The 57671-nt window shown below is 58.7% G+C and carries 51 protein-coding genes and 1 pseudogene (2 of these 52 cut by a window edge); 32 read left to right on the forward strand and 20 right to left on the reverse strand.

Annotation, left to right across the window (positions count from 1 at the left end):
* The 3 genes in view from HGP14_RS26750 to HGP14_RS26760 are tightly spaced (at most 22 nt apart) and all read left to right on the forward strand, a layout consistent with a single transcriptional unit that may run on beyond the window.
* A protein-coding gene (locus tag HGP14_RS26750; protein WP_168832900.1) for a sensor histidine kinase crosses the window boundary here: on the forward strand, positions 1 to 625 show its 3' end. It extends 788 nt beyond the left edge of the window; 625 of the gene's 1413 nt are visible here — the last part of the coding sequence; its start codon lies off the left edge, out of view; the stop codon is at positions 623 to 625.
* Positions 622 to 978: a response regulator gene (locus HGP14_RS26755; RefSeq protein WP_168832901.1), complete on the forward strand. Its 357-nt coding sequence runs from the start codon at positions 622 to 624 to the stop codon at positions 976 to 978. The genes HGP14_RS26750 and HGP14_RS26755 overlap by 4 nt, the downstream gene beginning before the upstream one ends.
* Before the next feature lie 22 nt (positions 979 to 1000).
* The gene (locus HGP14_RS26760; protein ID WP_168832902.1) at positions 1001 to 1684 is read left to right on the forward strand and encodes a response regulator transcription factor; all 684 of its coding nucleotides are present in this window, start codon (positions 1001 to 1003) and stop codon (positions 1682 to 1684) included.
* Between the two features lie 133 nt (positions 1685 to 1817).
* On the opposite strand, the gene HGP14_RS35745 is transcribed toward HGP14_RS26760, so the two are convergent.
* Complete coding sequence (locus tag HGP14_RS35745) at positions 1818 to 2018, reverse strand: YbfB/YjiJ family MFS transporter (protein WP_312862187.1); 201 nt, start codon at positions 2016 to 2018, stop codon at positions 1818 to 1820.
* Positions 2019 to 2912: 894 nt separating this feature from the next.
* On the opposite strand from HGP14_RS35745, the gene HGP14_RS26770 reads away from it, so the two are divergent.
* The 5 genes from HGP14_RS26770 to HGP14_RS26790 all read left to right on the forward strand — a co-directional run bounded on the left by HGP14_RS26770 (position 2913) and on the right by HGP14_RS26790 (position 7503).
* Positions 2913 to 3638: an SDR family NAD(P)-dependent oxidoreductase gene (locus HGP14_RS26770; RefSeq protein ID WP_168832903.1), complete on the forward strand. Its 726-nt coding sequence runs from the start codon at positions 2913 to 2915 to the stop codon at positions 3636 to 3638.
* A gap of 100 nt (positions 3639 to 3738) precedes the next feature.
* Positions 3739 to 4719: an enoyl-CoA hydratase/isomerase family protein gene (locus HGP14_RS26775; protein ID WP_168832904.1), complete on the forward strand. Its 981-nt coding sequence runs from the start codon at positions 3739 to 3741 to the stop codon at positions 4717 to 4719.
* Between the two features lie 97 nt (positions 4720 to 4816).
* The gene (locus tag HGP14_RS26780; RefSeq protein WP_168832905.1) at positions 4817 to 5143 is read left to right on the forward strand and encodes a PAS domain-containing protein; all 327 of its coding nucleotides are present in this window, start codon (positions 4817 to 4819) and stop codon (positions 5141 to 5143) included.
* Positions 5144 to 5306: 163 nt separating this feature from the next.
* Positions 5307 to 5684 (forward strand): response regulator transcription factor, encoded by a 378-nt coding sequence (locus HGP14_RS26785; protein WP_168832906.1) that lies wholly within the window; start codon positions 5307 to 5309, stop codon positions 5682 to 5684.
* Between the two features lie 526 nt (positions 5685 to 6210).
* Positions 6211 to 7503: an epoxide hydrolase family protein gene (locus HGP14_RS26790; protein ID WP_168832907.1), complete on the forward strand. Its 1293-nt coding sequence runs from the start codon at positions 6211 to 6213 to the stop codon at positions 7501 to 7503.
* A 2-nt stretch (positions 7504 to 7505) separates the two neighbouring features.
* Here HGP14_RS26790 and HGP14_RS26795 read toward each other — a convergent pair whose 3' ends face one another.
* Complete coding sequence (locus tag HGP14_RS26795) at positions 7506 to 7811, reverse strand: hypothetical protein (protein WP_168832908.1); 306 nt, start codon at positions 7809 to 7811, stop codon at positions 7506 to 7508.
* 726 nt (positions 7812 to 8537) lie between these two features.
* Positions 8538 to 8816, reverse strand: a complete 279-nt coding sequence (locus tag HGP14_RS26800) for a hypothetical protein (protein WP_168832909.1) — start codon at positions 8814 to 8816, stop codon at positions 8538 to 8540.
* Between the two features lie 345 nt (positions 8817 to 9161).
* On the opposite strand from HGP14_RS26800, the gene HGP14_RS26805 reads away from it, so the two are divergent.
* Positions 9162 to 9344 carry a hypothetical protein gene (locus HGP14_RS26805; RefSeq protein ID WP_168832910.1) on the forward strand — a complete coding sequence of 61 codons (183 nt, stop codon included), beginning with the start codon at positions 9162 to 9164 and terminating at the stop codon, positions 9342 to 9344.
* Positions 9345 to 9643: 299 nt separating this feature from the next.
* On the opposite strand, the gene HGP14_RS26810 is transcribed toward HGP14_RS26805, so the two are convergent.
* Together HGP14_RS26810 and HGP14_RS26815 are read right to left on the reverse strand one after the other, a co-directional pair.
* The gene (locus HGP14_RS26810) at positions 9644 to 13144 is read right to left on the reverse strand and encodes an AAA family ATPase (protein ID WP_168832911.1); all 3501 of its coding nucleotides are present in this window, start codon (positions 13142 to 13144) and stop codon (positions 9644 to 9646) included.
* The gene (locus HGP14_RS26815) at positions 13145 to 14413 is read right to left on the reverse strand and encodes an exonuclease SbcCD subunit D (protein ID WP_168832912.1); all 1269 of its coding nucleotides are present in this window, start codon (positions 14411 to 14413) and stop codon (positions 13145 to 13147) included.
* Positions 14414 to 14565: 152 nt separating this feature from the next.
* Here HGP14_RS26815 and HGP14_RS26820 point away from each other — a divergent pair.
* Positions 14566 to 16272 (forward strand): annotated as a pseudogene (locus HGP14_RS26820) (ISL3 family transposase).
* Here HGP14_RS26820 and HGP14_RS36755 read toward each other — a convergent pair.
* From HGP14_RS36755 to HGP14_RS26845, 5 genes are all read right to left on the reverse strand, one after another.
* Complete coding sequence (locus HGP14_RS36755) at positions 16244 to 16501, reverse strand: LysR substrate-binding domain-containing protein (RefSeq protein WP_168832962.1); 258 nt, start codon at positions 16499 to 16501, stop codon at positions 16244 to 16246. The pseudogene HGP14_RS26820 and the gene HGP14_RS36755 sit on opposite strands and share 29 nt — an antisense overlap.
* A gap of 40 nt (positions 16502 to 16541) precedes the next feature.
* The gene (locus HGP14_RS26830; RefSeq protein ID WP_168832913.1) at positions 16542 to 17612 is read right to left on the reverse strand and encodes an ABC transporter ATP-binding protein; all 1071 of its coding nucleotides are present in this window, start codon (positions 17610 to 17612) and stop codon (positions 16542 to 16544) included.
* A gap of 21 nt (positions 17613 to 17633) precedes the next feature.
* A complete protein-coding gene (locus tag HGP14_RS26835) occupies positions 17634 to 18482 on the reverse strand; it encodes a carbohydrate ABC transporter permease (RefSeq protein ID WP_168832914.1) in 849 nt (282 codons plus the stop codon).
* The gene (locus HGP14_RS26840; protein WP_168832915.1) at positions 18475 to 19413 is read right to left on the reverse strand and encodes a carbohydrate ABC transporter permease; all 939 of its coding nucleotides are present in this window, start codon (positions 19411 to 19413) and stop codon (positions 18475 to 18477) included. Before HGP14_RS26840 ends, HGP14_RS26835 begins: the two co-directional genes overlap by 8 nt.
* A gap of 69 nt (positions 19414 to 19482) precedes the next feature.
* The gene (locus tag HGP14_RS26845; RefSeq protein ID WP_168832916.1) at positions 19483 to 20793 is read right to left on the reverse strand and encodes an ABC transporter substrate-binding protein; all 1311 of its coding nucleotides are present in this window, start codon (positions 20791 to 20793) and stop codon (positions 19483 to 19485) included.
* Positions 20794 to 21002: 209 nt separating this feature from the next.
* On the opposite strand from HGP14_RS26845, the gene HGP14_RS26850 reads away from it, so the two are divergent.
* The 4 genes from HGP14_RS26850 (at position 21003) to HGP14_RS26865 (ending at position 25165) form a co-directional block, all read left to right on the forward strand.
* Positions 21003 to 22208 carry an ROK family transcriptional regulator gene (locus HGP14_RS26850; RefSeq protein ID WP_168832917.1) on the forward strand — a complete coding sequence of 402 codons (1206 nt, stop codon included), beginning with the start codon at positions 21003 to 21005 and terminating at the stop codon, positions 22206 to 22208.
* Positions 22209 to 22247: 39 nt separating this feature from the next.
* Positions 22248 to 23348: a Gfo/Idh/MocA family protein gene (locus tag HGP14_RS26855; RefSeq protein WP_168832918.1), complete on the forward strand. Its 1101-nt coding sequence runs from the start codon at positions 22248 to 22250 to the stop codon at positions 23346 to 23348.
* A 16-nt stretch (positions 23349 to 23364) separates the two neighbouring features.
* On the forward strand, positions 23365 to 24006 hold the full coding sequence (locus HGP14_RS26860) for a ThuA domain-containing protein (protein WP_168832919.1): 642 nt from the start codon (positions 23365 to 23367) through the stop codon (positions 24004 to 24006).
* 169 nt (positions 24007 to 24175) lie between these two features.
* Entirely contained in the window at positions 24176 to 25165 is a 990-nt protein-coding gene (locus HGP14_RS26865; protein ID WP_168832963.1) for an IS5 family transposase, read from the forward strand.
* Positions 25166 to 25917: 752 nt separating this feature from the next.
* Here the strand turns inward: HGP14_RS26865 and HGP14_RS26870 are convergent.
* Positions 25918 to 26781, reverse strand: a complete 864-nt coding sequence (locus HGP14_RS26870; RefSeq protein WP_312862188.1) for a GntR family transcriptional regulator — start codon at positions 26779 to 26781, stop codon at positions 25918 to 25920.
* On the opposite strand from HGP14_RS26870, the gene HGP14_RS26875 reads away from it, so the two are divergent.
* The 8 genes from HGP14_RS26875 to HGP14_RS26910 are packed head-to-tail and all read left to right on the forward strand — an operon-like array spanning position 26734 to position 36984.
* A complete protein-coding gene (locus HGP14_RS26875) occupies positions 26734 to 27708 on the forward strand; it encodes an Ldh family oxidoreductase (RefSeq protein WP_246704594.1) in 975 nt (324 codons plus the stop codon). The genes HGP14_RS26870 and HGP14_RS26875 overlap by 48 nt on opposite strands.
* Before the next feature lie 20 nt (positions 27709 to 27728).
* Positions 27729 to 28979, forward strand: a complete 1251-nt coding sequence (locus HGP14_RS26880; RefSeq protein ID WP_168832921.1) for an iron-containing alcohol dehydrogenase — start codon at positions 27729 to 27731, stop codon at positions 28977 to 28979.
* Positions 28980 to 28990: 11 nt separating this feature from the next.
* Positions 28991 to 30460, forward strand: a complete 1470-nt coding sequence (locus tag HGP14_RS26885; RefSeq protein ID WP_246704595.1) for an NAD-dependent succinate-semialdehyde dehydrogenase — start codon at positions 28991 to 28993, stop codon at positions 30458 to 30460.
* 26 nt (positions 30461 to 30486) lie between these two features.
* The gene (locus HGP14_RS26890) at positions 30487 to 31599 is read left to right on the forward strand and encodes a mandelate racemase/muconate lactonizing enzyme family protein (protein WP_168832923.1); all 1113 of its coding nucleotides are present in this window, start codon (positions 30487 to 30489) and stop codon (positions 31597 to 31599) included.
* A 32-nt stretch (positions 31600 to 31631) separates the two neighbouring features.
* The gene (locus HGP14_RS26895; protein ID WP_168832924.1) at positions 31632 to 33248 is read left to right on the forward strand and encodes an ABC transporter substrate-binding protein; all 1617 of its coding nucleotides are present in this window, start codon (positions 31632 to 31634) and stop codon (positions 33246 to 33248) included.
* 11 nt (positions 33249 to 33259) lie between these two features.
* Positions 33260 to 34192, forward strand: a complete 933-nt coding sequence (locus HGP14_RS26900) for an ABC transporter permease (RefSeq protein WP_168832925.1) — start codon at positions 33260 to 33262, stop codon at positions 34190 to 34192.
* 4 nt (positions 34193 to 34196) lie between these two features.
* Positions 34197 to 35075 (forward strand): ABC transporter permease, encoded by an 879-nt coding sequence (locus tag HGP14_RS26905; RefSeq protein WP_168832926.1) that lies wholly within the window; start codon positions 34197 to 34199, stop codon positions 35073 to 35075.
* 34 nt (positions 35076 to 35109) lie between these two features.
* Complete coding sequence (locus HGP14_RS26910) at positions 35110 to 36984, forward strand: ABC transporter ATP-binding protein (RefSeq protein ID WP_168832965.1); 1875 nt, start codon at positions 35110 to 35112, stop codon at positions 36982 to 36984.
* A 458-nt stretch (positions 36985 to 37442) separates the two neighbouring features.
* Here the strand turns inward: HGP14_RS26910 and HGP14_RS26915 are convergent, their stop codons facing one another.
* The 4 genes from HGP14_RS26915 to HGP14_RS26930 are packed head-to-tail and all read right to left on the reverse strand — an operon-like array spanning position 37443 to position 41046.
* A complete protein-coding gene (locus HGP14_RS26915; protein ID WP_168832927.1) occupies positions 37443 to 37895 on the reverse strand; it encodes a hypothetical protein in 453 nt (150 codons plus the stop codon).
* 22 nt (positions 37896 to 37917) lie between these two features.
* Positions 37918 to 38910: an ABC transporter substrate-binding protein gene (locus HGP14_RS26920; protein WP_205927358.1), complete on the reverse strand. Its 993-nt coding sequence runs from the start codon at positions 38908 to 38910 to the stop codon at positions 37918 to 37920.
* Positions 38907 to 40106, reverse strand: coding sequence for a Gfo/Idh/MocA family oxidoreductase (locus tag HGP14_RS26925; protein WP_246704596.1), 1200 nt, complete (start codon positions 40104 to 40106; stop codon positions 38907 to 38909). The genes HGP14_RS26920 and HGP14_RS26925 overlap by 4 nt, the downstream gene beginning before the upstream one ends.
* Complete coding sequence (locus HGP14_RS26930; RefSeq protein WP_168832928.1) at positions 40096 to 41046, reverse strand: PDR/VanB family oxidoreductase; 951 nt, start codon at positions 41044 to 41046, stop codon at positions 40096 to 40098. The genes HGP14_RS26925 and HGP14_RS26930 overlap by 11 nt, the downstream gene beginning before the upstream one ends.
* Positions 41047 to 41187: 141 nt before the next feature.
* Here HGP14_RS26930 and HGP14_RS26935 point away from each other — a divergent pair, with 141 nt between their 5' ends.
* Positions 41188 to 42468 (forward strand): Rieske 2Fe-2S domain-containing protein, encoded by a 1281-nt coding sequence (locus HGP14_RS26935; protein WP_168832929.1) that lies wholly within the window; start codon positions 41188 to 41190, stop codon positions 42466 to 42468.
* A 49-nt stretch (positions 42469 to 42517) separates the two neighbouring features.
* Here HGP14_RS26935 and HGP14_RS26940 read toward each other — a convergent pair whose 3' ends face one another.
* Entirely contained in the window at positions 42518 to 43036 is a 519-nt protein-coding gene (locus HGP14_RS26940; protein ID WP_168832930.1) for a MarR family winged helix-turn-helix transcriptional regulator, read from the reverse strand.
* Positions 43037 to 43557: 521 nt separating this feature from the next.
* Here HGP14_RS26940 and HGP14_RS26945 point away from each other — a divergent pair.
* Genes HGP14_RS26945 through HGP14_RS26965 form a run of 5 tightly spaced genes read left to right on the forward strand, consistent with a single transcriptional unit; the run spans position 43558 to position 48934 of the window.
* A complete protein-coding gene (locus HGP14_RS26945; RefSeq protein ID WP_168832931.1) occupies positions 43558 to 44742 on the forward strand; it encodes an ABC transporter substrate-binding protein in 1185 nt (394 codons plus the stop codon).
* 26 nt (positions 44743 to 44768) lie between these two features.
* On the forward strand, positions 44769 to 46676 hold the full coding sequence (locus HGP14_RS26950; RefSeq protein WP_168832932.1) for an ABC transporter permease: 1908 nt from the start codon (positions 44769 to 44771) through the stop codon (positions 46674 to 46676).
* Positions 46673 to 47479: an ABC transporter ATP-binding protein gene (locus tag HGP14_RS26955; protein ID WP_205927364.1), complete on the forward strand. Its 807-nt coding sequence runs from the start codon at positions 46673 to 46675 to the stop codon at positions 47477 to 47479. Before HGP14_RS26950 ends, HGP14_RS26955 begins: the two co-directional genes overlap by 4 nt.
* The gene (locus HGP14_RS26960; protein WP_205927359.1) at positions 47394 to 48251 is read left to right on the forward strand and encodes an ABC transporter ATP-binding protein; all 858 of its coding nucleotides are present in this window, start codon (positions 47394 to 47396) and stop codon (positions 48249 to 48251) included. Before HGP14_RS26955 ends, HGP14_RS26960 begins: the two co-directional genes overlap by 86 nt.
* 20 nt (positions 48252 to 48271) lie before the next feature.
* Positions 48272 to 48934 (forward strand): isochorismatase family protein, encoded by a 663-nt coding sequence (locus HGP14_RS26965; RefSeq protein ID WP_168832933.1) that lies wholly within the window; start codon positions 48272 to 48274, stop codon positions 48932 to 48934.
* Between the two features lie 316 nt (positions 48935 to 49250).
* Here the strand turns inward: HGP14_RS26965 and HGP14_RS26970 are convergent, their stop codons facing one another.
* On the reverse strand, positions 49251 to 50606 hold the full coding sequence (locus HGP14_RS26970; protein ID WP_168832934.1) for a glycosyltransferase: 1356 nt from the start codon (positions 50604 to 50606) through the stop codon (positions 49251 to 49253).
* Between the two features lie 402 nt (positions 50607 to 51008).
* Here HGP14_RS26970 and HGP14_RS26975 point away from each other — a divergent pair, with 402 nt between their 5' ends.
* Positions 51009 to 51311, forward strand: a complete 303-nt coding sequence (locus tag HGP14_RS26975) for a hypothetical protein (protein ID WP_168832935.1) — start codon at positions 51009 to 51011, stop codon at positions 51309 to 51311.
* Positions 51312 to 51346: 35 nt separating this feature from the next.
* Here HGP14_RS26975 and HGP14_RS26980 read toward each other — a convergent pair whose 3' ends face one another.
* The 3 genes from HGP14_RS26980 to HGP14_RS26990 all read right to left on the reverse strand — a co-directional run bounded on the left by HGP14_RS26980 (position 51347) and on the right by HGP14_RS26990 (position 54133).
* Complete coding sequence (locus tag HGP14_RS26980; RefSeq protein WP_168832970.1) at positions 51347 to 52075, reverse strand: IS6 family transposase; 729 nt, start codon at positions 52073 to 52075, stop codon at positions 51347 to 51349.
* Positions 52076 to 52306: 231 nt separating this feature from the next.
* Positions 52307 to 53428 carry a branched-chain amino acid ABC transporter substrate-binding protein gene (locus HGP14_RS26985; RefSeq protein ID WP_168832936.1) on the reverse strand — a complete coding sequence of 374 codons (1122 nt, stop codon included), beginning with the start codon at positions 53426 to 53428 and terminating at the stop codon, positions 52307 to 52309.
* Positions 53429 to 53863: 435 nt separating this feature from the next.
* Positions 53864 to 54133: a hypothetical protein gene (locus HGP14_RS26990; RefSeq protein ID WP_168832937.1), complete on the reverse strand. Its 270-nt coding sequence runs from the start codon at positions 54131 to 54133 to the stop codon at positions 53864 to 53866.
* Positions 54134 to 54861: 728 nt separating this feature from the next.
* Between HGP14_RS26990 and HGP14_RS26995 the strand changes: the two genes are divergently transcribed.
* From HGP14_RS26995 to HGP14_RS27005, 3 genes are all read left to right on the forward strand, one after another.
* Entirely contained in the window at positions 54862 to 55542 is a 681-nt protein-coding gene (locus HGP14_RS26995; protein WP_168832938.1) for an isochorismatase family protein, read from the forward strand.
* Between the two features lie 87 nt (positions 55543 to 55629).
* Positions 55630 to 55899 carry a XapX domain-containing protein gene (locus HGP14_RS27000; protein WP_168832939.1) on the forward strand — a complete coding sequence of 90 codons (270 nt, stop codon included), beginning with the start codon at positions 55630 to 55632 and terminating at the stop codon, positions 55897 to 55899.
* A 15-nt stretch (positions 55900 to 55914) separates the two neighbouring features.
* On the forward strand, positions 55915 to 57671 hold the 5' portion of the coding sequence (locus HGP14_RS27005) for an amidohydrolase (RefSeq protein WP_168832940.1). The gene runs 130 nt beyond the window's last position; the window shows 1757 of its 1887 coding nt (coding positions 1–1757); it begins with the start codon at positions 55915 to 55917; its stop codon lies off the right edge, out of view.

The raw sequence follows: 57671 nt of genomic DNA on the forward strand, positions 1-57671 counted from the left end.
GCCCAATGTGGAAGGCGCTCTCGAAGCCGCTCGTCGAACCATTCGAGACGGAAACCGAGCCACGGAAGTAATCGCTAGGGTCAGGGCCTTGTTCAAGAAGCAGACCACTGCCACGGAGCCGGTCGACCTGAACGACGCCGCACGGGAGGTCATCGGTCTTATCGGTAACGATCTGCAGCGAAACAGGATCACGATCAAGACCCAGTTCGAAGACGAGCTTCCGCTCATTGAAGGAGATCGCGTTCAACTCCAGCAAGTTGTGATGAACCTGCTGCGGAACGCGGCAGACGCGTTGGGCGAAATCAGCAGTCAACCTCGGGAGATCGTGGTGAGCACGGAATTTGATGGCGAGGCGATACTTATGAGTGTGGCTGACACGGGCGCCGGGGTCGACGAAAGGGACATCGATCGAATGTTCGATGCGTTACACACGAGCAAGCCGGACGGCATGGGGATCGGGTTGTCGGTCAGCCGCTCCATCATCGAAAGCCACAATGGACAGATATGGGCGAGCGCGAACAAAGGACATGGCGCGATCTTCGCCTTTTCGGTCCCGCTCTCTTCCACGATCGGAGGCGACGCAGAGAGTTTGAATGAGAGGATGGACTTCGAGGTGCGGCCATGACGACGACGCCCATCATCTCGCTCGACGACGAGCCCGCGCGGGAACCGCTTCCCTGCCTTGTTCGCTTCCTCGGATTTGACCTCAGGATGTGTTTCTCCGCACGAGAGTTTTTGAGTTGCGCGTCTGGGGAGGAAACGCAGTGTCTGGCTCTCGACGTCGCTATGCTAAGTACGACCGGTCCGGAGCTCCAAGCCAAACTCGCTTGGCTACGTGAGACCATTCCGATCGTCTTCATAATGGCTGAGGACGACCACGATCGAAAACAGGTATTAATCCGGCGCGGCGCCGTCGACTGCCTTCTCAAGCCATTTGATGACGAACTGCGCGACGCGCTTGATCGAGCATTCCCATAAATCTCGGATAAGGAGATTGCGCATGTACAGTGTTATTTCCAACACGCCTGAACAGAGCTCGAGGTCGCCGACTGTCGAGATGAGTAAGCCTATCGTCTTCATCGTCGACGATGACGTGTCCGTCCGGGAGTCGCTGGAACTTTTGGTCCGTTCGGGGGGCTGGGAGCCATCGCTCTTCGAATCCGCAGAGCAATTTTTGGATTACTCGCGTCCCCGGACTCCGTGCTGTCTCATCCTGGACGTCAATATGCCGGGCCTCAATGGTCTTGAGCTGCAACGAACGATCGTGACGGACGGCGTCAAAATACCGATCATCTTCATCACAGGCTTCGGCGACGTCCCCATGACAGTCCGCGCGATGAAGGCCGGCGCGGTTGAATTCCTGACAAAACCTCTCGATATCGGAGCTCTTCTCGAGGCAGTGGGCGCGGCACTGGCACACAGCGAAACGGTCTCGCGCGAAGAGGAAGAACTCGCCCTTCTCCAGCAAACCTACGGGTTACTAAGCCCTCGCGAGCGTGCCGTCATGCGCCTGGTTATTACAGGGCTTCTCAACAAGCAGATCGCGTTCGAACTCGGCATCAGCGAGATAACCGTGAAGGCCCATCGTGGCCAAGTCATGCGGAAGATGAACGCACGTTCGCTACCCCACCTCGTGAACATGGCTGCGCGGCTTAATCTGTCCGAGAACGAACTGATCCACTGAACCATGGAAGAGCCTTATGCTCGAAGGAAAATCCAGGTGGCTGGCAGGGGGAGTGCTATAAGTCCCGTAAGAATAACCGTCACGGCAAGCATACCCCGAATTACGCCCGTCCGTTCAATCCTGCGCGGGATGATCATCGCGAGCAGCGGCCAGCCAGATAGCCGATGTAGTTTGCAGTTGCCAACCGCCCCGTCGTCCCGAGATCGAGCACTCCATCGCGCAGCATCATCGGCATAATTGGCGTGAATGCGAAACGCCCTATGCCCATAGCGATTGCCAGTGACGCGGAACCGGTTGCGACTACGGCACGATATCTCGAAACCCGTTCCGACATGACTGCCTTCCTTCACTTTCCATGAATCCGGTAAGAGAACACGGCGACCGCCGGCACTATCGTCAGGCTCCAAATGACCGTTGGAGAGGAAGATCGCTCAACCCTTCGCGGAAGTAGGACCTTTCCCGCAGAGAATGAAGGTTCGAACGTGCCGATCTGTCTACCGGCAAAACGGCAGGATGAGTGCTCAGAGAAGTCCTGTCCGCACTTTGACGACGGACATTCTTCGTCGTACGGGATCTTCGTCAGCTCCCTGCGGGGGAAGTCGTGACGCGTGCCTGGCCGCCTTCCCGACCAAAGGTCGGGAAATCATTTCTTGACGCACCTCCGCCCGTCGACCGGATCGGCGCGAGCGCGGCGCCCGCCGTGGCATCTGCGCCACAGCATCGGCCAGCGGCGTCTCATGCGCGAAGAAGTTCATGTTCACTGGCGCGTCGGTTCGATGCGCAGATTTCCTTCAGCGCCACTCGAAATCGGTCGACGCTTAATTGCGCGCCCGGCAGCGAACCAAGTCCTCCGGCTCGCGCCACCGCGAGGACCATGGCAACGGTGGTAACTCCGGTCGTAGGCCTGCACGATCGGAAGTTCGATGCCGAAGAGGTCGAGGATGCGGCGATCTTGCCAGGAATTCATGGTCCATTTCAAGTATCTTATCCGAAGGTAATAGGACCAGTTGGGCACCTTGGTCTTTCGCATGATCAGCCCCGTCCGGGGCACCGCCGACACCTTGGTACAATAGCGGCAGGCCCAATTTCGCGCGATCGTTCTGGCGAACCGGACGTGGTCACGTCGGCAGTTTGTCGGCACCGGCCAAATGCCCCAGAGTCTCGGATAATTCAGCAGCGCCCGCAGTCACTTCAGGGTAGGCCGGGCGTCACCTCAAGGGAGGCATGAATGAGCGCGCACAAGACAGTAATCGTCACGGGAGCGTCTCAAGGCATCGGAGCCGGACTGGTGAAAACGTTCCTCGACAAGGGCTGGAACGTCGTCGGCACGTCACGCCGCATCAGCGAAAGCATCGGTTTCGACCGGGCTGGCCGGCTGGAGCTAATAGACGGCGACGTGGCCGATCCCGATACCGCCGAACGGGTGGCACTGCGTGCAGTCGAACAGTTCGGATCGATAGACGCACTCGTGAACAACGCCGGGATCTTCTTCACGAAGCCGTTTCTCGAATACACGATCGAGGACTTCCGGCGCCTCTCCGCGACAAATATCGAGGGCTTCATCCACTTTACCAAGCACGCCGTAAGACAGATGTTGCGCCAGAGGTCGGGCGGCAGCATCGTCACCATCACCTCATCACTGACGGACCATCCGATCGCAGGCGTGACGGCATCCTTGCCGATGATCACGAAGGGCGGGTTGAACTCTATTACGAAGAACCTCGCGTTGGAATTCGCTGCGAACCACATCCGCGTGAATGCGCTATCGCCTGGCGTCGTAGACACTCCGCTGCATTCGCACAATCCCTCTGACTCTCTAAAGACATTGTCACCTATGGGCACGATCACGGCAGTGCAGGAGATTGTCGACGGCGTCGTCTACCTGACAGAGTCAGCAAACATTACCGGGGAGGTGCTCCACGTCGACAACGGAGCACATCTTGGGAAATGGTAGGGCGCGGCTCAGCAATCCCTCTGGGCTCGCTCGTCGAAGCGAGCTCGTCCTCGCCGATCAAGCCTTAGAAACCCGCTTCGTTTCAACCATGGAGGCAGTCATGAAGATCAAACCACGATCGAGCGTCCTCGCCGTCTTATCCACAGTGCTGACCGGCGCGACGCTGCTTACGATCCCGGCGCTCGCCTTATCGGGGCAGACGGTCGCGGTGAAGGTCGGTCAGCCGGCCAACGCCGAAACACAGCGGGCAAATGAACGGGTGCAGCTAAGGGTCGAAAAGCGAACCCCCGCGTACTGGCGTGTCACGTTCGACAATCCTCCTTTCAACATCTTCGGCCCAGAGACAATACCGCAGATGGAGAAGGTGGTCGCCGAGATCGAAGCCGATCCCCACCTGAGGGTCGTCGTTTTCGACAGCGCGGTACCAGGCTTCTTTCTGACCCACTACAACTTCACGCCGCCTTTGTCTGAATCCACGAGCCTTCCTGCAGGACGAACAGGTCTCCACCCCCTCCCCGACATGCTCGTTCGCATCAGCAAGGCGCCCGTCGTTTCGATCGCCTTGATCCGCGGCAGGGCCACCGGGGTCGGTAGCGAGCTTGCTCTTGCCAGCGATATGCGTTTCGCGAGCCGAGAGAAAGCCATCCTGTCCCAGTGGGAGGTCGGAGCGGGCTTCGTCCCCGGCGGCGGGCCGATGGCGCGTCTGCCTAGACTGATGGGGCGCGGTCGTGCGTTGGAGGTCCTTCTCGGATCGGACGACATCGACGGCGATCTGGCGGAGGAGTACGGGTATGTCAACCGTTCGTTTCCTGACGCAAAGCTAGACGCGTTCGTCGACGCGTTGGCGACCCGGATCTCGGGTTTCGACCGCCAGGCTATCGCCGACACCAAGCGTCTGGTTGATTACGCGAGCCTTCCAACGGATCCCGAAATCGGCGCGGGCTGGGACGCCTTCATCACGGCCGTGCAGCGCCCGATAGCGCAGAAGAATATTGGGAAGCTGATGGGCATCGGGTTGCAGACTGATCCCGACGTCGAAGCAAGGCTCGGTCATTACACAGAGACCTTGGCCGGTAAGTAGAGTGGCGGAGCCCGCACGCAACGCCGGAAGTCGTACGGGTAGTCCTTCCATTTTGAATCCCTCGAATGAGGGGCGGTGATGTCTTTCGACACGGCAAATGCAGCACGTAGGAGCAATACATACCGCGAGAGGCCAGACGCTGGTCGAACGTGGGCGTTCCAAACGTCATCTGCAACTCATGATCGACTCGATCCCGGCACTTGCGTGGTCGGCCTTGTCGGACGGGACTGCCGAGTTCTTCGATCGTCATTATCTGGACTATGTCGGTCTGTCGCGAGAGAAGATGCGAAACTGGCAATGGAAGAGCGTCATCCACCCCGACGACATGCATGTTGTGGATGCAGCATGGAGAGACTTCGATCGCGAGAGGCGCGATGCCGCAGCACATGGGAGGAACGGCGGCTTACACGAGAGAACTGGCTGAATGGGATGCTGCGTACGTGATCGCGAGGGCCGTCGGAGCGAACCGACTGAAAGATGCGAAGGGCGCTCCACCGATACCATGGTACAATATACCAGAGGTTGATGAGATCCTAGCTTAGACAACAGTTAGAAGTGTACATCCGCGGCAGGTCTTTGAGGTCGCTATGGAAAGGTTGCGTGGTCCACTAATTTCAGTCGTCGACGACGACATATCGGTACGCGAAGCCCTGCCAGCTCTGCTCCAAGCGTTCGGACATGAGGTTGCAACGTTCTCCTCCGCTGAGGGATTCCTGGAGGCGGCGGAAATGTCAGGCACACGCTGCCTCTTGCTCGACGTCAAGATGGAGGGCATGTCGGGTCAGGCTCTTTATCTCGAGCTGAGGCGTCTGGGCCGACACATTCCTGTTGTCTTCATCACGGCCAATCACGATGAGGTCTTGCGCACGCGTCTACTGAAACAAGGCGCCATCGACTGTCTCTTCAAACCGTTCAGCGACGACGCGCTCGAACTCGCCGTCGCAAGGGCGCTGGCGGGCAGCTAGCAGCGGTCCGCCACGAACGTTTGGGCCGCAACTGCCCGACCCGTGATCGAACTAATCACGATCAGCGCGTGGAACTGGCAATCACGTTTGCAACGAACGGCAGCGAGTGGTGGTATCTCTCAACTCCGTTGAATAAGCTCCGTATGGGCAGCCACTGCTATGTTGAAATGAACTTCGTGGAACGTCTTACGTCTCTAGCCGCGGTTTCACTGTCGGCAAGGTGACCGGGCCGACCTTTCGCCCGTCGAATGGGCGGTCGGTCGGTATTTTCTGTCGACGCACCAAGAGCCCGCCCTCCTCCCCTACGTGCCGGCCCACGCTACACAGCCTGCCTCCTCGAAGCGACAGCTTGCCACCGTGCCGTTTCGACACGCGCCGCGTTCAGAGAGACGCCGATGCTACCCGCCCGCGCAGACGGAAGCGTCGAATACAAAGGTATCGACGATACCATGGTGCAATGGCTCCTCAGCCGTTTTGGTGAGACCTTCCTTCTCGCAGAGACAAGGCAAATATGTAGGAGGATCCTATGGCCCACATACCGACGGTCACTCGTCGAACGTTTCTTGCGGTCGCGGCGTCCGCAAGTGCGGTCAGCATGCTTCCCGAGGCGTTCGCCGCCACGAGCGCGATGTCGGATCTGAAGCCGTTCAAGTTTTCCGCCACTGACGAGCAACTCGCGGATTTGCACCGTCGCGTTGCCGCCACGCGCTGGCCCGACGAGGAGAATGTCCCAGACGACAGCCAAGGCGTCCGGTTGGACACGATCAAGAAACTCGCCAAGCATTGGATGGATCACGACTGGCGCGAGGTCGAGGCGCGTCTCAATAGCTTTCCGCAGTTCGTGACTGAGATCGACGGTATCGACATTCATTTTATCCATGTCCGCTCGAAGCACGAGAACGCGCTGCCGATCATTATCACCCACGGCTGGCCCGGTTCGATCATCGAACAGTTGAAGGTTATCAAGCCCCTAACCGATCCGACCGTCTACGGCGGCACCGAGTTCGACGCCTTCCACGTCGTCATCCCCTCACTGCCGGGCTACGGCTTCTCCGGCAAGCCGAGGGAGACAGGATGGAACCCGCCACGAATCGCCAAGGCCTGGGCCGTGCTGATGCAGCGTCTCGGCTATGCGAAGTATGTCGCCCAGGGCGGCGACTGGGGCAACGCCGTCACGGAACTGATGGCGGTGCAGGAGCCCGAAGGACTTCTCGGCATCCACACCAACATGGCCGCGACCGTGCCAGCGGAAATCTCAAAGGCGCTAGCTACAGGTTCTCAGCCGACGGGTCTTTCTGCCGACGAGAAAAGGGCCTGGGATCAACTCGACGACTTCAACAAGAACGGCCTCGGGTATGCAATCGAGATGAACAACCGGCCGCAGACGCTTTACGGTCTCGTGGATTCGCCGATCGGGCTCGCCGCCTGGATGCTCGACCACGACATTCGCAGCTACCGAATGATCGCCCGGTCCATCGACGGCGAGAAAGGAGGGCTGACGCCCGACGACGTGCTCGACAATGTCACACTGTATTGGTTGACTAACACCGCGATTTCGTCTGCGCGCCTCTATTGGGACAACGCGCACTTCCCGACTGGCGGCTTCTTCGATCCGCGCGGCATCAAGATCCCGGTCGCCGTCAGCGCCTTCCCTGAGGAGATCTACCAGGCGCCGCAGAGCTGGGCGGAGAGAGCTTATCCGAATCTCATCCATTACAACCGGCTACCGAAGGGCGGGCACTTCGCCGCCTGGGAACAGCCCGAGCTTTTCACCGCCGAACTTCGCGCCTCCTTCAAGCCGCTCCGCGACCAGATCTGATTCTACGCGGCGCGGCTGCGCCGCGCCGCGTTCAGCAACCACATCGCTATCATTCTAGGGTGAATGACAATGCGCGACAACGAGATCGTCGATTCCCGCTTCACCGCCATCATCAATGCCTCTGTGAAGACATTGACAGATGGATCGCGTATCGGATTCTGATCCGCGATCAGGTGCAGACCTTGGCGGCCTAATGCCACCTTGATAGAAGGGTTGCTTAGATGCGTCCCGAAAGCCGCGTCCGCATAGACCTCGTAGATGTGGATTTTCGTTTGGTCGTCGGTCGATGCCATGACCTCGAACTTCACGCTCCCGGTTTCCTCACGCTGGCAGCGTGTGCGGTGCTCCATCAAATCGCACCCAATTTTGGTTCAATCGCACCCATAACGAGTGCGCTTTAGAACGTTTCCAAGCGAGTAACGTTCTCCGATCGCGACGTGACCGCAGTCTGTGCAGCCCGCTCCTGCAAAACTCGTCTGACATCCGAAGCCTGGATTACCAAGGTGAGGGCGCGCAGTCGCAGGAACCACATTGACGTTGCGAGGTGACGGGTTGATTGTAGTGCTGATTGGAGATCGCCAATGAGTGAGGATGAAAAATCGGAGCTCGTCCGGAAGAGGCTGCCGCCGATGCCCCAAAGACGATAACGATGAAGGAAGCCCTGGACGCCGCAGGCTTCACCCCTGCACATCGTACTCCAATCATTGTCTCGCATGGTAAGCCACGGGAGCGCTTAAAGCGGCATCGCAAGAAGTAAGTTATCGAACTCGCCTAGATCGGAGCTTTTCATCTCCTCCGGCGATCTGCCCTCGGCACCTGGCGTTGGAGCGCCGCTACCCCATCAAACCTAGACAAAAATAGACATGACCCGACGGCCCTTGAGAGTGGATGAGTAATCACTTGCAGCCATAGACCGGGTTAGGATCGAGCGTACTCGGAGCAGCCGGTGCCCATCTGGCCGCGCAAACTGAAGTTTCCCAACAAAACTTATCCAAAGGAAAAGTCACACGTGGAGGGACTTCGATGGCGAAACGTCAAATTTGCCCCCAGCCGTCGCGGTGGCAGGGCATTTCCGACACGCTCTGCAAGACGAGAGGCTTTCCGTTCATTCTCGCGGTCGTGACGATAATCGGTTCATCCTCGCCTGGATGCCGCAGGGTCAGGATTTCATCAGGTCGGTTACCGATCGCAATCCGAGCCTGCTGCCGGTCATTTCCCTTTGTTTTTCCGTCTTCATCCTTGGCTTCCAGGCGTGGTTCTGGGCGCGGATCATCGTCGAACGCCAGTTCGGCCCGATCGGCCTGGCAAGACAATCCCTACCTCCTGTTAGGTCCGCGGTTACTTGGTGCGATTCCCTTTGCGCTTGTTTTCTGGGCGCTCCTGCGCGCCGACACCGTTTGGAGCCAGCCTGCGTGGATCCTGCTGGTCATCGGATTGGGCTTCCTGGTCCTCGTCTGGAAACGGGACGATAAAACGGGCGCCATGTCCAGGCACGCGCAAAAGCTCGCCGCGGCCGTTCGCTCGCGCACGATTGTCCGGGAAGTCCACAGATCGCCCGCGTTGCTGAGGACCTCATCGGTCCGGTGGTCCGGCTTTATAAGAGCCGCAACGCACACGGAGAACGCCTCAAGACGCATCTCCTAAGGGACGGCCCGTTCGTGCCATCGACTACGGACCGCGCCAAGGTTTTCACCACCGACCTTTGCAAGCTGGAGATTCCGATGAACTGGGCGCTGTCGGGTAATGCCAGGAACATGGTCGATCACTTCCTCGTCGATCCGCGCCCCCCCAGGACAAGGAATGCCGGGAGCGGAATGTTGAAGACTTTGACGGTCTGGTAAGACTGCTGAAGCCGACCAAGGAATAGTCGCGCCCTGGATCCATGTGCCGTCGGCAAATCAGCCTACGCTTTCAATAACCGCCTTCCTGATCAGGCTGCCGTGAAGAACTTCGATTACGTCGCCAGCTTCGGCGTCCATGACGCCCTCGCCACGGGTTCTGGTTCACCAGTCCCCTTCCCAGTGCGCTCCGGTCTTGGCGATCGTGATTTAGTAGGTCTCCTGCCCGCGACGTAGGTACCTGAGGCGAACCTTGCGGCCGAGTCGAGCAACTCCATCCCTAGTCTAGGCCACACGTTCAACTACTCCGCCGCGACAACATGTAGGGCCGCTGGCTTCCCGACTTCCTCGAGATCATGCAGCCGCACATTCGGGCAAACCTTCCTAGCAATTTCGGTGAGATGCCTGTGATGGGTTAGGTAAATGACCTGCCCATGCATCCCCATTTCCGCAAACAGACGGAACGCCTCCTCGGCCCGGAAGTCGTCAAAGGTCTCCATGATGTCGTCGGCGATGAACGGGATCGGCGTCCGGTTGGCGACGAATTCATGGTAGCCGGCAACGCGAAGAGCCAGATACAACTGGAACCGGGCACCCTTCGACAACTCGTTTGCGGCCTTCGATCCCCCGGAAGCCGACACGGCGATCAGAACGTCGCCATACTTCCCCGGCTGGGCGGCTACGCCTTGATAGGCGCCTCGGCTGATTGTACGGAATGCGTCCGATGCACGGGCCATCATTCCGCTGCGATGACGGTCCCGATACAGCTTTAGAGCTTGCTCGGCAGCCGCGACGCCCGCGCGGACCTCCATATACCGACGAGCGCTTTCCTCGATCTCAAGCAACGTCGTCCGTCGCTGTTCTTCCAGTGTGGCAACTTTGGCATCGCCGCCGATTTCATCGAGTGCGTCCTGGGCCTTCGATCGGCTGTGGAAGACTTCCCGGCATCGGGCGTCCTGATCGTCGAGAACGGGTGCCAGCTTCGCGAGTTCTTCCTCCAGCTCTGACCGATCGATAGAGGCGGTCATCTCCTCGACCTCCGCTACAGACTCGCGACCGGTCATCTGAAGCAGTTCCTGTTCTGCTTCTGCGATCGCGTTTGCCAGGTCCCGGCGCCGTGCCGCGAGGTCAATGCCGCTCTCGACCTGTTCGAGGGTGGCTACAGCGAAGAACTCCAACATCTGAGTGACGCGCGCTACGAGAAGATCCTGGGCGACATTGAGTGCGTGTTCGTCGCGCCGCATATTGTCCAAATCGCGCTTCAGCTTTTCAAGGCGTTCGGCGTCCAGACCCGCCGACTTGATCTTCTCGAAGACTGCCTGGCATAGCGCGAGCGGCGTCCCGTCGGTTGCCAGATCGAGCGACGCGCAAAGCTCGTGCACCCTCGTCTCGAACGAAACCTTGTCCTTCTCCATTTTCTGAATGCGGTCGACCAGCCCTTCCCGCGCCTCGACGGCAGAAGACAGCCGTTCGAGAACGGTCAGGATCTCTGCAACGGCGCCGACATTTGGAGCTTGTCCGATTTCGCGAAGCCAGCATCCGCCGCAGACGGTTTCCCAGTCGGTCGACCACGCTGTGGCAGCGTCCTTGACGGCCTCCAGGACATGTCTCCTCTCGGCGACTTCCTTCCGAAGCCTCTCGATTTGAATGGCCGCATTCGCAGAGGCGTGGAAGGCACTCAGAGCGTCTTCCGCGAATGACATCAACGCGGTGATGTCGGTGTCCGCATTGAACGCCACCTTTACGTCGGCCAGGGCGCGCAACAGCAGCCGCTTCGCGTGCTCGATGGAATCGCGGACCTCGGCGATCTCCCGCTCGATGGCCGCCAGCTCGTCCCTAGCCCTGAGTGCCGCTTCGCGCCTCCGGAGCCACTCATCCACTTCCCAAGGGTCATCCGCGATGGCGGGATGAGAGTCCGACTGCCCGATACTTTGACGGATCTCCGATCGAAGCACATCCATGTCGGACGTGGTCTCTTCAAAGGCATTCTGTTGACTTTGAATATCAGCTCCGACTGCCGCGCGACGTTGCAGAAGCTGGCTAAGCCTGCCTACCTCTGCAAAATGCATGAGCCGCTGCGCCGTCAGTTGATCGTCGGCGCGCAGCGCCTTTTCGAAAGCATCCGCCGACGCCTGGTCCAGAACTTGTCGATGCGCCATCCAGGCCAGTTCCCGCTCCGTCCGAATAGCCTCAGCGGTCGCTTCGTCTATGCTTCCTGCTTGCGTGCGCAGGGCTTCGATTTCAGCGTCCAGTCTTCGTGCTTCGGGCTCCAGGCGCTGCAGCTCCGCCTTTGATGCGCGATGTTTATCGTCCAAAGCGGTGAACCTTGCCTTCCAGGTCTCCACCCGCGAATTGGAGGGCGGCATCAGCGAAGAAAGCTCTGCCACATCGCCTTGCCACGGCCTCAACGCTCGCACTGCCTCGGAGAGCGTTTCTGATGCTGCGTCGCGTCGACGCGACAGCGAGCGGAGTGCCACGTCCTGATCCGACTTCGGCGAAACCTTCAGAGTGGCCTGGAGAGCTTCGAACGCCTTGGCCTGCTTCGGCGACGCCAGAGAATGATCGACCCCTTCCTCCGCCTGGTTCGCTAAAGCCCGTTCGGCCTTTGTAAGTTCGTCCTGTGCCGCGACGCGCTTTGCGTCGACGCCTGACTTCGCACTGATTAACCCCCGCAACGATCCCACCGTGGCGGCGTCGAGAAGCAGGCGCTCCGGAGAGCTTTCTTTCGGCCTCCCAAGTTGAACGAGGATGCTGTCAATCGAGAGCTCAGCCGCACGCGCGGTTAGCTTCGGGATGTCCTTGTCGGCGGTTACATAGCGCGCTCGAAGCTCCGACAGCTCATCGATCTGGGCAGCCGCAGCCGATGCAGCGGGATCGATCGCGATCTGCGCGATCTCATCTTCCAGCGAAGCGATCGAACGGGAAACGTCCTGTAGCTTCACCCGCAGCTCGATTTCGCTCCGCTTATGGTCCTGTACCTCCTGCCGCCAGACCTCCGGTGGCTCCGGAACAACCTCAAGACCGGTGAGGCGATCCTTTAACGCGCTGAGCCGGGACATGACGGGCAGAGCGTTGAGAACGCGCCTGATTTCGTCGATCCTCCGCTGCGTCCCTGCCCGCGCACTGATTGCCTCGTCGTAAAGGCGGGCGAGCCTGTCGCGCTCGAGAACAAGCCGCTGAAACTCGCTTGCCTGTAGATCGAGTGTATCGCGCTGCTGCTTGAGATCGGCCAGCCTGATCTTGAGTTCTCCGAGCGCGCCGCTCTTGGCACGATACCTATAGAAGCTGTCGGCGTCGCCTCGGATGGCGGTCAACTGCTTGCTGAGGTCCGAGAGGCCCGCGCTGGCGGCGAACAGCAATTCGCCAAGATTGCCCTTGCTTGCAAGAATGCCCTCCCCGCCCTTCTCGAGGCTCTCGTCGTCGAGCGAAAACATGGTGGTGAAGGCCTCGCGATCGATGCCGCCCAGGTCGGCTCTTATGTCAGCCTCGGGCTGGACACGTTCCTCGTCGTCGAGAAGGCTGTTCTGCGGCCGCTTGATGCGCACGAACTCGCGGTTCTTATTGCCGACGTTGATGTCCGCTCCAATGCGCATCGTAGGATAGGGATGCAGAAATCCGTATCGGCTGGAGGCGCCGATTCCGAAGATCAGATCCACGATCGCATCGAAGGTTGTGGACTTCCCTGCTTCATTCGGGCCGTAGATGACGTGCAGGTCCGGCGACCCGATCGGCCGAGAGCCGAAGTCAACAACACCGTCCGTGAATTTGCCGTAGCGGGCGAGATCGAGCCGGTTGATCCGCATCTATTCCCCTTGCGTGCCGCGCAGCCGCGCCATTACATCCGCCGAGCCTTCCCGAGCAAAGCCGGCAAGCGCGCCCTGCAGGGCTCCCTCGTCCGTCCCAAAGATGTCCCGGAGTTCTGCCGGAAGCTGGCCACGGAGCTCCTCCGCGATGGAAACCAGTTCCTGCTGATAGGCCGTCGACGTGAGTACGTCGTCATTGATGATGGACGTCAATTCCGCCAAGGCGCCGGCCGCGGTGTCCCCGATGCCGCTGGGCACGGAACAAGAAGTCTGCACCTTGTCTATCCATACGTTCCCGATCAACGATCCCCGCGTTTCCATTTCGGTACGAAGCAGGTCCAGATCGCGCCGGATGCGCCAGGCCATTTCGTTCGAACCATGGAGCTGAACGCGAGCCACGAGGTGATCGGCTTCGACCTCCGAACGCAATCTTTCAAGCGCGGCCGACATCGTACTGATCACATCCTTCCATTCGGATGCACCCGACACGTTGACCACAAGTCTCTCGAACTGCGCGACGCTCGTGTGGCGTTCTTCAACGACAATCGAGCGATCATCCCTGATCGTGACGAGCGAAACCGACTTCGGGCCATCCTCGTTGATGTCACGCCCCTGCGGCATGCCGGGCATCACGATGACTGAGGCAGCATCTTCGACGATGGAGCGCTTGTGGATATGGCCGAGTGCCCAGTAGCGGAAGCCGCTTTGCTGAAGGTCCGGGACGCTGCAAGGAGCATAAAGGTCGTGCCTCTCCGATCCGCCCAGGCTCGTGTGCATGACACCGATGTTCACTGCGTCCGGGACAGGAAGGGCGTAATGCCGCAACAGACTTTGTGGAGCGTGCGGCTTTGCAAAGCTGAGGCCGTGGATCGTCACCGGAAAGTGGCCGGCGCCACGATCGATCGCTATCGATTCTGCTGTCGCCCCGAACACTTTCACTGTGTCCGGCATCACCAGTTCGGCCGTGATCTTCGACAGCGCGTCGTGATTGCCTCGGACGATGAACGTCCGGATGCCTGCTTCGTGGAGACGCCGGAGCTGCTCCGCCAGAAAACGAGCTGTCTTCATCGAAGTCTGATCGCCGTCGTAGAGATCACCGGCAAGAACGAGCGCGTCCACCTGCTCTTCGAGGCATAGCTCGACAAGGCGGATGAACGCACGCCTCGTCGCCAGACCGATCAAATCGGAGAGTTCAGGGTTGCGCAGCGCCAGCGTTTTCAGAGGCGAGTCGAGATGGACGTCGGCGGTATGCAGGAAGCGGTAGACCAAAGTTTTACCTCAAGCATGGATCTGTCTTCATACGTCCTCTGCCGATTCGCCGCGACGCCAAATTCTTGTTTTGTTCCTTTCTCCACATATTTGGGTCTTCCTCACTTTGTGTGGTTAACAAATCGTTGGCGATGACGTTGGTATGAGCTGGCATGCAAACGAAATCGAAATGGTCGCCCGGCCCGGGCATTAAGGTGCAGAGCGTCGTATCCAGCGACAAAGGCGATTGGGTTGTGTCTGCGTGCGGACCATCATCTGGCATATGCCCGGATTGCCGACATCAGAGCAGAAGTCGGCACGGTTGGTCGTACCGAAGCCTTCAGGACTTGCCGATCCAAGGTAATGAGGTGACGGTAAGACTTCAATTGGGCCGCTGGCGTTGCACATATCGGCAATGCCGACGTCAAACGTTCACGGGCCGGGTCCCGGCGATTGCAACCCCTTACGCCCGCAGGACAACGAGGGTCGCCGAGATAGTCGGTCTGCTTGGCCATAGTACTGGCGGGCGGCCGGAGAGCGCTTGATGGAGCGGCTGGGGATGTCGATCAGCGACGACACCATCCTCCGGCACTTGAAGCGCAATGCTTCACGGGTCGACGATCAGCCATCGGCTCGGATCGTCGGTATCGATGACTGGAGTTGGAGGAAATCTTGGCGCTACGGCACGATCATCGTCGATCTCGAACGCCGAAAGGTCATGGACATTCTCGAAGACCGGAGTGTGGCAAGCGTTGCACAATGGTTGAAGCAGCGCCCGTCCATTGAGGTCGTCAGCCGGGATAGATGCGGACTTTACGCACAGGCCGCTCGAGAGGGTGCGCCGCAAGCGTCTCAGGTGGCAGATCGCTTTCATCTCATCCAAAATTTGCGGCTCGCTATCGAAGAAGAGATGAGCCTTTCTGGCCGCGCTGCAGGCAGGGCACTGCTGCCTGACGAGGACATCGCGTTTGATCATGGCAATCGAAACTTGCATGAACCGACCCCCGAAACACCGGGGCGCAATCAACTTCGCCGGGCACATCGACAGTCCCGCAAGGATGTATTCGAGACGGTACATGCCTTGAGCAAAGAAGGCCTGACCTGCTCGGATATTGCGCGTCGTACAGGATATGGCCGACGAAGCATTACGAAATGGCTGACGTTAGAAACTGCACCCGATCGACGCAGAGGCGCGCTACAGCCGACGTCTCCTCTGTATTTCGAAGCGTTCCTCACCCAGAGTTGGAAGGATGGCAACCGCCGTGGGCGGCATCTGTTTTACGATATCAAGCACCGAGGATACACAGGCAGCTTTTCTAATCTGGAGCGCCTCCTGGCAACATGGCGCCGCGCCGAGAGACCGGAAACGGATGAGGATAAGGATGATGCGGCGCCCGCTCGGAATGGGCTCTCCGACAGAGCACCTGACAATTTGCCTGTCCGTGATCCGCAAACCGGTCATTTGATCTCACCCATTGTCGCCGCTACGCTTTGCATAAAGCCGCGCGGCGCGCTGACCATCAATCAAGCACGGAAAGTGGATACCCTCAAACAGGGATCACAGACGTTTGCTTGTTTTGCGCAGCTTCTCCATGCGATTTCGCGGAATATTTCATGGCCGAGCTTCGGCGAAACTCGAAGAATGGATCGATGATGCCATTCATTCTGGCCTCGTTTTCCTGGCCCGTTTTGCCCGCGTTCTTCGCCGGGATATCGACGCCGTCTGTAACGCCATCGACCTGCCCTGGAGCAATGGTCAGGCGGAAGGTCAGATCAACCGACTGAAGACGATCAAGCGCGCAATGTACGGCAGAGCAGGCCCGGAGCTTCTGAGAGCGCGGATGATGCCGATCAAATTGGCTGAGCTCCACACAAAGTGAGGAAGACCCCAATTTCAGTAGAACGGATGCCGCAGTCGAAACCGTGCTCGGCGATATCGACCAGCCCTCTCTCGCTCACCATCTCAACCTGCACGTCGGGAAACGACGCTATGAATTTGAGCAACAAGAGCCATAGCACCTGCTCGGCAGCCGCGGCATCAGAGTTTATTCTCAACGTCCCCGACGGTTTGGCATTGAAATCACGTAATTCGTCGGCTGCCTTCGCGATCTCATCTACTAGGTCGCATCAATCCAGTTGAGATCGGCTTTTACAGTGCCAGGCCGCTGCCACTGTCGAAAACGTAGACTTGCTCGGCATTGACGGCGACCTTCAGCTGTTCGCCAAAACGCACGGGTGCTTCGCCGTCGACGACGGCGGTCACCTGCTCGCCGGCAAGCCCGAAGAGCACATGCGTCTGCGCGCCCGTCGGTTCGACCAGCAGCGTCTGGCCGCTCAAAGGCGATCCATTGCCTGACAGGCTCAGATGCTCCGGCCGAAGCCCGATCTTGACGGCCTGGCTCGGCTTTACCTTGCGCGCATCGGCAATGCGCACCGCTGTTCCGTCCTTGAGCCGGACCGCGGGCGCGCCGGCGACGCCGTCCACCACGCCATCGAGGAAATTCATCGCCGGCGAACCGATAAAGCCGGCGACAAAGAGATTGGCCGGCTGGCGATAGAGTTCGATCGGCGTGCCCTGCTGTTCGATGCGCCCCTGGTTCAGAACCACGATCCGGTCCGCTAGCGTCATTGCCTCGATCTGATCATGCGTGACGTAGACTGAGGTAGTTTGCACCTCCTGGTGCAGCGCCTTGATCTCCGAGCGCATCTGCACGCGCAGCTTGGCGTCGAGATTCGACAGCGGCTCATCGAAAAGGAAGACGGCCGGATTGCGCACGATGGCGCGGCCCATGGCGACACGCTGGCGCTGGCCGCCAGAGAGCTGCGCCGGCTTGCGATCGAGCAGCTTGGTAAGGTCGAGCATGCGCGCCGCCTCGTTCACCCGCTGTTCGATGACCGGCTTCGTTTCACCCGACAGTTTCAGGTTGAAGCCCATGTTCTCGGCGACGGTCATGTGCGGATAAAGCGCGTAGGATTGGAAGACCATCGCAATATTGCGCTCGCGCGGGGTCATGCTGTTCACCACCTGCCCGCCGATCGAAACATCGCCGTCGGTGATCTCCTCGAGCCCGGCGATCATGCGCAGCAACGTCGATTTCCCGCAGCCCGAAGGCCCGACGAGGGCGATGAACTCCCCGTCCTCGATGGCGAGTGAAATGCCGTGAATGACGTCCATCGCGCCATAGGCCTTGCGGATATTGTGAAGTTCGACGGATGCCATAGGCCTTGCTCCGATTGTGGCTCAGGACTTCACCGCACCGGCGGTCAGGCCGGCGATGATGTGCTTTTGCGCAAGAAAGAAAACGATGATGGTGGGCATGATGGTCAGCGTAATGAACGCCAGCACCAGTTCCCACTCCGTGCCGAACTCGCCGCTATAGACCATCATGCCAAGCGGCCAGGGGTAGATCGAGTCCGAATTGAGCATGATCAGCGGCAGGATGTAGCTGTTCCAGCTGCCGACGAAGGAAATGATACTGACGGTGGCGACGATCGGCCGGGAAAGCGGCAGCGAGATGTGCCAGAAGAACCGGATATAGCCGCAGCCGTCGACGAAGGCCGCCTGGAACAATTCTTCCGGAAGATTGCGAAAATAATTCCTGAAGAGGAGAATGCTCATGCCGAGCCCGAAGGCCACCTGCGGCAGTACCACGCCCCAATAGGTATTGAGCAGGCCGAGATCGCGGATGCGGATGAACAGCGGCAGGATCGCCGTTGCCGCCGGGAACATCAGGCCGATCAGAAAATAGTTCAGCAGGAAGTTGGATCCGAAAAATTTGACATGGGCGAAGGTGAAAGCCGCCATCGCCGATACCGATACCGTCAGGAACACGGTCAGCAGCGCGATGATCAGCGAATTCATCATCTGCCGCCAGTAGCGGTCGCCGAACAGGATGCCGGTATAATTCTCGAGATGCCACTCGGTGGGCAGTCCGAACGGATTGGTCCTGAGATCGCCTAGCGACTTGAAGCCGCCGAGCGCAGTCGTCAGCAGCGGGATCAGCACGATGGCGGCGATGATCGTCAGCGACACGTAGAGATAGATTTTCGTGCCGGTGCGCATGCGAACGGATGAAGCCATGTCAGTCATTGCGCATAAATATCCGTTTGTAGCCGAAAGCGAGGGTGACGCAGATCACGAACAGCACCACGCCGACCGCGCTGCCGAGGCCGACCTGCATGCGGGTGACGCCGAAATTGTAGAGGAAGGTCACCATCGTCTGCGTCGAGTTGAACGGTCCGCCGCCGGTCAGCGGCATGATCAGATCGAAGAGCTGCAGCGAGCCGACGACCGCAAAGAACACGGACAGGCGCAGCGTCGAACCAAGCAGCGGCAGGGTGACATAGCGAAATTTCTGCCAGCCGGTGGCGCCGTCGATCTCGGCCGCCTCGAGCACGCTCTTGTCGAGCGACTGCAGGCCGGCGATGAACAGCATCATATGGAAACCGAAATATTTCCACACGATGACAGCGAGCACCGCATACATCGCAAGGTTCTTGTCGGCGAGAACGTAAGGCGTCTCCACGCCGAGGAAATGCGAAATCGCGGCAAACAGGCCATAGTCGCCGTCGTAGACGAAGCGCCAGATGAGGCCGGCGGCAACTTCCGCAAGGACATACGGCAGAAAGAAGATCAGCCGGAACAGCACGACGCCGCGAATGCGGTTTGCGAGCATGGTCGCGAGCCAGATGGCAAGCGGCACCTGAATGCAGATAGAAATCAGGATGATCAGCGCGTTGTTCTTGAGTGCGGTCAGGAACGCCGAGTTCTTGAACAGAACCTGGAAGTTACGCAGACCGATGAACTCCGTCGGCGGACCGTAACCGTTCCATTTGTAGAGACTGTACCAGGCGGCCTCTCCCATCGGCAGGATGACGAAGATGGTAAAAAGCAGCAGTGCAGGCGGCAAAAACAGAAGGATCACGGGCATTCGACCGCGCGCTGCCGGGCTCTTGCGTCGCGTCGTCGATTTCGCCTGCGCGGTAGGCCCGAGGGCGGTCGTTGCGGTGATGTTCGTCATGAACAATCCTGATACTCGGAATTCAGAAAATCGATGACGCCAGCGGCGGACCGCCGGCGTCCGTCTCTCTTAGAGCTGGTCTTGCTCGAATGCGTCCTGCACCTGCTGGGCGCCGTCCTTCGGGGTCATCTGGCCGGAGACGATGCCGACCGAAATGTCGTTGACGACACGGCCGACGGACGGACCCAGATCCTGGTCGAAGAAGTTCTGGTGCCAGGTCGAATGCGCCAGTTGCTCGGCCGATGCGTGCATTAGCGGGCTCTTCACGCCATCCTCGGAGCCGATGGTGACCGGGATGATCATGCCGGCCTGCGCCATGGTCCGCTCATTCTCGGCGTTGGTCAGATAGGCGAGGAAGTCGAGAGCTTCCGGCGGGGCTTTCTTCGTCACGGCCCAGCCGTTGAGACCGCCCAGCGTGTCGGTTGCAAGGCCGGCGCCGCCGGTCACCGCCGGGAAGGCGAAACGGCCGATATTGTCGTTGGCGAGGCCCTTGCCGTCGCCGGCATTGGTGCGCTGGTTGGCTGCGGTGTTTTCGAAGCCGAGGATCATTGCCGCCTTGCCGTCTCCGAAGACGCCGAGCGCTTGCGGCCAGGTGGTGCCGAGATAGCCGGGCTGGAAGGGCTCGAGCTTGCCGAGTTCGGCGAGCTGTTCGCCGGCCTTGATGATCGCCGTATCGTTGAAGCCGTTGCCCTGGCCGTTTTTGGCGTCGGTGAAGACCTTCTGGCCGCCGTCACGCATCACCAGATAACTCCAGTAGAAGTGGATCGGCCACTTCTCGCCGCCGCCGCCGGCGATCGGTACGATACCCGCATCCTTGATCTTCTTGACCGCGGCGAGATAGTCGTCCCAAGTCTTGATCGCGCTGGCGTCGACACCGGCCTTGGCAAACAGCGCCTTGTTGTAGAAGAACGAGACGGTACCGAGCTTGAACGGCACGGCGCTGATCTTGTCGTCGAAGGTCAGGCCTTTGATGGCCGCCGGGTTATAGGTCTTCACCCAGGCGCCATCCTTCGCGTTCATCGCCGAGGTCAGATCCATCAGCGTGCCGGTCTCTTCCTGCTGCTTCAGCACGCCGCCGCCCCAGGTGTAGAAGAAGTCCGGCGCGTCGTTCGACTGCAACAAAGTCGGCAGCTTTGCCTTGAAGGCTTCGTTCGCCAGGAATTGCATCTCGATCTTCACGCCCGGATGTTGCGCTTCGTACTGATCCGCGATCTTGCGCCAGATGGCGACATAGTTCGGATCGAGTTCCAGGTGCAGCCACTTGACGACAGTTTCCGCCGCGGCGCTGCCGGCGCCCAAAAGCATGGCAAGACCGGTCGCGGCAGCAATGGCGGCAACACGCGTCCGCCGGAGGGCCTTCGCCCTACGTTCGTAAAACATGATCTTCTCCTCCCAAGGGAATAAGAGCTTCAGAGAATTTTTCCCTTATGCGGATTAATTCAACGGAGCTTTGCCGAAAAGTCAACCACCGACCCCGAAATTTCGGCAATACGGCTTGACACCGGGCAACAACCATAGAGTATTTAATTCGCATCCCGTCAAAAATATCAAGGCGTCGCCGAAGGGAGATCCCACTCGGCAAGATTTTCATGAAAACAGCAGATCCCGAACTTATGCGGGCGATAAACCGCTTCAACGTGCTGGATACCATCCGGCGGGCGGGTTCGATCGCACGCGTCGAAATCAGCGAACGCACGCAACTGTCGACGACCACCGTCTCTGCGATCACGGCTTCGTTGCTCGATGACGGCCTCATCCTTGCCCGTACGGAAGGCGACCTGCGCGAGGCCGCCGCCCGTGGCCGACCGCGGGTCATGCTGGAGCTGAACCCGGATGCCGCAAGGGTCGTCGGCGCCAAGATCGCCGCCAACAGGATGGTGTTTGTCGTTGCCGACTTTCGGGGCGAGGTCCTGTCGAAACTGACGCTGGCGCTGCGCGTCGACCGCCAGCCCATCAGCGTCATTGCCGATCTGATCGAGGATGGGGTCAGGCGTTGCGTCGTCGATGCCAACCTGTCGCTGGAAGAGATCGATTCGGTCTGCCTGGGCCTGCCCGGCGTCATCGAACACCGCACCGGCCATGTCCGCACCAGCCCGATCTTCCGCGAAAGCGGCGTCAATTTCGCGGCCGAGATGACCGAGCGCCTCGGAATCGCCACCATCGTCGAGAGCGACGCTCACGCCATCACGCTGGCGCACCATTGGTTCGGAAAGGCCAAGGACCTCGACGACATGGTGCTGGTGTCGCTGGAACAGACACTTGGCCTCGGCGTTCTGCACGCCGGTCAGCTTTTCCGCGGCGCCGGCGGCCTCAGCCACAATCTCGGCGACCTCGTGCTCGGCATCGGACCGCAGGGCACCATCAGGCTCGCGAGCCAGGCCGGCGAAAGCGCCATCCTCGGCGACCAGCCGACCGGCGGACGCTTTGCCGAGGCGATCCGGCTTGGTCGCGGCATGGCGCATGCAAAGACCCTGATCGCCGCCGAAGATAACACCCTGATCAGCGCCGCGATCCGCGCCGGCGAGGCATGTGGCATGGCGCTCGCCAATATCGTGACGCTGTTTGCGCCGCCACGCGTCATTCTCGTCGGCTCCAGCCTTGCGCTTGGCCAACCCTTTCTCGACAGCCTGCGGCAGGCTTATTCCGTGGCGATCCCGCCCTCGATCAAGGGCGTCACCGAACTCGTCTTCGACCAGTCGACGGATGAAACCTGGGCGCAGGGCGCCGCGGTCGTCGCTCTGCGCGAACTTTATGAATCACCCTGGGGAACCACCGGGCCTGCTCCGGCGCTCTGATCCCCAAGGCACAACAAGATACTTCATTTGGAGGAAGTTATGGAAAAGGTCGGCATTGGCATCATCGGTTGCGGAAACATTTCCGGCGCCTATCTCAACGCGATGAAATCATTCCCCATTCTCGATATCCGCGGCGTTGCGGACCTGAACCGCGAGCTGGCAGAAGCCAAGGCCGCCGAATTCGGCCTGAAGGCCGTCGACGTCGCGTCTCTGCTGGCCGATCCCTCCGTCGAGATCATCGTTAACCTGACGATCCCGAAGGCCCATGTCGCGGTCGGCCTGCAGGCGCTCGATGCCGGCAAGCACACCTATTCGGAAAAGCCGCTCGGCATCAATTTCGCCGAAGGCAAGAGGCTTGCCGATGCGGCGGCCGCCAAGGGTCTGCGCATCGGCGCTGCGCCCGATACCTTCCTCGGCGGCGGCCATCAGACGGCGCGAGCCATTATCGACGAAGGCGCGATCGGCATTCCGGTCGGCGGAACCGCGACCTTCATGTGCCCGGGCCATGAACGCTGGCATCCGAACCCGGCCTTCTACTACGAAGTCGGCGGCGGCCCGATGCTCGACATGGGTCCCTACTACATCACCGATCTCGTCAACCTGCTCGGGCCTGTCGCGCAGGTCGCCGGTTTCGCGGTAACGCCGCGCAAAGAACGCATCATCACCAGCGAACCGCGCAATGGCGAACACATTCCCGTGCACGTGCCGACCCACGTCGCCGGCGTCATGGCCTTTGCCAACGGCGCGGTCGTGCAGATCGGCATGAGCTTCGAAGTCGCCGGCCACAAGCATGTTCCGCTCGAGGTCTACGGCACCGAGGGCACGCTGATCGTTCCCGATCCGAACCGCTTCGCCGGCCCGGTCGAGTTCCTGAAGAAGGGCGGCCAGTTCGACGAGCGCGAAGTGACGGCACCCTATGCCGACGGCAACTATCGCTCGCTCGGCGTCGCCGACCTTGCCCATGCCATCCGCTCCAACCGGCCGCATCGCGCCAACGGCAGCCTGGCGCTGCATGTGCTCGAAGTCATGGAAGCCTTCCAGAGCGCGTCCGACACCGGCCGCACGGTCGCCATCACCACCAAGACAGAACGTCCGGCCCCCTTGTCCGAGTCCCTCGTGGACGGAAAAATCGGCCGCTAATCAGGAGAAATGCAATATGCGCGAAGCACTTATCGTCTGGGGCGGCTGGAGCGGCCACGAACCGCAGGAATGCGCCCATATCATCCGCGACATGCTGGAAGAAGACGGCTTCAAGGTCTATCTCGAAAACAGCACCGAAGCTTTTGCCGATCCGTCGATCCATGATCTCAGCCTGATCGTGCCGATCGTCACCATGTCGAAGATCGAAAAGGAAGAAGTGAAAAACCTTGCCGCGGCGATCGAAAGCGGCGTCGGCATTGCCGGCTACCATGGCGGCGCGGGTGACAGCTTCCGCGAAAGCGTCGAATACCAGTTCATCATCGGCGGCCAATGGGTCGCGCATCCCGGCAATATCATCGACTATACCGTCAACATCACCCGGCCCGATGATCCGCTCATGGAGGGAATAACCGATTTCCCCTACACGTCGGAGCAGTACTACATGCACGTCGATCCTTCGAACGAAGTGCTCGCCACCACGACCTTCACCGGCGACCATGCCTATTGGATCAATGGCGTCGTGATGCCCGTCGTCTGGAAGCGCCACTATGGCAAGGGCCGCGTCTTCTATTCCTCGCTCGGCCACCAGGCCAAGGAATTCGATGTGCCGCAGATGAAGACCATCTTCCGCCGCGGCGCCAACTGGGCGGCCCGCTGACGATCGCTACAGTCTGGCCCCGCCGCGATGTGCGGGGCCAGCCATCCTCGCGCAGCAGGTCTTGGCGATAACAAGAAGCATCCGGCGCGAGCATTGGTGCAGGGATCAAATTTCAACGATTTCCGCCTATGGGTCCGCAATCGCAAACAGCGTGATTGATCCGCACACCATGCCGCATAAACACAACGCCTCCCGCCGACATCGCATCGGCAAAATGAAATTCAAAGTGGCGAACTGGCGGGAGTATGAAGCGGGTCTTCGCCGTCGCGGCAGCCTAACCCTGTGGTTGACGCCGGAGGCGCTGTCGGGTTGGGCTGCACCGCGCCGAACGACACGCGGTGGTCAGCGGCATTACTCTGATCTCGCCATCGAGACGACCTTGATGTTGGGCATAGCGTTCGGACTGCGGCTGCGCCAAAGCGAAGGGCTTTTGAGTTCGGTGCTTGCGCTGATGGGATTGGATCTGCCCGTGCCCGATCACACGACCCTCAGCCGACGGGCAAGAACCTGGAAACCATCTGCCAAACGACGGGCTGAACCAGATGCTCCACTTCACGTGCTGGTCGATAGCACCGGGCTGAAGATCTATGGCGCAGGCCAATGGCTTGAAGAAAAGCATGGTGCCAAGTCCCGCCGTGGCTGGCGCAAGTTGCATCTGGCGCTTGATGCCGACAGTGGCGAGATCATTGCGCATGCGTTGACAGATCAGGACACCAGCGATGCCTCGCAGGTGGCGCCGTTGCTCGACCAGATCGACGATGAGATTGGCCGGTTCACCGCCGATGGCGCCTATGATGGGGATCCAACCTACAACGCTGTCCTGCGCCACAGTACTGAAGCAAAGATCGTCATTCCACCGCGCGCAACGGCCGTGGCAAGACAGGAGGCTGAGCCGGTAAACCAACGGGATTGTCATGTCGCATCAATCCAGGCCGATGGTCGGCTAAAATGGCAGGCCTCCACCGGCTATGGCAAACGGGCTTTAATTGAAACGGCAATGAGTCGATACAAGGGGATCATCGGGCGTCGCCTGCGGGCACGTTCTTGCCCCACTCAACTGACAGAGGTGGCCATCGGCGTCGCCATCCTTAACCGAATGCTCATCTGTGCACGCCAGAAATCCGTGCGGTGCAAGGCAACGACGCCGGCAACAAAATGACCAACGTCATCAAGACTGAATAGCGCCTGCATAACTATCCGCGCACCAACGCCCCAAAGTCAGCAAAACGTTCCTATAGGTTGAAACTCCTAGTCATTCTAGGATGAAGATCCCAATTTGGCTTTTCCGACGGCGAAACGGGCGGACACGTATTCGTGTTCCTAGTGGGCAGTCTGGTCGACGAAAGGCCGCCATGGAATTAGGCGGATTTCGTAGCCAATCACCCGCCCGTCACGCTGAAACACAGACAGGACGAGATCGACGGTACCTGACCCTGCGTCCGGATTGCCCGCAAAAGATCGCGGGCCACGCTGTCTGAGCCAGATGGCGGGGGAGTTCTCCATGCGGACGATAGTTCAGGGAGTTAGGTCCCCCCAAATGCTTCACAGCATCGATGCTGATTTGCTCGTCACTGGCCGCTCGATTCGTTGCGGATCCTCCGAGGAAGTGGCCAGTCCGTCGAATCCCGGTCCTGATATCGCAGCCGCCCTTCATCGCCGCGGTGCGCGAAGCAGACCGCTGCCGCGCCTTCCGGCGCGCAAGCGGCAACCTTGTCCGAGCCGAAGCGGCAAATCAGGATGGCTGCGATGCCCGGCACCTCGATATGCACCCGGGGTGTGACTGGGCCGCGCTGTTCGACATCAATGGTCCCGACAGGCGTGTAAAGGCGTTTGCCTTGACGCTAAATCATCACAAGACTGTATCCGAGTTCGGGTCGTAGGCAGTGTCCTGGCCGATCAACGAAAAATAGGTCAAACTCCTGAAAAGATTGCCATGAATCGAACCCGCGACCGCTCGATATGATCGCGCATAGCCCTCTCGGCCGCCGCGTGGTCGCGCCTTTTGATGGCGGAGATAACTAGTGCGTGCTCATTGTTCGCGTCACTCGTCGCCCGCGAATGAAAATAGAGGCGAAACAAATGTACATGGATATGTAGTCGTGCGAGCGTCTCATGGATCAGAGCATTCCCACTGCCAAGAGCTATCGTGTCGTGGAATTTGCTGTCGCTCTGTGCGAATCGACCGTAGGCGAGACGGGCATCCTCATGGGATATCGCTCTCATCTCTTCATCGATCGCCTCGAGTTCCGAAATCGTTGTTTCCGACATTGATTTGGCAGCTTGTGCTGCAGCGAACGGTTCCAATAGCAGCCTAAGCTCGTAAAGCTGTTGCAGCCGCGCCTTATCGAGCTGCGGGGCCGCGCTGTACCCAATGAGGTGCGTCTTGACTACCAGCCCTTGGGCTTCCAGGCGGGACAGAGCCTCACGGATTGGTGTCTGCGACACCCCTAATTCCCGAACAAGATTGTCGACCGCGATCCGCCCACCTGGCGGTATTTTCAACGACATCAACTGCGCATAGATCGCGTTATAGACCTCTTCCCCGAGACGAGGCGGGCGCCGCAGCAGCGTGCTGGTTTCACTAGAAGTTGAGCCGCTCATCTCTTTTCCCATTTTTTCGAAAAGCTCCTTGACGTGTGTTTTTCTTAGCACCATAGTGCCGCCATCGCAATGAAATATCCGATCGGATTTGATATCGTGGTCATTGTTGAAGCGTCGAAACTCAAAATGCTTGCTGATCGCGTGCTCGAACACGCAGGCGTCGATGCCGAGCACCGGGACCTCCAGGTCGATCTTCTCATGGAGGCCGAACTGCGGGGTGTCCCCTCGCACGGCCTTTTGCGACTTGATCGAATTGTTCAACGTATCGCAAATGGCGTCATCGATCCTGCCGCCCGAGGCAGCCACACCTGGCGGGGCGCAGGATTTCTCGCCGTGGATGGACAACGCGGACTGGGGCCCGTCGTGGCGAACTTTGCTCTGGATGCATTGAAGGCAAGAGCGCGCGAGCATGGCGTTGCTCTGGCAGCCATCAACAACTCCAACCATATCGGGATGCTGGGATGGTATGCTGAACGCGTGGCAGCGGAGGGATTTACCATTATCGCGCTCTCGACCAGCGAAGCCCTCGTGCATCCATGGGGCGCCCGCAGGGCCATGCTCGGAACCAATCCCATTTCTATAGGTGTTCCAACCGGCGGCGAGCCGTTCATGATGGATACCGCAACCAGTCTCGTATCGATGGGCGAAATCCATGACCACGCGAATCGTGGCCAACCAATTCCGCCGGGTTGGGCGCTCGACGTCGACGGGAATCCGACCACGGATCCCGAGGCTGCGAAGAAGGGCGCGATCGCACCATTTGGGCAGGCAAAGGGCTACGCGCTTGGTCTTGCCCTCGAGTTGCTCGTCAGCAGCCTTTCCGGCGCGGCCCTCGGCACCGAGGTTGTCGGAACGCTGGATGACGAAAGCGTCTGCAACAAGGGCGATGTTTTCATCCTCATCAAAGGCCCAAGACGTGATTTGCAGGCATATCTCGAGGAAATCCGTTCGATGCCGCCGGCTGCCGGGTTTTCCAGCGTGTTGATCCCTGGCGAGCGTGGCCGCGCCTGTCGCGAGACGCTGCGGAAGGAAGGGATTCCGATCTCGGACGAGGTTTACCAGCGATTGAGGTCGCTCGCAGCCGTCAAAGCAACGGCCTAGCCAAATCAGGAGGAAGAAATTTGTCGCTGTTTGGAACACTACGTACGCCACGCAACCTCGTGTTCGGGGCCGGTCAACGTGCTGCATTGGCTGCTTATGCCGCGTCTCTTGGGCAAAAGGCGCTGGTCGTGACCGACGCGCGACTTAGTGGGGAGGGTGATTTCCGGGTTCTCATGGACGCGCTCGGGAAGGCTGGTGTCGAAGCCAAAGTCTTCGACGAAACGATCGCCGAACTGCCATTGGAATGCATTGCCAGCGCGTTCGACGCAGGCAGGGCCTTTGGGGCCGACTTGGTCATTGGTATCGGTGGCGGAAGCTGCCTGGACGCGGCAAAGGTCGCCTCGCTTCTGCTTGCCCACGGTGGGCGCGCTTCCGACTATTACGGTGAATTCAAAGTGCCAGGCCCGGTCCTGCCACTCATTCTTCTGCCGACAACGTCGGGAACCGGATCGGAAGTAACGCCCGTTGCAGTCATTACGGATCCTGATCGGGCTGTAAAGGTCGGTATCGCAAGTCCGCATCTTATCTGTCACACCGCCATTTGCGATCCGGAACTGACCTATTCCTGCCCGCCGGGCCTTACTGCCGTATCGGGTGCAGACGCGCTGACGCATGCCATCGAAGCATTTACGACCACCCGGCGCCGGCCGACCGCCGGTATCGTGCATGAACACGTCTTTCTTGGAAAGAATGCGCTCAGTGATCACTACGCGCTCATGGCGATTTCTCACATAGCGGCAAGCCTGAAGCGGGCCTGCGACAACGGCAACGACACAGAAGCTCGTGAGCGGCTCATGCTTGGAGCGACCACAGCGGGTCTCGCTTTCGGTACCGCTGGCACGGCGGCTGCCCATGCTGTCCAGTATCCGGTCGGTGCGATGACCCACACCGCGCACGGCGCAGGCGTTGCAGTGATGATGCCTTATGTCATGGAATTCAACCGCGACCACTGTGAAACCGAGCTTGGACAGATCGGTGAGGCCATGGGCGTTGATCTTGGCGGCCGCTCGCCACAGCAGCGCGCAGATGCCACGATCGATGCCGTCGCCGATCTTTTCGCATCGATCGGCATCCCGAAAACGATCGCAGACCTCGGCGTCGCCGAGTCCCAACTTCCGCAAGTCGTGGAGCAGGCCTTGGGCAGCGTTCGGCTTGTCAAGAACAACCCGCGGCCTCTGGATCAAGCTTCCATGGCGATACTCGTGGAGGCCGCGTTCCGCGGCGACCGGGGTCGTCTCAGGGCCAGTGCACTCACGAGAAAGGCAAGTTGACGATGTCCATCATGCAGAAGATTACCTCGCAGATCAGTTTCGATATCGCTTCGGTGCCGACGAAGCTTTTCATTGGGGGAAAATGGCGCGAGGGACAGGCCGGCAAGCGGTTGGACGTGATCGATCCATCCACCGGAGCGGTGATCGCAGCTGTGGCCGATGCCTCGATCGAGGATGCGCTTGCCGCCGTCACTTCAGCCCACGAGGCAGGCCCGGCCTGGGCAGCAACGCCACCGCGCAGGCGATCCGAGATCCTGCGTCGATGCTTCGAACTGATGATCGAACGGAAGGACATGCTGGCCGAGCTCATCAGCCTTGAAAACGGCAAGGCGCTTGGCGACGCCCATGGTGAGGTCGCCTACGCCGCAGAATTCTTCCGCTGGTTTGCTGAAGAGGCCGTCCGCCTGAATGGCGAGATATCGACAGCTCCCTCTGGTGCAAACAAGATCCTCGTGCAGCACCAGCCGATCGGAGTCGCCGTTCTTGTGACACCGTGGAACTTTCCGGCCGCCATGGCGACTCGCAAGATCGCTCCGGCACTGGCTGCTGGCTGCACCTGCGTTTTGAAGCCGGCGACTGAAACCCCGCTTACCGCTTATGCACTGGCTGAACTCTACGCGCAGGCCGGTGTTCCAGACGGCGTCGTCAACGTGATCACGACGGAAAAATCCGGTCCCGTTGTCAGCAAGATGCTGCATGACCCGCGCGTCAGGAAACTGTCCTTTACCGGTTCGACCGAGGTTGGCCGAAAGCTCCTGCACGAGGCCGCCGATACCGTGATTTCCTGCTCAATGGAGCTTGGCGGCAATGCGCCCTTCATCGTCTTCGACGATGCCGATCTCGATGCGGCAATCGAAGGCGCAATGATTGCCAAGATGCGCAATGGCGGCGAGGCCTGCACGGCAGCCAATCGTTTTTATGTCCAGCAAGGCATTGTCGACGCCTTTGCCGGCAAGCTCGCAGAACGCATGGGCGCCATGGCAGTCGGACCAGGTTACGAGAAGGCGACGCAATGCGGCCCCGTGATCAACAAGGGTGCACTTGAGCGGATCGATGGCCTGGTGTCGGACGCAACTAGACGCGGCGCAAAGGTGCTGACCGGTGGAAAGCCTCTCGAACGTAGTGGGTTCTACTTCCCGCCGACGGTTCTGCGTGACGTGTCGGCGGATGCGGCGATCACACGCGACGAGATCTTCGGACCGATTGCAGCGCTGACGACCTTCAAGACGGAAGAGGAGGTCATCGCTGCTGCAAACGATACGGAATACGGGCTTATCTCATATGTCTATACCCGCGACCTTGCTCGTGGCCTTCGCGTCTCGGAAAGGCTCGAAACCGGCATGGTCGGCCTCAACAGGGGTATCGTCTCTGATCCCGCCGCTCCTTTCGGCGGCGTCAAGCAAAGTGGTCTCGGCCGGGAGGGCGCGCACCATGGAATCTTGGAGTTCTGCGAAACGAAATACATCGCAGTCACCTGGTAATATCTTGTAATTGGGAGGAAAGTTCGTTGAAGATCACCAAAGTTGAGCCATTCCAGTTGGCCCTTTCCGATGGCGCAAATGCTTCGAAAAGCGCCTTCGTCCGCATCGAAACCGAGGACGGTGAGTTCGGCCTCGGCGAGGCGTCGCCAATGCAGGGCGGCTACGCGTCGCTTGTCGTCATTGCAAGGGACATGGCTCCCTTTCTCGTCGGGAAGGACGTTCTTGACCACGCCGTCCTGCTCGATGACCTGTTCCATCGCTGCGTAAAGCTCGGTCCCGAGGGGATCGCAACCTCTGCTCTTGCCGCGCTCGACATCGCTCTGTGGGATTTGAAGGGCAAGCTCTTCAAGCAGCCGGTCTACAAGCTGCTGGGCGGCGCGTGGAAGACCAGTCTGACATGCTACGCGTCCATCGGGGGCAATGCTGCCCGGACGGTCGATGAAGTTCTTCGGGTGGTCGAACGGCGTGTTTCCAAGGAAAATCCTGCGGCTGTCAAAATCCGGTGGGATGGAGACCGCAGCCGTCAGGACGTGGACATTCCCGGCGATATCGCAAAAGCCAAGGCGGTTCGCAAGCTTCTTGGCGACGAGTTCGTCCTCGGCTTCGACGCCAACAATGGCTATTCGGTCGGCGGGGCCATGCGGGTGGGTCGGGTCCTGGAAGATCTCGGCTACACCTGGTTCGAGGAGCCGGTCCAGCACTACAACGTGCGCGCAATGGGCGAAGTCGCCCAGCGACTCGACATCACCGTCTCGGCTGGCGAGCAGACTTATACGCTGCAGGGGCTTCGAGATCTTATCGATGCGGGCGTCAGAATGGTTCAGCCCGACATCATCAAGATGGGCGGCATCACCGGAATGATGAAATGCGCCGCCGTCGCTCATGCCGCCGGTGTGGAGCTCGTGCCGCACCAGACGCAGCCCACCGTTGGCCATCTCGCCAACATCCACGTGCTCAGCACCATCATGCATTTGGCCAAGCCGGTCGAACTTGCGGACAACTGGGAGAGAGGTTCGTCCGTGTTCGTCAATCCGTCCGAGCCGAAGAATGGCAGGTTCGAACTACCGACCGCGCCGGGCCTCGGCATGGTTTTCGATGCTGCAGAAATGGAGCGCCGCAAGATCGCAATCGCACATTAACTCGACAACAGGATCCTTGGGAGGAAGGAAAAATGAGTGTTTCACGCAGAGAGTTTCTTATTCAGTCGGGACTGATCACGGCTGCTGCGGCTGTCGGATCGACCGTCGGTTTCGCACCAGCAACGGCCGCCGACAACGATACCATCACGATCGCGCTTGCGTCCCGTGCTCCCGTCGGTCTCAATCCGCAACAGACCGGGCTGAACGGCGGCGACAACTGGGGTGTCAACCAGATTTACGATACGCTGGTCAAACCACCCGAGGGCCGCTGGGCTGTCAAGCCAGACGAGTTCCTGCCGAGCATCGCTGAAAGCTGGGAGTCGTCGGAGGATGCCAAGACCTGGACCTACAAGATCCGCAAGGGTGTGAAGTTTCACAAGAACTACGGCCAAGTCACTGCCGACGACGTCGTCTTTACCTTCGGGCGTCAGATCGATCCGAAGCTGGTGACCGCGAATAAGGTGTTCTACGCAAACATTCAGTCCTGCGAAGCCGTCGATCCCATGACCGTGCGCTTCACGTTGAAGCGGCCGGACCCGCTCTTCAACGGAAGCTGCGCCTCCACGCTCAGCGTCTCGATCATCTCCAAGAAGGCATTCGAGGAGAAGGGAGAGGGCTTCAATACGGACCCGATTGGAACCGGGCCTTACCAGTTGCAGTCTTTCAGTCCGACGGATGGTCTGCACCTCGTTGCATTTCCGGAGCACTTCGAGGGGCCGCCGGCGACGCCGAACCTCCGCATCACGTTCATCGCGGATACGACGGCCAGAACCCTGGCGTTCGCATCCGGCCAGGTCGACATGATTGAGGGCGTACGTGCGCCGGGTTGGGTCAATTCCATGAAGCAGCGCTCGGCAAGCACGATCTTCGACGCCACTGCACCGGGAAGCCATAACACGCTAAACATCAATCTGACGCGAAAGCCGCTCGACAATCTGAAGGTACGCCAGGCAATCCGGTATGGCATCGACAATGCTGCGATCGCGGCCGCTTTCCAGGGCATCGCCAGCCCAATGGTGGGGATCATCGCGTCGCAGTTTTCCGGGTCCGTCAAGGCAGAGGATTTGCCGCCGGAGCTACAGTACAAGCCCGATCCGGAGAAGGCCAAGGCGCTGCTTGCCGAGGCGGGTTTCCCGAATGGCGTAACCATTCCCTGCTATGTCAGCCAGCGTGAGGACTATGCCTCCATCATGCTGATGATCCAGGAGCAGTTGCGCGCTGCCAACATCAACCTCGATCTGAAGATCATCGATCACACCACGTTCCATTCCGACAATCGCCAGGACAAGAACGCGCTTGCCCTCTACTCCTCCAGCTTCCCGCCGGTACCCACGCTGACACTGTCGTCGCAGTTAGCAGCCTCGGCGGTAGTCAAGGCTGACGGCAAGGGGCAGGGCAATTACAGCCACTATGGCGTCGCCATTCCCGGCATCGACGACCTGCTCGCAAGAGCCCAGAATGAACCGAATTTCGACAAGCGCATCCTCCTCATTCAAGAGGCCGAAAAGAAGGTTCTCACCGATCTTCCGTTGCTCGGCATTATCGCGCTGTCATACGTGATCGCCCGCAATCCTCGCGTTGATATCGGCTACAAGGTCGAATCCGGCCCGGCCTACTGGTCGCTTGCAAAAGCCAAGCGCGTCGCCTGAGGGAGGTCGCCATGCCCGGCATTGTTTCCGTCAAGCTGCTTGACGCCATACCTACGGTCTTTCTGGTCCTGACACTCGTGTTTGTGGCCTTGCGGATCCTGCCGGGCGACCCCGCGCTCGTGGCGCTAGGAGACTACGCAACGCCGGAACAGCTCGCGCTGTTCCGGTCCCAAACAGGCCTCGACGCTCCACTCTGGCATCAATATCTGACATTCCTATGGGATATGGTTCGCCTTCATTTCGGCAACTCTTTGATGCAGCACAGGCCAGTCACCGACATCATTGCCGAAAACCTGCCCTATACGATCGAGCTCACGCTCTTCGCCACGCTTCTTGGCGTTATCTTCGGCCTGCCGTTCGGGGTTCTTGCAGCTGTCAAGCGCAACCGAATGCCCGATTCGGGGATGCGGATATTCTCGTTGATCGGGTATGCGATTCCGGATTTCTATCTTGGCGCGCTGCTGCTTATCGCCTTCGCGCTCAATCTTGGATGGTTCCCGATCAACGGTGGCGGGGCGGGCCTTGTCGATCGCCTGTACCATCTCGTCTTGCCGGCGATTACCCTCGCCATGGTAAAGGTCGCATTTCTTGGACGTCTAACCCGGACGTCGCTGCTGGAAGTTCTTTCGAAGGACTATATGCGCACGGCCAAGGCCAAGGGCGTGTCCCAGCGCAACATCATCTACAAGCATGGCCTGCGCAACGCGCTCCTGCCTGTCGTCACCGGCGTTGGGCTCAGTATTCTTGCGACGTTGTCCGGCTCGGTTGCGATAGAGTTGGTATTTAACAGGCCGGGCATCGGCGAAACGCTGATCGACGCGATCCAGGTGCGCGATTATCCTCTGATCCAAGGAGGCGTTGTGGTCTTCGCGTTCTCGGTCGTTCTCGTCAATCTTCTCGTCGACATCGTCTACACGCTCGTCGATCCACGGATCAGGGGATAAGGAAATGGCCATTGCCGACAATGCACCTGTCGTCGTCATCGAGACGAGCTATTTCGATTTCATTCGACGTGCCATCTTTTCCAAACCGTCAACGATCTGTGCCACGGTCGTCATTGCTCTCTTCAGCGTGATTGCAATCTTTGCGCCGTGGATTGCACCATATGATCCACTGAAGCAGAGCTATTTTGCCATCAGCGCCTATCCGTCGCGAGAGTATTGGCTTGGTACCGATCAATTCGGTCGTGACGTCCTCTCGAGGCTGATTTATGGGTCGCGAAATTCGTTGATTTTCGGCTTGCTTGCGCCCTTCTTTGCTGCGTTGATTGGAACAACGCTCGGAGTGGTCGCTGGTTATTTTGGCGGTGTTACCGACCGTCTTGTCACCCGGATGATCGATCTGCTGATGGCATTTCCCGAGCTTCTGCTTGCCATTATCATCTCTGCCGCACTCGGCGGCGGGTTCTGGAACGTTCTCGGTGTCTTGACCATTGCCTTCGTCCCGGGGTTTGCGCGTGTGTCGCGCGCCTCGACATTGTCGATCAAGCAGGAGCCTTACATCGAAGCGGCGAAAGCCATCGGAGTAAGGACGCCTGTCATCCTGGTTCGACATGTACTGCCGAACATCTCGGCCCCCATCGTTCTGCTGCTCACACTGTGGATCGCCTCGGCAATCCGCCTTGAGGCCGCCTTGAGCTTTCTTGGAATCGGCACCCAGCCACCACAAGCAAGCTGGGGCAACATCATTCGCGATGGGCTGAGCAATGTGTTCGGTTCGCCCTGGTCGATCATTGGCGCAGGCCTGGCAATCACCGTCGTGGTTCTTGCGTTCAATGTCATCGGAGACTCCGTGCGAGACGCACTTGACCCCGAAGCAGCCGAATGACCAGCGATCGCGAAGGGAAAAGGCGGTGAACAGCATGATAACGACACCTGCTCAGACGCTCCATTCAGGGAGCGGCGTCGACGTCAAAGCCAGGCCGGTGCTGGCAGTCGACAATCTCCGGACCTCCTTTCACACGGCTGGCGGTTGGACCGAAGTCGTGAAGGGCGTTTCATTCAACGTCCACGCGGGGGAGACGCTCGCGGTCGTTGGCGAATCGGGCTCCGGCAAGAGCGTAACGGCCTTCTCCATCATGCGGTTACTGTCGGATGAACGGGCGAGGATCGAAGGCTCCGTCCGGCTCGACGGTCGTGATCTGTTGAGACTTCCCGAAGAGGAAATGCGCGGGGTTCGCGGCAACGCCATTTCGATGATTTTCCAGGAGGCGATGACCAGCCTGAACCCGGTCTTCACAATCGGACAGCAGATTGTCGAGTCGCTGAGGATCCATCGCTCCATGACTGGCGCGCAGGCTGAGATGGAGGCGATCAGTCTTCTGGAACGCGTGAAAATCCCGGCGGCGAAGGCCCGCTACAACGACTATCCTCACAGCTTCTCGGGTGGGATGCGCCAGCGGGCGATGATTGCGATGGCACTTGCCTGCCGCCCCAAGGTCCTCATCGCCGATGAGCCCACGACAGCTCTTGACGTCACGATCCAGGCAGAAATTCTGAGCCTCATTAGGGAATTGCAAACCGAAGAGCAGATGGCCGTCATGTTCATCACCCACGACATGGGGGTGGTGGCCGAGATCGCGGAACGGACCGTTGTCATGCTTCGAGGCGAGGCGGTCGAAACCGGCACGACCGAGGAGATTTTCCGAAGGGCGAAGCATCCCTACACGCGGGCACTGCTGCATGCTGTGCCGGTGCTCGGGTCGATGAACGGTGAGGCTGCCCCGAAGCGCTTCCCGATCATCGATCAGCAGACCGGTGAGCCGAGGCAAGCCAGCCCTTCCATTGCTTCTATCGCGTCGAGCACGCAGCCCGCACTGGAGGTGGAAGGGCTGACGACACGTTTCGATATCCGTTCGGGGCTGTTCGGCAAGGTCAACAATCGTATCCACGCGGTCGAGAATGTGTCCTTCAAGTTGATGCAAGGGGAGACATTGTCCCTTGTCGGCGAATCTGGATGCGGCAAATCGACGATCGGACGCTCGATCATGCGCCTCATCGAACCGAAATCGGGTTCAATCCGCATCATGGGCGAGGAAATCATGGCCATGGCTCCTCGCCAGGTGAGGGCGGCGAGGCGTAACATCCAGATGATTTTCCAGGATCCCTTCGCCAGTCTGAACCCCCGCCGCTCGGTTGGACAAGCCATAGCCGAGCCGTTCCTCACGCATCGCCTCGGGACGAAGGAGCAGGCGGAACGGAAGGTCGCAGAACTGCTCGAACAGGTCGGCCTGCAGCCCTTAATGGCCAGCCGACTTCCTCATCAGTTTTCCGGCGGTCAACGCCAGCGCATCTGTATAGCCCGGGCGCTGGCGCTCGCTCCAAGGATCATTGTTGCAGATGAATCGGTGTCTGCGCTTGATGTCTCCGTGAAGGCTCAGGTTATCAATCTCATGATGGAGCTTCAGGAAAGGCTCGGCCTTTCATTTCTCTTCATTTCGCACGACATGGCGGTCGTGGAGCGCATCAGCCACAAGGTTGCCGTGCTTTACCTTGGGGAGATTGTCGAATTCGGATCGCGAGAGGAGATATTTACCAATCCCCAACACTCCTACACCAAGCGGCTGCTCTCTGCCGTGCCGTTGCCGGATCCCGATAGACGGAAGAGCACGCGTGCATTGACTGCACGAGAGATCAAAAATCCAATCCGAGCCCGAGATTATGTCCCGCCTGAACGACACTACCGCAAGCTATCCGACAGCCATATCGTCATGGAAGAACAGGGCGATACGCCTTAGGTTGTGCAGGGATATCACTCACCCACATGAGAGGACGAGGTTTAGAGGGTAATATGCGGAGCGCTGGCGATAGCACCATAGAGGCGTCGCCTATCAGGCTCGGCGCCAATCTGCATGCTGATCTCGGCATTCTGAAATTTCGACACCCAGAAAGATAAAGATTCTTGCACCGGACGATGCTCTTCTACAATCAATATCAGTTGTGGATCAAAACAAGTCGGCAGCTTTTGCGACATCCAGGCATTGCCGCGGAAGCGGTCTCATTCAGCGATGTAGTCCTCTATTGTCGTATGACAGCCGATACGAAACCCGCAATGCCCGCCTTGAAAGGAGTCGAACCGACGACCGGGCAATTTCCCTCGTGTGGCTATTATTGATTTATGGACTTGAGAATGCCGTCAGGCTCGACGATAGTACTGACCGTTGACATCCAAACTTCCCGGGATAAACAGATCCGATCAAGCAGCGACATCCTCTGAGCCACCCAGTCTGCCGATGAGATCCGAAACAGTCATCACCTCTCGCATCGGCAATGCGTCGTATGATCCGTCTTCTTCAACACTATAAGACAGCCCGTCCCCTTCCCAGAGCCACCAATAAACGACCCCGCCTTGCTTATCACGGATCGGCATCTTGAATGTCGGGAACGACTTGAAATCACTTGGGATAGGAAGTGCACCAATTTTGCGGCCAACAAGCATCCCCGTTTCGAGCGCACCACCCAATGGGAACGTCGCGATGAACGCTGTGGGATTTTCTGATAGTCCAGCCAGGTCTTTTACGGCCTCCGCGCGCAGGCCCCTGAAGAAGCGGACCACCTCCGGATAGGCGGGATGGATGTGGGTCACCTGAGCGTAACCAAGGCCCGCAGAAGTTTCGATTTCGATAATGTCACCAGGCTGCAATCGCATTGTCTGAATCCTAATTTGGACCTTACAGGCTATAAGCTTCGATGGTCGCTGGGTGAAATAACTCTTCAGCCTTCACTCGACGTGGCGAGAGCCCTTGCTCGAAATGATATCGTAAGAAAGTGTCGAGCGTTGCAAGGTTCGGCGGTAAGCCATAGGGCCAGAGATCCGGCCCCATGATCGATCGGGCACGGCTAAGATTGTCCTCAACGAAAGGCATTGTGACCTTTGTCGCAGAGGTGTCGGCTAAAGCTTCTTCGGCAAGCCGCTTGGACTTCGTAAACGCCTTCAGCAATGCTCCTGGGAGCCAGGGATTTGCATCAGCCAAGGAGCGCCGCAAACCAAGAACGTGCATAATGGGGAAGATCTTGGTCCGGTTGAAATATGCCTCGGCCTCTCCAACGGTATCTGAGAACAACCTTCCAATCGCCGGATCGCCTTCATCGAAACACCGCGGCGCGCGCGGGCCGACGAACCCATCGATTTCGCCCCGTTGCAACATGCCATTCAGGGTCTCGCCTTCGGGCGCATCGACGAGCTTGATTTCAGGAGGAAGTATCACTTTGATTTTTTCCGGCCTGCCAGGCGTGTCCATGCCACCTCGCACCCAAGTTATCTCTGCTGGCTTCACGCCATATTCGTCACCGAGTATCCCCCGGAACCAGACGTTGGCCGAAAGCTGATATTCGGCGATCCCGATCCGTCGTCCGCGAAGATCAGATGGAGCGTTTATCCCGCGGTCCTTGCGAACGTATATGGACGTATGGCGGAAAGCTCGCGAAAGAAAGACAGGAACTGCAACATAGTGAGGTTCGCCGCGAGCGACCGAGATCGAATAAGATGAGAGAGACAGTTCGCTGATGTCGAAAGCGGCGTGGCGGAAAGCTCTAAAGAACATCTCTTCAGGCGAAAGCAGCATGCAGGTCGGATCGACGCCATCGATCTGCACTCGGCCGTCAACGATTGGACGGGTACGGTCATAGTCCCCCATTGCGAGTGACAGCGAAAGATTGCTCATGGAGTTTCTCTCAATCCTATTTGATGTTTCAGATGAACAGGTGCTCTGGTCGCAGCCGCCTGCAAAATCGCGTGGCAGACCTCAAGGCTGGCGAGCCCCCAGGCCCCGGTTTGAGCTGGCTGGATATTCTTTCGCAACGCTGTAACGATCGCTTCTATGATTTCCGATCGTGGATACCTGAAGCGCGGGGTCGGACGGAAAACGCGTGCAGCATCATTGTAAAGATGGATGCCGTACGGGGTAATTCTCATGTCCGCTCGGTCACAGGATACGATGAGCGGGCCGAAATGCTCGTATGTTTCGGGCTCGGCGTTTTTATGATCGCTAACGCCGTAGGTCCTGGCTGTTTTCAGCCGTACCTCTTCATCGGCATCAGCGATTTTCTCCAACGCTCTGCGAGCATTGCCGTAATTCGTTGGATCCTTGCGCGTGCCGAGCTCGCCGATATTGTCCATCCACTCATCGCTATCGAAGTGGGCATACCCGGAGTAGGTGATGCAGGCCATCGACTCCGGAAATGAAAGCAACGCGCTATAGGCTCCTTCGGTTGACCGTCTAGGATCCCAGCTGCCCGTCAGAGCAACAACGTCCCGGGTCAAGCCACCGGCCAGCAATCGGACGATGTCGATCTGATGTATACCCTGAGAGAAGACGACACCTCCGCCCCGTTCAGTCTGCAGTTCTTCTGGCCGTCGCGGCCGGTAAAGAAAATCGGTGTAATTGAAGCCATGGATAAGCCGCACCTCACCAACTTCGCCGCTGTCAATAATCGACCTCGCGAGCTGAATTTGTTGGTCGTAGCTGTGGCTCGGACCGACAAGGAGCATAACGCCGGCACTGGCGCACGCTTCAACCATAACCCGAGCATCATCCATAGAAATCGCCAGGGGCTTTTCAACCAGAACATGTTTGCCGGCGGCAGCAGCAGCCAAAACGTGTTCAACGTGCAACTCATGCGGACTGGCGATGTAAAGAAGCTCAACATCGCGGTCGCGGCACAGATCCGCGACGTTGTCGTAAGCGCGACCGCCGAACTCTCGCTCAAATGCCAACCTCGATTGCTCACGAGGTTCGCTTGCGGCGACAAGGCGAACACGGTTGTCGGACCGAAATGCGGGCAGCGTGAGCATGAACGCCCGCCCAAGTCCAACAACACCGATCCTGACGGGAGCGCCGGTTCCTGCTTCAGAGGTCAAGCACAAGCCCTCCCGTCTTCGCGCGTGAAACGCAAATCATGATGAAGGCGTCTTTTTCCTCGTCCATCAGGACCATGTCACGATGGTCCACCGCGCCCGAAACCAGCCGACACTTGCACGAGCCGCAGGTCCCGCTTTCGCAAGAGCTAGTGGTCTTCACTCCACTTTCCCGGACCGCTTCGAGGATAGATTTATCAGCAGGGACGGCGACCTTTTTCCCCGACTTGGCCAGCTCGACTTCGAATGGCGTGTCGTCCGCGCGGACGACATCGACGGGCTTGAAGTCCTCGAAGTTCACCCGGCCTTCCGGCCAGTGACCTGAAATCGACTGGATTGTATCCATGAGGGGTTTGGGCCCACAACAGTAGACATGCATGTTCTTGATTTCGACGAAGTGATCCCAGAAGTCGTAGGCCTTATCGGGATCGCCCTCGTCATGATGGACATGCACTCGCCGTCCGAACGCCTCGCGCAGTTCTTCCAGGTAAGCGGTGTCGGAAGCACTGCGCGTACAGTAGATGATCTGAAAATCCTTGTTTTCGGCCGCGAGTGAAGCCGCCATGGCGTAGATCGGCGTAACACCTATACCGCCCGCGATCAGGAGATACTTGCTGGCCTTTTTCAGCGGAAAGCTGTTCTCAGGCGGCTCGATCGGGAGCGCCGAACCGACGACGGCATCATCGTGCATGGAGGACGATCCACCGCGCGATTGCTGCTCCTTCTTTACCGCAATGACATACTGCTTGGGCTCTCGTCCGTCCCGAACCAGTGAATACCGTCTCATCGCGCCAGATGGTGTTCTGACAGTAATGTGAGCACCTGCCTCGTATGACGGCAAGCTACGGTCATCGATCGGTTCAAGTGTGAATTCGGTGATGTAGGGCGTCAGCTCACGGCGCTGGACGACCTTCATTTCAAAAGGCGCGGTATCATCGATCATGTCGTCATCTTCTCAAAGGATATCGGCCATCCTCCTCGGCCAGTACGAATTACTTAGGTCTCTAAATAATTTTTGTCAACGACTGGACGGATGGCGGCCCGCTATGTAAATTTAGTTAGAGACCTAACCTTGGAGGATCCAATGCTCACGCACGAGGAAAATGAAGTTTTGACGCGCGTTTCACGCGACGCTCCCATGGGAAAGCTGATGCGCCAGCATTGGACGCCGGTATGTCTTATCGAAGAGGTCGCCGAGCGCGACGGCACTCCGCTGCTCGTTGAGGTCCTGGGGGAGCGTTATGTCGCGTTTCGCGACAGCGACGGGCGACTGGGCCTGCTGGACGAGCTTTGTCCGCACCGGAGGGCATCGCTTGTCTACGGCCGAAATGAAGAGTGCGGGTTGCGCTGCCTTTACCACGGCTGGAAGATGGACGTTGAGGGCAACATTGTCGCAATGTCATCGGAGCCGGACGAAAGTCCGCTGATGAACAAGGTCAAGCATAGATCGTATGCGACCAAGGAGTGGGGCGGCTTCGTCTGGGCTTGGCTGGGCGACCAGGCGAACATTCCAGCTTTCGATCCCCCAGCTTTTGCACCGACGGAGAACACGCAGGTCTCGATCCTTAAAATTCGCATCCCCTGCAATTGGGCGCAAATCCATGAGGGACAGATCGATAGCGCGCATTCATCGAGCCTTCATTCCTCGGATATGGTGCCGGCCCGTGTGGAAGGGGCAGCTGCCGATGACAAGTCCTGGTACCGTCCATCGACGGACAAATCCCCGCGAATGCAGACGCAGACCACGAGCTACGGCTTTCATTATGCGGCGATCCGCAAGCCCATCAAGAACACAGATACCCACCAGTACCTGCGGATCACCGAGTTCGTCGCGCCATACTACTCACTGATTCCGCCCAACAGTTCCTACAATGTCGCGAGCGTGATCGTGCCGATCGATGATGTCACCACGGCGTTCCATTTCATCGCCTGGGGGGGCATGGACTGCCCCAGCACCGAGGATTGGCGCAAGTTCAATCATGCTCAAAAAGGCATTCACCTGAACGAGCGCTGGGAATCGTTCCGCACCAAAGAAAACAACTTCCTCCAGGATCGCCAGGCGATGAAGCTTGGCAATTTTACCGGCATCAAAGGCATTCCGAACCAGGATATTGCGATGTGGGTGGGAATGGGGCCGATCGTCAATCGCTCCAACGATGTCCTTGGCGCGTCCGACCTGGCGATCGTGGAGTTCCGTCGTCTTATGGTCGATGCAGCTCGCAAGGTCGCAGCGGGGGGAACCGCTCTTGGCACGGAAGAGCCGCGCCTTCCCCAGGCAAGGATCGCCTCCCACGAAGGGGTCTATCCGAAGACGGTCGATTGGCGGACGCTTGTTGACGCTGAAAGGCAGATCGCGGCCGAATAGGCATCAGGGACGGACCGCTCGCACAGCGGTTCGTCCCCCATGTACTTCATCAGAGAATGTCAAGTTTGTCGTTTTCGAGAACCGGCCGGATGTTGGCCTGTATGGCGTTCAGCAGTTGCAGGAACGTCCGAAATTCTCTTTCAGAAAACCCTTTCACGGCAGTTTGTACAACGTGCTTCGCCATCGGAAGGAGCTCGTCCTTGAGGGCGAGCCCCTTGGCTGTGAGATGAATGTTGATCTTGCGCCGGTCTTCTTCGTTTCTCGTTCTCTTGACTAATCCACTCTGCTCCATCGATTTTATCGCCGAGAGCGTGGTGGGTTCCATGGTCCCCACAATGAGTGAAAGTTCCCGTTGAGTTAGCCCGTCTTCGTGCCAAAGAGCCCTAAGAAAATACCACATCCCGAGCGTGACTCCGTAAGGCTCGATGGTTTGTTGAAGCAGCTTCTGAATGAGGCGGTTCGTTAAGCGTACCTGATAGCCAACGCTTTCGGCAAAAGGGAGTGCGATGTCTTCGAAAGCTTCATCGAAGGCCGCGGACAGGTTAGGCGAGTTCGTTCCACTTTTCATTCATCCATCACTTTCGGGAATACCTTAGCTTATTCAACGTGGCCCCTTCGAACACCTTTGCGAGGGTGCGGCAGCAGATCTAAGCTCGTTTCCTCCGTCTCGCGCATTTTTCACTTCAAGCTGGGTAGAGGTTAGGAACCTAAATGTTCAAACTAAACCTACTAAGGAATTGGGTCAGGCGCAATCCACCGATATCGTGAGCAAAGCTGTGATTTCATGAGTTGTTAGAACGATGGGACGTGCCGACCCTGCAACAGCAGAACGTTCCTTCCATTTTTGACACCATTTTCTCGTTGGGATTCAACGATCAGATGCAACTGAAAGGCGTGAGGTTGTTTCTGCTGCATCCTTTGTCGATTCACTCTCGACAGCGAAAAAACCCGCGTCTATGTTAAATGATAAGAGACCTAAGTAATTTCGATGCTGAGGCTCAGGAGGAATTCACCGGGATTATTCGCTGTCGCTGCTACTTCGGCGCGCCCGGTGATGACATGGCACTATCCACTAAGGGAGGAAAGAGAGTGAAATCAGCAAAAGCACGCTTGGCCGCTATGGCAGTGACCGCTTTGACGGGGTTCATCCCCTATCAGGCAGCAGCGGCCGATACTTTCGAGATTGACGTTGTCCTGCCACTGACCGGCGGGGCGGCGTTCCTCGGCAAGGCCGAACAGCAGGCGCTCAGCCTTTATGAGCAGGTGGTGAAGGAGGGTGGAGGCATCCACGGAAAGGAACTGAAGTTCGTTTTCCATGACGATCAATCGAACCCTCAAACGGCCGTACAGATCGTCAATCAGATCAAAGCCAAATCCCCTCAGGTCATCATCGGCTCTGCGGTAGCGGGGCTCTGCAACGCTATGTCTCCGCTTATGAGGAACGGGCCGGTCATGTACTGTCTGTCGCCCTCCCTCTACGCAAAGCCGGGTGATTACGCATTCAGTTCCAGCGTATCGACCAAGGGTCTTGCTGAAGGTCTGTTGCGCTATTTCAAGGATCGCGGTTGGAACAAGATCGGTCTCATCACGTCTACGGATGCTTCCGGCCAGGATGCTTACAAACAGATCAAGCCGCTCGTCGGTGAAGACGAATTCGCGGGTCTCCAGCTTGTTGCCGAGGCACAGTTCAATCCGACTGACGTCAGCGCTTCTGCGCAGGTGCAGCGCATCAAGGGTGCCCAGCCGGACGCTGTGATCGTATGGTCGACCGGCGCTCCGGTGGGGACCGTTTTCAAGGCTATTCGCGATGCCGCTCTCGAAGTTCCGGTCGGCACGACGGACGGCAACATGACCTACGCGCAGATGGAGCAGTATGCGAGTTTCCTGCCGAAGGAACTTTACATACCCGCTCCGCAGTGGCTGAAAACCGAAAACGGCAAGGAGCTTCCGGAAGCCAGGGCTGCAAAAGATGCCTTCTACAAGGCTTTCGACGCTGCAAAAGTGAAGCCTGACGGGCCGTCGACATTCGCCTGGGATCCGGGACTGTTGGTAGTTAGCGCCCTTAAAACACTACCTGAGGGGGCAACGGCAGAGCAATTGAAGGAATATCTCGCGAACCTGCAGGGGTTCGGCGGTATCAACGGGGTTTACGATTTCAAGAAGGACCCACAGCGTGGCCTCGACAAGTCGAGCGTCGTCGTCACGCGCTGGGATAGCGGTGCAGGCACCTGGAAGGTTGTCAGCGATGTTGGCGGAGCGCTGCTGAACCAGTAATTGCCGACTGAGTGGAGGAAGTTCTCATGGCTGAATTTATACAGATTAGCATTGGTGGCCTACTTGTGGGCACGATCTATGCGCTTATCGCTCTTGGCTTCTCGTTGATTTATCGGGTAACGGCGATCGTCAACCTGGCCCAGGGTGGTTTCGCAATTGTCGCTGCGCTTGTCGGCTATACGTTCAGCCAAAGCCTTGGCCTCCCCCTGCCCATTGCACTCGTCGCTGCCGTGCTCGTCACGACAGCGGCGGGGACTTTGCTGGGTGCCGTGACTTTCGTGCCGGCTCTCAAAAAGCTGTCCAATGCCAACGTGCTGATGTTGACGGTCGGGATCCTCACCCTCGTCGAGGGAATTGCGCTCGTGATCTGGGGCAGTCAGCCGTATTCGGTGCCGCCATTTTCCGGCGAGCAGCCCCTCGACATCGGCGGGATACTTATCCCGACGCAGGCCTTCTGGATCATCGGCACTGCTGTCGTCATCATTGTTGCGATTTGGTACCTCATCGCCAGGACGACTCTTGGCAAGGCGCTGCGTGCTTGCGCTGAGAATCCAGGAGCCGCGACGCTCATGGGCATCAATGTAACGCGCATGACGATCTTCAGTTTCGGTCTCGCAACGATGATCGCCGCCATCGCCGGCGTCGTGGTGGCACCCACCACCACCTTGCAATTCAACACCGGACAGCTCTTCACGATCTCCGGCTTCATCGCGGTTGTAATCGGCGGGATCTCATCGTTTCCGGGCGCTATCCTTGGTGGCCTGCTGCTCGGCATCGCGACGCAGCTCGCAACCGCCTACGTGTCGTCGTTGTTCAGCAGCGCCATTGCTCTGGTCATCCTTTTGCTTGTTCTCGTTTTTGCACCAACGGGCCTGATGCCATCTCGGATAACGCGCCGTCAGGATGTAAGAGAGGAACCCCGCTCGTGGGGTCACATCACCCGCCTCTGTCCAACAGTCGCATGGGGGGCAGCAGCGGTAGCTCTGGCAGTCGTGGTTCTGCTCCCATTCCTCGTCGACGGCACAATCATCTCGAGCCTCACGATTGCAGCGATTATCTTCATCGCATTGCTCGGCCTCGATCTCTTCATGGGATATACCGGTCAGGTGAGCCTTGGGCAGGCCGGCTTCATGGCGATAGGCGGCTACACGGCTGGTTATCTGGCAATCAACTACAACGTCGAGCCATTGCTCGGGATTGGAGCTGGTGTGTTTCTATCCGCCATCTGCGCACTGGTTCTGTCATTCGTCACTCTGCGGTTGCGCGGCCTTTATCTTGCTCTGGCGACCCTCGCTTTTGGCCTCTTGATCGATTCCTGCGCGATCGGTTTCATCGACATCACCGGCGGTCCTTCCGGGATGGTCGGAATCCCGTCATTCTCCGTGGGATCGATTTACTTCGATACTCCGCTGTCGATGTACTACCTGGTCATTGCGATCAATGTTGCTTTGCTCTTGCTGTTTTTCGGGGCGATGAAGTCGAGTTTCGGACGGGCGCTTCAGGCGATCAGGACAGATCAGATGGCGGCGACCGCCCTTGGTGTGAACATCGTCCGGTATAAGCTTGTCGCGTTCTTGATCAGCGCCGTCCTTGCTTCCCTTTCCGGAAGCCTGTTGGCATTTTCGTTCAACTTCCTCTCGCCCGATATGGTCGGAACAAACAGATCGCTTGAACTCGTTTCGATGCTTGTGATCGGCGGTGAGGGAACGCTGGTAGGTCCCGCTTTTGGCAGCATCCTGATTACCTTGTTGCCGACGATCTTCCAGCCGTTGGCGATGTACAAGACGTTTTTCAGCGGCGCATTGCTGATCCTTTGCTTCCTCTATTTGCCGCGAGGAATCTACGGGGTGATTGCCGACGGTCTGAGCCGACTTTCACCTGGGGTGCGTTATAGCGAAGGCGCAAGCAAGCTTGCACAGGGGAGTGCTCGATGATGGTCAATAATGTCACCCGTGAAACCCTACCGGTTATTCTCGAGGTATCGGGCCTGTCGAAAACATTCGGTGGCGTGAAGGCTACCGACAATGTCTCTTTCTCCGTTAGAGACGGCGCAATCACCGCGTTGATCGGCCCGAACGGCGCCGGCAAGACGACGCTGTTCAACCTGATCACAAATATCTTCCCCGCAGACAGCGGAGGTGTGTCCTTCCTTGGCAAGAGCATCAGGGGGACGTCTCCCATGAATGTCGCGGGCTTGGGACTGATACGGACATTCCAGTCCGCACGCGTCTTCCCCGGACTGACCGTGTTGGAGAACGTACTCGCCGGTCGGCATCGGTTGTTCAAGTGCTCTGGCTTGAGCCAGATGCTTTGGACATCTAAGAGCAGGGCAGAAGAACGGGAATCGCGTGAGCGTGCGGTGGCGATGCTGGAGCTGGTAGGGCTGTCAAAGTTTCGCGACGCGCATGCGGTCGATCTGCCGATGGGCGCCCAGAAACTGCTTGAAGTCGTCCGTGCTCTGATGAGCCAGCCGAAGCTCTTATGTCTGGACGAGCCGGCCGCAGGTCTGAATGACACCGAGACCGAAGAATTAGCTGTTCTGCTGCGTGCCATTCGCGTCGCTGGCATTTCGGTTCTGGTCGTGGAGCACAACATGTCGCTCGTCATGAACGTCGCTGATCACGTAGTGGTTGTTGACGCCGGGGCGGTGATTGCAGCTGGCCCACCAGCAGAAGTCCAATCGAACGCCAAGGTTATCGAAGCTTATTTGGGACGGGAAGAAAATGCCGCTGCTTGAACTTCGACAGGTCGCTGCCGGGTATTCCAATACAACGGTATTGAAGAACATCGACATTACCATGAAGGCAGGGGAAATCGTCACCCTGGTAGGCGCAAACGGTGCGGGGAAAAGCACCACAGCCAAGCTGATCTCCGGAATGCTACGGCCATCGAAGGGCGATGTCCTGCTCGACGGAAAACCGATTGGTTCCCTGACCGCCTGTGACCGACTGCGCCAGGGAATCTCGCACGTCCCCGAGGGCCGTCAGATTTTCGGGGGCTTGACGGTCGCCGATAATCTCGCCTTGGGAGCCTATAGCGTTTGCAAGGTCGATAGATCCATTATCGAGCAACAATTCAAATTCGTATGTCGACTTTTTCCGGTTCTCAGGGAAAGGCTGGGTGATATTGCCGGTAACTTCTCTGGCGGGCAGCAGCAGATGTTGGCGATCGCGCGTGGCCTTATGTCCAGACCGCGCATACTGGTGTTGGATGAGCCGTCTCTCGGCGTCGCCCCGCTTTTGGTGGCCGAGATATTCAAACTTATCCAGAGGCTGAGGGATGAGGGCATAACGATCCTTCTCGCGGAGCAAAATGCGCGCCAAGCTCTTGCTATCGCCGATCGGGGATACGTGCTCGAACAGTCAACAATCACCATGTCCGGACCGGCCGGCGAGCTTGCATCATCGAAGGATATCGCCGAGCGATACCTTGGGGTCGGAGGTTCGGTCAGTCATGGGCATGATCGAAGCGGCCAGATGGCGGCAAAATTGCAGGCACTCATAGCCTGAATCAAGGGAGAGAGAAAGTTATGGACACTGCGGTAGATGATGCGACCCTGTTTCGTGAACGCGGATTCGGCGTCAATATGGGGTTTGGGAGCGCGCCAGCGGTCCTTGTCGTTGATATCCAGACGGCCTTCACAGATCCCACATTGCCGCTCGGATCGAACCTTGACGATGAAGTCGCGGCGATAAACCAAGTCATCGATGCTGCGCGACTGGCCGAGGCGCCGATTTTCTATTCCGTTGTGTCCTATGACGAGGCGGATGCGCGGGAATCCGGCATTTGGAGGCTGAAGATGAAGGGACTATCGAGCCTTCAAACCACATCGGAAATTGTGAAGCTGGATCCAAGACTTCACCGTAAAACCGACGACTCCGTTTTCGTCAAAAAATACGCGTCCTGTTTCTTTGCGACGACGCTTGCATCGCAACTTCAAACGATGCGCCGCGATACCCTGATTATTGTCGGCTGTACGACAAGCGGCTGTGTCAGAGCGTCGGCCGTGGACGCGTTGCAATATGGCTTCCGACCGATTCTTGTCCGGGAAGCCCTTGGCGATAGATCAAAGGCGGCGCACGACCAGGCCCTGTTTGATATACAAGCGAAGTACGGCGACGTTGTTGGACTTGACGAGGTCACGATGTATCTGAAGGCGCAGACTTCAGCCGCGAAAGCAATGGCTTCCTAATCATCTATCCCAAACGTTACTCCCGTTGGCGTTCCTGGCATCCACTGGATGCCGGGATTTTTGTTGGGGCTATCCAGCTTGTAGGTTTCCCACCGTGTCCGGAAAACGACCGTTTGGCGGTGCTGGTTAAACCTGTCCGAAAACCTAGCTTCTCGACGGGAAACCGGACAGATTGACCTTGGTGCGCGGATCATTAATTGCGTTCTTTTTCCAAAAACTGCTTTCTGCTTCCTGCGCCAACATTGACGCAGGCTCAACTGCTTCACCGTGCCAAAAAATCCGCGACCATTGAAGAGGCAGCTTGCCGACGAGCGATCTATTGGCGACGTGCAAGCCGTGCCCGGGCTGCGATCGCAAGCTCTTCCATTCTTAAATCGCCGTCAGCAGAACGATTGGCGGCTTGGTTGACGATCCTCAGAATTTCACTTCGTGTGTCGATCTCGGCGAAGTCCTCGGCCATCAGCAGCGCGCGCGACCGATAGCACGGCTCGTCTAGCACGGTGCGAATGGCCTGCTTCAGCGCGGCTGGTGTCGGTTCATTGGTCTTGAGATCAATTCCGACGCCGGACCACGCGACACGCGCGTTCACGTCAGCCTTGTCCTCAGTCAGTCCGGCGGTGACGAGAGGAATCCCGAGACTCAGGGCCTGGTTGACGCTGCCGTAGCCGCCATTGGTGACCAGCACATCGACCTTCGGCAGCAGCCATTCGAACGGCAGATAGCTGGCAAGACGCGCGTTGCTTGGAATTGGGCCCGGTATGGCATCGGTCGGGCGACCACCGGCGGTCGCGACCACAAGCACGTCGGATTCGTCGGCGAGCGCCGCAAGCGTTGGAGCGACGAGAAGGTTGAAATCGTGGTTCGCAACCGTTCCCTGCGTCACCAGGACGACCTTGCGTGAGCCATCCAGTTCGTGAGCAAAGGGCGGCAGCGGAGCTTGATTCGGAATGAAAGGCGGGACTCCGACGAAGTTCACCGAGGTTGGAATTTTACGGGGAAACTCGAAACTCGGAACCGACAGCTGCATATAGGCATCGGCAAGCTCCACGACCGAATCGAAAAGAGCTGTCGACAGCGGCCGGACGCCGAGTTCCATGAGGCACAGATCCGCCCGTCTGGCGATGGGATGGCTGACGAGCCTGTCGTGTTCTTGGGCGATCGCCGCATATTCCTCGTGTTGCGCTTTGGTGACTGCCGGTGGCAGGCCCGCAAAATGCGGCGCATTGTCTTCGCGGCGCCAGTGCAAGATCGACGTGCCGCAAAGAACGATCGGCGGCCTTTTCGAGCGCGGCCCGAGCAGCATCGGCAGGAGGCCGAAAAACATATCGTCGCCGATGACGACATCGGCCGGAAAGTCACGCAAAACCTGCTGCAGACCCAGGTGCTGGGCAGGAATCGTATCGACGAAAACGCGTTCGAGAGCAATGCGCAGCCATTCGGGTCCGGGCGGCATGGTCTTCAACTCCGGAGCGATTGAATGGATGTCCTCCGGATCGAAGTCAGCAGCCGGCGGGAGCGGATGGAACTCAGCCGTAATGCTTTCGATGCGCTTGCGCAAGGCTGTGCCTGATAAAGTAAGAACCCGATGACCTTCGGCAATCAGGATTCGGCCGACTGCAAGCAATGGATTGAGGTGACCCGTTGCAGGCGTCGAGACAATGAGAATGTTCATGGTATTCAATCGCTCTGTTGTTGAAACGTAGCTCTTGCCCCTTCTCCGGAGTTAAGTCCGCTCCGTGGCCCGAGCAGCGACGAGAATGAGCGATCACGGTTACCGCCGAGCTTCAGAGCGGTGGTGAAAGGCTACGCTTGAAATATTGGATGCTTGCCGAGGCGATTGCGCAGCGGCTCTAGGATAACTCTTCTTTGGCGGCAGGGCAGGATAAGGAAGCCGTTCCTCTGCGATCGGCTCTTGCCGTCCGAAGGAGTGCCTGTTTCTCCGAACAGGCGAATACAGGCGCTGGATCGCTGAACTACAGCCGTAACCTGCTTTTCCAGATTCGAAACGCTCCTGTAGCCGGGCGCCAGCAATCTCTCTGCTGTCGACACTTCGACAGTTAGTGGAGAAAAGCAAATGCAAAAAAAAGGAAATTCACCGCGCGCCATCATCGCTGCCAACAGCAACGGCGTACGCGAATGGAAAGGAGAACCGTCGGATCTCGAGGCCATCCTGCCTCTCATGTTCAAACCGGAGCCACCCATCGTCGTCGACGACAGAGGAGGTTGGCTCAAGGTGGCTCTATCCCGGGCGATATCGAATATCATGGAGGGTCTTGAGCTCTCTTGTGCCGGCCTGCGTCCGGAAATCCGCCATGTGCCCGACGTCCAGCGCAGAAGAGCGCATCGCCAAACCGCAGCAAGGGTGGCGTCGTCTTAATCTGAAGAGGGTATAGTGCGGACAGGTAGCGATCGCTATGCGGCAGCCGATGAGGTGATGTCGCGCCAGGCTGTCATGGCAGCGGCACGGCATTCTCGGTGATCGGAGCCGCTCAGATGTTTGCGGTGCAGATGGAAGAGGTTAGCGACTGGACCTTGAATTGAAATGAAACGCTGGCATTGGCGGGTGGACTTGAACCGCATCATGCCCCGTTCTCGTCGTCGAATGGCCAGATGAGAATTCTCAGCGCGGTTGTTGAGGCCCTTGTGCGAACGATGCTCGACGTATGGGATCAATTCGGCTTTCGCAGCAGAGTACGAGCGGAGCTTGTCGGTCACCATGACGCGCGGCGTGACACCTTGACCTTTCAGCAGCTTGCGGATCAGCGGCAGGGACGCCGTCTTGTTTCGGCGGCTTTGCAAGAGGGCATCGAGAACATGGCCTTGGGCGTCCACGGCCCGCCAGAGCCAATATTTCTTGCCTTTGATGGAACCGACCATCTCGTCGAGATGCCATTTGTCAGCAAAGCTGCCTCGCGACCGCCGCCGAATTTGACAGGCATATTCGCGACCGAACTTGCCAGCCCACTCCGAGACGGTCTGGAATGAGACCTCAATGCCGCGCTCGGCAAGCAGGTCCTCGACATGGCGGAGGCTGCGGGGAAATCGAAAGTACAGCCAAACCGTATGCGCTATGACCTCCGCTCGAAAGCGGTGGCGTTTGTAGCGGAGAGGTGCGAGATCGGTCGGCGGACGCTTGGTCATGCCAGCAACTACCACCGTAGCCGTTAAGGCGACGCTTCCCTCGGCTGCAGAACAGCTGAACGAGCCCATTTCGCAAGGGCGAAAACGAGAACCATACTTCTCAATCACTTTTCGAAAATCGGCAGCCATCTCGATGCGGCGATCTCTGTCTAGGACAAGGAATTCACGATAGAACCAACGATGACGTAGGCCCGGCGCCCGGTCGGTGACCGGGCGCCGGTCACTCCTCTCTTAAGGCAGCATGGAATAGGTCATGGCGCCGCTCGCATCGGCCTTCCAGACGTACATGGTGTAGTCCTCGTCCTTGCGGTCGCCCTTTTCGTCGAACTCAAGCTTGCCGATCACGGTGGGAATTGGCGCACTCATGTGCTTCAAGGCATCCGCCACCTTCTGCGGATCGAGGGAATTGCTTTGCGCAAATCCTGCCTTTAGGACCTCGAGCGCCGCAAACGAATACAGCGTATAGGCTTCCGGCTCGAACCCATCGCTCCTGAACGACGCCACGATGGCCTTCGCGGCAGGATTGAGACGAGGATCCGGCGCAAAAGTCATCAAAGTGCCCGCTGCAGCCTGGCCGGCAATCTGACCGAATTCGCTCGACGTGATACCATCGCCACCGATCAGGACCGCATGCAGCCCCTGATCCGCCGCCTGCCTTACGATCAGGCCGCCTTCGGTGTAGAGACCGCCAAAGTAGATGGTTTCCACACCCGCAGCCTTCATCTTCGAGATGATCGCGGAGAAGTCCTTGTCACCGACAGTGACCCCCTCGTCCATGACCTCGGTCATGCCGCCCGCATTGACCGTCCGCTTCACCTCATTGGAAATCCCTTCACCGTAGGCGGTCTTGTCGCTCAGGATTGCGAGCTTCTTGTCCTTGAGGTTTTTCAAGATGTAGTTGCCGGCCACTGCACCCTGCTGGTCGTCACGTCCGCACACCCGGAACGTGTTCCAGAGTCCCTGCTCGGTGAACGTCGGATTGGTCGAACCGGGGGTGATCTGCAGGATGCCGTTCTCGGCATAGACCTGTGAAGCGGGGATCGATACGCCGGAATTGTAGTCGCCAATCACATATTGGACGCCATCGGAAACGAACTTGTTTGCGACGGAAATCCCCTGCTTCGGATCGGATGCATCGTCGCCGAGTTCGAGGACGATCTTGTCGCCGTTTATTCCGCCCGCCGCATTGATTTGCGCAACCGCCTTTTCCGCGCCCTTGCGGAACTGCTCGCCAACGGCAGCGTTCGGCCCGGTGAGAGGTGCTGCAACGCCGATGAGAATATCGGCATGCGCAGCGCTCGCTAAAATAAGCGACACACCCAGGGCCAGAGATATTGAAAGACTGCTATTCATAAAGAGACTCCCGTCGTTAGGCCAACGGACTGTCTGTCGCTTTTGAGAATTTCGGCCGCGTTTCCAAACGTGGAAACTACGTTGCAACTGTAATCCCGAGCGCTGGTACTCCTCGGGAAAAGCACGAAAAACAAAGTGCCGGGATTTGCTCGCAGACGAGCGAAAACCATCGACCGCATCCGAAGGCCGCCTAAACGGCACTGGCTTAGCGAAATTGCGCCCCGGCCGATTGCGGGTATGTCAGACGTTCGCGCTCGCGGCGAGCTTCAACTCATAAACGAATTTATCAGGGATTCAGCCGGCGCCCTTGGTTTAGGTGACGCCCATCCGACGACATGCCGCATTTGAACGGCCGCATCCTCGGGCGTCTCATAGGAGGCGGCTCGCCAGCCCCTGCCCGCGGCACGCAGATTCGGTGGCGCGAGCAGGTCTCGTTCAAGACCAATCATCCGGCCAATGAACGACGGTCGGATGCAGCGATGCGCCCGCAAGCGCAAACGCCTTGATAAAAAGCGTAGCCAGCCTCTGAAGCAGCGGTTCTGCTGCTTCACGGTGGACAGGCGAAGCCGGCTCGGGTGGAACATCTCGAATATCCACGCGACCGTCCATCCCGAACGTGACGATCATTCCATCGACCGTGACGATCCGGAGGTGGTGGCCTCGAGCATGGGAACGCACGGTGGGCTCGGTTTGCACGGTCGGCATGAAAATCTCCTGACTATGTCTCGGAGACAGATCTGGAACGCGGCTGTTACATTCCCGTCTTACAGACGGCAAATTCACCTACACCTGTAACCGAGGCCAAGCACAGATCCCGTGTTTCAGGGATTTGGATCGTGGTGGTAATGCTTCTGCTGGATTGGCCAAGCGAGCCGAGACAACAAACGTCCACCCGGAAGGCTCGTTTCGCGGCCTTCTCGGGTAAGTAGGGACAGTGTCGTGGCCTCGCCATTACTGTGACGCAGTGTGGCGCCGATTCCATCTATCGCTAAGCAACATCGCTCGAGTGACCACCCCGCTCTTGAAAGGCGTCGAACCGACGACCAGGCGATTTCCCTCGTGTGGCATATCGTTGATTTATGGAACTTCAGCGGCCCGTTGCCCATAATAAATAGCTATCAGTTCATTAGGAACGTTGCCCTATTCGGCCGAACAGGTCTTTCGGAGCGCGATCAGGAGTAGCGCCGATCTCAAAGGCAAGGTCGCTATCGGTACAGGTGGCGCGTCGGGGATCGTGCTCGAAACGAGCGCAAGCACAGTAACCGAGCGCGATCTATCAAAACTATAACTGCCAGCTATTAGACAGTTTTGTGCGATCTATTCAAGATTAGCTAGCTCTGAACCACCTTAGAGTTGCCGCTTGCGCGACATGCAGCGAAGTTGAGAGCGCCAACAGACACCGGAAAGAACACAAATCTCAAGGGGATTGTTTCATGGCAAACGCGCCGAAAACCAAGTCAAGTGTGCTGTCTACGGGTGGCGGGCAGGCTCTGCTTGATCCGTCCGATACGGCGATCCTGTTGCTCGACCATCAGTCGGGACTGTTTCAAACGGTTAAGGATATCGCAGTCGCGGATCTTCGGCGGAACGTCGAGATGATCGCAAGGCTGGCATCTCTGCTGAAGATTCCGGTGATTACGAGCGCATCCGAACCGAACGGCCCGAACGGCCCTCTTATGCCCGAAATCCACCGGTATGCTACGCATGCGGTCTACGTACCACGCAAAGGCGAAGTCAACGCTTGGGATAACGAAGAGTTCGTCCAGACCGTACGATCAACCGGGAAGAAGACGTTGATTATAGGGGGGGTTTGGACCAGTGTCTGCGTAATGTTCCCGGCGCTGGACGCCAAGGCGGCTGGTTTCGACGTTTACGCGGTTATCGACGCCTCCGGCGATCCGAGTGAATTGGCATCGAGAACGACGCTGGCTCGTTTCGTCCAAGGCGGCGTCATCCCAACATCGACGAATGCGCTGTTGTCGGAGATGCACCGTACGTGGAAGCGTCCCGAGGCGGCGGAACTTGCGAAGCTCTATGGCATGGCTGCGCCCAACTACGCCGCGGTCGCCGAAAGCTATCAGAAGGCGCAAGAAGTCATAAAGCAGTCGAAATAGTTACAGCGTTGGTCAAGTGCCGGCTCGCATGACATGAGAAACTTGGCATGCGGCAACCTTCAGAAAGGGTCGAGTGGAGTATCACCCATGAAAATGTACCTGCTTTCGCTCGGCGCCGGCCTGCTCGTTGGCGTTGTCTACAGCCTCTTGAACGTCCGCTCGCCAGCGCCGCCCGTGGTGGCGCTCGTTGGCCTTCTCGGCATTCTCGTCGGGGAGCAGGTCATTCCCTTTGCCAAGACCTTGATCAGTAAAGATCCGGCGGCTGTCTCCTGGCTCCACCAGATCAAGCCGCATATGTTCGGCCACCTGCCGAAGGGCAGCGCGCCCTCCGACGTCAATCCTTCCGAGAAGGTCTGATCGAGGACGAAGATTATGGAAAACGCAACTTCCGACATCATCCTTCACCACGGCCTGATCACCACGCTCGATCGTTCCAACCCGGCGGCGAGCGCCGTCGCCGTCAAGGAAGGCAAGTTCCTCGCCGTCGGCGATGACCACGAGATCATGGCGCTCGCCGGCCCGGATACGAAGATCGTCGATCTCAAGGGCAAACGCGTGCTGCCGGGGCTGATCGACAACCATACCCACGTCGTCCGCGGTGGCCTGAACTTCAACATGGAGCTCAGATGGGACGGTGTGCGCTCGCTTGCCGACGCCATGAGCATGCTGAAGCGACAGGTGGCGATCACCCCACCGCCGCAATGGGTGCGCGTGGTCGGTGGCTTCACCGAACACCAGTTCGCCGAAAAGCGCCTGCCGACCATCGAGGAGATCAACGCGATCGCCCCCGATACCCCGGTCTTCATCCTCCATCTTTATGACCGTGCCCTGCTCAATGCCGCCGCCCTGCGCGCCGTCGGCTACACCAAGGAGACCCCGGAGCCGCCCGGCGGCGAGATCACCCGCGATGCCAATGGCAATCCGACCGGCCTGCTGCTCGCAAAACCCAATGCCGGCATCCTCTATGCCACGCTCGCCAAGGGCCCGAAGCTGCCCTTCGATTACCAGGTCAACTCCACCCGCCACTTCATGCGCGAGCTGAACCGTCTCGGGGTCACTGGCGTCATCGACGCCGGCGGCGGCTTCCAGAACTATCCCGACGACTATGCCGTTATCCAGAAGCTCGCCGACGAGGGGCAGATGACGGTCCGGCTTGCCTACAACCTCTTCACCCAGAAGCCGAAGGCCGAAAAGCAGGACTTCCTCAACTGGACCGCCTCGGTGAAGTACAAGCAGGGCGACGACTATTTCCGTCACAACGGTGCCGGCGAGATGCTGGTCTTCTCCGCCGCCGATTTTGAGGACTTCCGCCAGCCGCGCCCGGACATGCCGCCGGAGATGGAAGGCGAGCTGGAAGAGGTCGTGCGCGTGCTGGCCGAAAACCGCTGGCCCTGGCGGCTGCACGCCACCTATGACGAGACGATCAGCCGCGCGCTTGACGTCTTCGAGAAGGTCAACCAGGACATCCCGCTCGAGGGCCTGAACTGGTTCTTCGATCACGCCGAGACGATCTCCGAACAGTCGATCGACCGCATCGCGGCGCTTGGCGGCGGCATCGCCGTTCAGCACCGCATGGCCTATCAGGGCGAATACTTCGTCGAGCGCTACGGCTTGGGCGCCGCCGAAGCCACCCCGCCTGTCGCCGGCATGCTGGAAAAAGGCATCAAGGTATCGGCCGGCACGGACGCCACCCGCGTCGCCTCCTACAATCCCTGGGTCTCGCTCGCCTGGATGATCACCGGCAGGACGGTTGCCGGCATGCAGATCTATCCGCGCCGCAACTGCCTCGATCGCGAGACGGCGCTGCGCATGTGGACGGAAAACGTCACCTGGTTCTCCAACGAGGAGGGCAAGAAGGGCCGCATCGAGAAAGGCCAGTTCGCCGATCTGATCGTGCCGGACAAGGACTTCTTCGCCTGTGCCGAGGAGGAAATCTCCTTCCTCACCTCTGACTTCACCATGGTCGGCGGCAGGATCGTCTACGGCGCCGGCGACTTTGCCAAGCTTGACGAGAACCCCGTTCCGCCCGCCATGCCCGACTGGTCGCCGGTCAAAACCTTCAAGGGCTATGCCGCCTGGGGCGAGCCTGAAGGTGCCGGAAAGAACTCGCTGCACCGCCGGATGATCAC

It is taken from the genome of Rhizobium sp. P32RR-XVIII, assembly GCF_012641395.1.
Classification (GTDB): Bacteria; Pseudomonadota; Alphaproteobacteria; order Rhizobiales; family Rhizobiaceae; genus Rhizobium.

What these genes read in the sequence shown, in the direction of transcription:
- HGP14_RS26835 (WP_168832914.1), bottom strand. Translation starts at nt 18,482, where the DNA reads ATGACTGACATGGCTTCATCCGTTCGCATGCGCACCGGCACGAAAATC.
- HGP14_RS27000 (WP_168832939.1), top strand. Translation starts at nt 55,630, where the DNA reads ATGAAAATGTACCTGCTTTCGCTCGGCGCCGGCCTGCTCGTTGGCGTT.
- HGP14_RS26970 (WP_168832934.1), bottom strand. Translation starts at nt 50,606, where the DNA reads ATGAACATTCTCATTGTCTCGACGCCTGCAACGGGTCACCTCAATCCA.
- HGP14_RS35745 (WP_312862187.1), bottom strand. Translation starts at nt 2,018, where the DNA reads ATGTCGGAACGGGTTTCGAGATATCGTGCCGTAGTCGCAACCGGTTCC.
- HGP14_RS26780 (WP_168832905.1), top strand. Translation starts at nt 4,817, where the DNA reads ATGCAGCACGTAGGAGCAATACATACCGCGAGAGGCCAGACGCTGGTC.
- HGP14_RS26940 (WP_168832930.1), bottom strand. Translation starts at nt 43,036, where the DNA reads ATGAAAAGTGGAACGAACTCGCCTAACCTGTCCGCGGCCTTCGATGAA.
- HGP14_RS26775 (WP_168832904.1), top strand. Translation starts at nt 3,739, where the DNA reads ATGAAGATCAAACCACGATCGAGCGTCCTCGCCGTCTTATCCACAGTG.
- HGP14_RS26965 (WP_168832933.1), top strand. Translation starts at nt 48,272, where the DNA reads ATGGACACTGCGGTAGATGATGCGACCCTGTTTCGTGAACGCGGATTC.
- HGP14_RS26770 (WP_168832903.1), top strand. Translation starts at nt 2,913, where the DNA reads ATGAGCGCGCACAAGACAGTAATCGTCACGGGAGCGTCTCAAGGCATC.
- HGP14_RS26950 (WP_168832932.1), top strand. Translation starts at nt 44,769, where the DNA reads ATGGCTGAATTTATACAGATTAGCATTGGTGGCCTACTTGTGGGCACG.
- HGP14_RS26845 (WP_168832916.1), bottom strand. Translation starts at nt 20,793, where the DNA reads ATGTTTTACGAACGTAGGGCGAAGGCCCTCCGGCGGACGCGTGTTGCC.
- HGP14_RS26995 (WP_168832938.1), top strand. Translation starts at nt 54,862, where the DNA reads ATGGCAAACGCGCCGAAAACCAAGTCAAGTGTGCTGTCTACGGGTGGC.
- HGP14_RS26990 (WP_168832937.1), bottom strand. Translation starts at nt 54,133, where the DNA reads ATGCCGACCGTGCAAACCGAGCCCACCGTGCGTTCCCATGCTCGAGGC.
- HGP14_RS26810 (WP_168832911.1), bottom strand. Translation starts at nt 13,144, where the DNA reads ATGCGGATCAACCGGCTCGATCTCGCCCGCTACGGCAAATTCACGGAC.
- HGP14_RS26850 (WP_168832917.1), top strand. Translation starts at nt 21,003, where the DNA reads ATGAAAACAGCAGATCCCGAACTTATGCGGGCGATAAACCGCTTCAAC.
- HGP14_RS26910 (WP_168832965.1), top strand. Translation starts at nt 35,110, where the DNA reads ATGATAACGACACCTGCTCAGACGCTCCATTCAGGGAGCGGCGTCGAC.
- HGP14_RS26855 (WP_168832918.1), top strand. Translation starts at nt 22,248, where the DNA reads ATGGAAAAGGTCGGCATTGGCATCATCGGTTGCGGAAACATTTCCGGC.
- HGP14_RS26915 (WP_168832927.1), bottom strand. Translation starts at nt 37,895, where the DNA reads ATGCGATTGCAGCCTGGTGACATTATCGAAATCGAAACTTCTGCGGGC.
- HGP14_RS26760 (WP_168832902.1), top strand. Translation starts at nt 1,001, where the DNA reads ATGTACAGTGTTATTTCCAACACGCCTGAACAGAGCTCGAGGTCGCCG.
- HGP14_RS26985 (WP_168832936.1), bottom strand. Translation starts at nt 53,428, where the DNA reads ATGAATAGCAGTCTTTCAATATCTCTGGCCCTGGGTGTGTCGCTTATT.
- HGP14_RS26975 (WP_168832935.1), top strand. Translation starts at nt 51,009, where the DNA reads ATGCAAAAAAAAGGAAATTCACCGCGCGCCATCATCGCTGCCAACAGC.
- HGP14_RS26830 (WP_168832913.1), bottom strand. Translation starts at nt 17,612, where the DNA reads ATGGCATCCGTCGAACTTCACAATATCCGCAAGGCCTATGGCGCGATG.
- HGP14_RS26885 (WP_246704595.1), top strand. Translation starts at nt 28,991, where the DNA reads ATGCAGAAGATTACCTCGCAGATCAGTTTCGATATCGCTTCGGTGCCG.
- HGP14_RS26785 (WP_168832906.1), top strand. Translation starts at nt 5,307, where the DNA reads ATGGAAAGGTTGCGTGGTCCACTAATTTCAGTCGTCGACGACGACATA.
- HGP14_RS26875 (WP_246704594.1), top strand. Translation starts at nt 26,734, where the DNA reads ATGCTTGCTGATCGCGTGCTCGAACACGCAGGCGTCGATGCCGAGCAC.
- HGP14_RS26865 (WP_168832963.1), top strand. Translation starts at nt 24,176, where the DNA reads ATGCCGCATAAACACAACGCCTCCCGCCGACATCGCATCGGCAAAATG.
- HGP14_RS26920 (WP_205927358.1), bottom strand. Translation starts at nt 38,910, where the DNA reads ATGAGCAATCTTTCGCTGTCACTCGCAATGGGGGACTATGACCGTACC.
- HGP14_RS26930 (WP_168832928.1), bottom strand. Translation starts at nt 41,046, where the DNA reads ATGATCGATGATACCGCGCCTTTTGAAATGAAGGTCGTCCAGCGCCGT.
- HGP14_RS26860 (WP_168832919.1), top strand. Translation starts at nt 23,365, where the DNA reads ATGCGCGAAGCACTTATCGTCTGGGGCGGCTGGAGCGGCCACGAACCG.
- HGP14_RS26755 (WP_168832901.1), top strand. Translation starts at nt 622, where the DNA reads ATGACGACGACGCCCATCATCTCGCTCGACGACGAGCCCGCGCGGGAA.
- HGP14_RS26840 (WP_168832915.1), bottom strand. Translation starts at nt 19,413, where the DNA reads ATGACGAACATCACCGCAACGACCGCCCTCGGGCCTACCGCGCAGGCG.
- HGP14_RS26935 (WP_168832929.1), top strand. Translation starts at nt 41,188, where the DNA reads ATGCTCACGCACGAGGAAAATGAAGTTTTGACGCGCGTTTCACGCGAC.
- HGP14_RS26790 (WP_168832907.1), top strand. Translation starts at nt 6,211, where the DNA reads ATGGCCCACATACCGACGGTCACTCGTCGAACGTTTCTTGCGGTCGCG.
- HGP14_RS26895 (WP_168832924.1), top strand. Translation starts at nt 31,632, where the DNA reads ATGAGTGTTTCACGCAGAGAGTTTCTTATTCAGTCGGGACTGATCACG.
- HGP14_RS26905 (WP_168832926.1), top strand. Translation starts at nt 34,197, where the DNA reads ATGGCCATTGCCGACAATGCACCTGTCGTCGTCATCGAGACGAGCTAT.
- HGP14_RS26955 (WP_205927364.1), top strand. Translation starts at nt 46,673, where the DNA reads ATGATGGTCAATAATGTCACCCGTGAAACCCTACCGGTTATTCTCGAG.
- HGP14_RS26900 (WP_168832925.1), top strand. Translation starts at nt 33,260, where the DNA reads ATGCCCGGCATTGTTTCCGTCAAGCTGCTTGACGCCATACCTACGGTC.
- HGP14_RS26980 (WP_168832970.1), bottom strand. Translation starts at nt 52,075, where the DNA reads ATGACCAAGCGTCCGCCGACCGATCTCGCACCTCTCCGCTACAAACGC.